General features: G+C 54.9%; 51 protein-coding genes, 2 tRNA genes, 2 other RNA genes and 1 pseudogene (2 of these 56 cut by a window edge). 22 read left to right on the forward strand and 34 right to left on the reverse strand.

Annotated features, from left to right (window positions below):
• Positions 1-170 carry the 5' end (the start) of an outer membrane protein OmpW gene (ompW, locus tag KW829_RS01765; RefSeq protein ID WP_010433029.1) on the reverse strand. Its footprint begins 463 nt before the window's first position, so 170 of the gene's 633 nt are visible here — the first part of the coding sequence; the start codon lies at positions 168-170; the stop codon falls past the left edge of the window.
• Between the two features lie 183 nt (positions 171-353).
• Between ompW and KW829_RS01770 the strand changes: the two are divergent.
• The 4 genes and pseudogenes from KW829_RS01770 to yciA all read left to right on the forward strand — a co-directional run.
• Positions 354-443: pseudogene (locus KW829_RS01770) on the forward strand (YkgJ family cysteine cluster protein); the annotation flags it as partial.
• A 25-nt stretch (positions 444-468) separates the two neighbouring features.
• The gene (locus KW829_RS01775) at positions 469-1,212 is read left to right on the forward strand and encodes a YciC family protein (RefSeq protein WP_042719117.1); all 744 of its coding nucleotides are present in this window, start codon (positions 469-471) and stop codon (positions 1,210-1,212) included.
• 13 nt (positions 1,213-1,225) lie between these two features.
• On the forward strand, positions 1,226-1,765 hold the full coding sequence (locus KW829_RS01780) for a septation protein A (protein ID WP_010433024.1): 540 nt from the start codon (positions 1,226-1,228) through the stop codon (positions 1,763-1,765).
• Between the two features lie 96 nt (positions 1,766-1,861).
• On the forward strand, positions 1,862-2,257 hold the full coding sequence (gene yciA / locus KW829_RS01785) for an acyl-CoA thioester hydrolase YciA (RefSeq protein WP_089600589.1): 396 nt from the start codon (positions 1,862-1,864) through the stop codon (positions 2,255-2,257).
• A 36-nt stretch (positions 2,258-2,293) separates the two neighbouring features.
• Here the strand turns inward: yciA and tonB are convergent, their stop codons facing one another.
• Positions 2,294-3,022, reverse strand: coding sequence for a TonB system transport protein TonB (tonB, locus tag KW829_RS01790; protein WP_218307799.1), 729 nt, complete (start codon positions 3,020-3,022; stop codon positions 2,294-2,296).
• Between the two features lie 221 nt (positions 3,023-3,243).
• On the opposite strand from tonB, the gene KW829_RS01795 reads away from it, so the two are divergent.
• Positions 3,244-3,540, forward strand: coding sequence for a YciI family protein (locus KW829_RS01795; RefSeq protein WP_089600585.1), 297 nt, complete (start codon positions 3,244-3,246; stop codon positions 3,538-3,540).
• Between the two features lie 39 nt (positions 3,541-3,579).
• Here the strand turns inward: KW829_RS01795 and KW829_RS01800 are convergent, their stop codons facing one another.
• From KW829_RS01800 to KW829_RS01815, 4 genes are all read right to left on the reverse strand, one after another.
• On the reverse strand, positions 3,580-4,533 hold the full coding sequence (locus KW829_RS01800; protein ID WP_218307481.1) for a helix-turn-helix domain-containing GNAT family N-acetyltransferase: 954 nt from the start codon (positions 4,531-4,533) through the stop codon (positions 3,580-3,582).
• Between the two features lie 91 nt (positions 4,534-4,624).
• Positions 4,625-5,260, reverse strand: coding sequence for a leucine efflux protein LeuE (gene leuE / locus KW829_RS01805; protein WP_089599054.1), 636 nt, complete (start codon positions 5,258-5,260; stop codon positions 4,625-4,627).
• Positions 5,261-5,329: 69 nt separating this feature from the next.
• A complete protein-coding gene (locus KW829_RS01810; protein ID WP_218307482.1) occupies positions 5,330-5,740 on the reverse strand; it encodes an Exc2 family lipoprotein in 411 nt (136 codons plus the stop codon).
• A 127-nt stretch (positions 5,741-5,867) separates the two neighbouring features.
• The gene (locus tag KW829_RS01815; protein WP_017384232.1) at positions 5,868-6,041 is read right to left on the reverse strand and encodes a YciY family protein; all 174 of its coding nucleotides are present in this window, start codon (positions 6,039-6,041) and stop codon (positions 5,868-5,870) included.
• A gap of 143 nt (positions 6,042-6,184) precedes the next feature.
• On the opposite strand from KW829_RS01815, the gene cls reads away from it, so the two are divergent.
• Both cls and KW829_RS01825 read left to right on the forward strand, forming a co-directional pair.
• The gene (gene cls, locus KW829_RS01820; protein ID WP_089599052.1) at positions 6,185-7,645 is read left to right on the forward strand and encodes a cardiolipin synthase; all 1,461 of its coding nucleotides are present in this window, start codon (positions 6,185-6,187) and stop codon (positions 7,643-7,645) included.
• Positions 7,646-7,678: 33 nt separating this feature from the next.
• Positions 7,679-8,008, forward strand: a complete 330-nt coding sequence (locus KW829_RS01825; protein WP_006810881.1) for an HI1450 family dsDNA-mimic protein — start codon at positions 7,679-7,681, stop codon at positions 8,006-8,008.
• A gap of 31 nt (positions 8,009-8,039) precedes the next feature.
• On the opposite strand, the gene KW829_RS01830 is transcribed toward KW829_RS01825, so the two are convergent.
• The 7 genes from KW829_RS01830 to KW829_RS01860 form a co-directional block, all read right to left on the reverse strand.
• Entirely contained in the window at positions 8,040-8,909 is an 870-nt protein-coding gene (locus KW829_RS01830; protein WP_041951420.1) for an ion transporter, read from the reverse strand.
• Positions 8,910-8,923: 14 nt separating this feature from the next.
• Positions 8,924-9,928, reverse strand: a complete 1,005-nt coding sequence (gene oppF / locus KW829_RS01835) for a murein tripeptide/oligopeptide ABC transporter ATP-binding protein OppF (protein WP_010433006.1) — start codon at positions 9,926-9,928, stop codon at positions 8,924-8,926.
• Positions 9,925-10,938 (reverse strand): ABC transporter ATP-binding protein, encoded by a 1,014-nt coding sequence (locus KW829_RS01840; RefSeq protein ID WP_214605235.1) that lies wholly within the window; start codon positions 10,936-10,938, stop codon positions 9,925-9,927. The genes oppF and KW829_RS01840 overlap by 4 nt, the downstream gene beginning before the upstream one ends.
• Positions 10,939-10,949: 11 nt before the next feature.
• Positions 10,950-11,858 carry an oligopeptide ABC transporter permease OppC gene (gene oppC, locus KW829_RS01845; RefSeq protein ID WP_014884161.1) on the reverse strand — a complete coding sequence of 303 codons (909 nt, stop codon included), beginning with the start codon at positions 11,856-11,858 and terminating at the stop codon, positions 10,950-10,952.
• 12 nt (positions 11,859-11,870) lie between these two features.
• Positions 11,871-12,791, reverse strand: coding sequence for an oligopeptide ABC transporter permease OppB (gene oppB / locus KW829_RS01850; protein ID WP_089599049.1), 921 nt, complete (start codon positions 12,789-12,791; stop codon positions 11,871-11,873).
• A gap of 84 nt (positions 12,792-12,875) precedes the next feature.
• Positions 12,876-14,504 carry an oligopeptide ABC transporter substrate-binding protein OppA gene (gene oppA / locus KW829_RS01855; RefSeq protein WP_010433002.1) on the reverse strand — a complete coding sequence of 543 codons (1,629 nt, stop codon included), beginning with the start codon at positions 14,502-14,504 and terminating at the stop codon, positions 12,876-12,878.
• Between the two features lie 771 nt (positions 14,505-15,275).
• Complete coding sequence (locus KW829_RS01860) at positions 15,276-15,923, reverse strand: YchE family NAAT transporter (RefSeq protein WP_214605237.1); 648 nt, start codon at positions 15,921-15,923, stop codon at positions 15,276-15,278.
• A gap of 478 nt (positions 15,924-16,401) precedes the next feature.
• On the opposite strand from KW829_RS01860, the gene adhE reads away from it, so the two are divergent.
• Complete coding sequence (gene adhE / locus KW829_RS01865) at positions 16,402-19,080, forward strand: bifunctional acetaldehyde-CoA/alcohol dehydrogenase (protein ID WP_010432997.1); 2,679 nt, start codon at positions 16,402-16,404, stop codon at positions 19,078-19,080.
• Between the two features lie 75 nt (positions 19,081-19,155).
• Here the strand turns inward: adhE and tdk are convergent, their stop codons facing one another.
• Positions 19,156-19,770: a thymidine kinase gene (gene tdk, locus KW829_RS01870; protein ID WP_010432994.1), complete on the reverse strand. Its 615-nt coding sequence runs from the start codon at positions 19,768-19,770 to the stop codon at positions 19,156-19,158.
• A 550-nt stretch (positions 19,771-20,320) separates the two neighbouring features.
• Between tdk and hns the strand changes: the two genes are divergently transcribed.
• Positions 20,321-20,734: a histone-like nucleoid-structuring protein H-NS gene (hns, locus tag KW829_RS01875; RefSeq protein WP_003856724.1), complete on the forward strand. Its 414-nt coding sequence runs from the start codon at positions 20,321-20,323 to the stop codon at positions 20,732-20,734.
• A gap of 205 nt (positions 20,735-20,939) precedes the next feature.
• Here the strand turns inward: hns and galU are convergent, their stop codons facing one another.
• The 3 genes from galU to rssA form a co-directional block, all read right to left on the reverse strand.
• Positions 20,940-21,848 (reverse strand): UTP--glucose-1-phosphate uridylyltransferase GalU, encoded by a 909-nt coding sequence (galU, locus tag KW829_RS01880; RefSeq protein ID WP_010432990.1) that lies wholly within the window; start codon positions 21,846-21,848, stop codon positions 20,940-20,942.
• Positions 21,849-22,047: 199 nt separating this feature from the next.
• Positions 22,048-23,061 carry a two-component system response regulator RssB gene (gene rssB / locus KW829_RS01885; RefSeq protein WP_042716774.1) on the reverse strand — a complete coding sequence of 338 codons (1,014 nt, stop codon included), beginning with the start codon at positions 23,059-23,061 and terminating at the stop codon, positions 22,048-22,050.
• Between the two features lie 92 nt (positions 23,062-23,153).
• The gene (rssA, locus tag KW829_RS01890) at positions 23,154-24,056 is read right to left on the reverse strand and encodes a patatin-like phospholipase RssA (protein WP_120158322.1); all 903 of its coding nucleotides are present in this window, start codon (positions 24,054-24,056) and stop codon (positions 23,154-23,156) included.
• Between the two features lie 114 nt (positions 24,057-24,170).
• Between rssA and KW829_RS01895 the strand changes: the two genes are divergently transcribed.
• From KW829_RS01895 to KW829_RS01920, 6 genes are all read left to right on the forward strand, one after another.
• On the forward strand, positions 24,171-24,629 hold the full coding sequence (locus KW829_RS01895; protein WP_071985429.1) for a YchJ family protein: 459 nt from the start codon (positions 24,171-24,173) through the stop codon (positions 24,627-24,629).
• Positions 24,630-24,677: 48 nt separating this feature from the next.
• On the forward strand, positions 24,678-25,520 hold the full coding sequence (gene purU / locus KW829_RS01900) for a formyltetrahydrofolate deformylase (RefSeq protein ID WP_023312104.1): 843 nt from the start codon (positions 24,678-24,680) through the stop codon (positions 25,518-25,520).
• Between the two features lie 157 nt (positions 25,521-25,677).
• Positions 25,678-25,762: transfer RNA gene (locus KW829_RS01905), tRNA-Tyr, on the forward strand.
• A gap of 35 nt (positions 25,763-25,797) precedes the next feature.
• Positions 25,798-25,882: transfer RNA gene (locus KW829_RS01910), tRNA-Tyr, on the forward strand.
• Between the two features lie 45 nt (positions 25,883-25,927).
• Positions 25,928-26,058, forward strand: a non-coding RNA gene (locus tag KW829_RS01915) — RtT sRNA.
• A 45-nt stretch (positions 26,059-26,103) separates the two neighbouring features.
• A non-coding RNA gene (locus KW829_RS01920) (RtT sRNA) lies at positions 26,104-26,234 on the forward strand.
• A gap of 96 nt (positions 26,235-26,330) precedes the next feature.
• On the opposite strand, the gene KW829_RS01925 is transcribed toward KW829_RS01920, so the two are convergent.
• A complete protein-coding gene (locus tag KW829_RS01925; RefSeq protein ID WP_218307483.1) occupies positions 26,331-26,774 on the reverse strand; it encodes an Lrp/AsnC family transcriptional regulator in 444 nt (147 codons plus the stop codon).
• Positions 26,775-26,881: 107 nt separating this feature from the next.
• Between KW829_RS01925 and KW829_RS01930 the strand changes: the two genes are divergently transcribed.
• A complete protein-coding gene (locus KW829_RS01930; RefSeq protein ID WP_010432977.1) occupies positions 26,882-27,778 on the forward strand; it encodes a DMT family transporter in 897 nt (298 codons plus the stop codon).
• Here KW829_RS01930 and narI read toward each other — a convergent pair.
• From narI to KW829_RS01955, 5 genes are all read right to left on the reverse strand, one after another.
• On the reverse strand, positions 27,775-28,452 hold the full coding sequence (narI, locus tag KW829_RS01935) for a respiratory nitrate reductase subunit gamma (RefSeq protein WP_010432973.1): 678 nt from the start codon (positions 28,450-28,452) through the stop codon (positions 27,775-27,777). The genes KW829_RS01930 and narI overlap by 4 nt on opposite strands.
• A complete protein-coding gene (narJ, locus tag KW829_RS01940; protein WP_100166107.1) occupies positions 28,452-29,162 on the reverse strand; it encodes a nitrate reductase molybdenum cofactor assembly chaperone in 711 nt (236 codons plus the stop codon). The genes narI and narJ overlap by 1 nt, the downstream gene beginning before the upstream one ends.
• Positions 29,159-30,694 (reverse strand): nitrate reductase subunit beta, encoded by a 1,536-nt coding sequence (gene narH / locus KW829_RS01945; RefSeq protein WP_218307484.1) that lies wholly within the window; start codon positions 30,692-30,694, stop codon positions 29,159-29,161. The genes narJ and narH overlap by 4 nt, the downstream gene beginning before the upstream one ends.
• Positions 30,691-34,434 (reverse strand): nitrate reductase subunit alpha, encoded by a 3,744-nt coding sequence (locus KW829_RS01950; RefSeq protein WP_218307485.1) that lies wholly within the window; start codon positions 34,432-34,434, stop codon positions 30,691-30,693. The genes narH and KW829_RS01950 overlap by 4 nt, the downstream gene beginning before the upstream one ends.
• A gap of 380 nt (positions 34,435-34,814) precedes the next feature.
• The gene (locus tag KW829_RS01955; protein ID WP_218307486.1) at positions 34,815-36,212 is read right to left on the reverse strand and encodes a NarK family nitrate/nitrite MFS transporter; all 1,398 of its coding nucleotides are present in this window, start codon (positions 36,210-36,212) and stop codon (positions 34,815-34,817) included.
• Positions 36,213-36,521: 309 nt separating this feature from the next.
• Between KW829_RS01955 and narX the strand changes: the two genes are divergently transcribed.
• Positions 36,522-38,318, forward strand: a complete 1,797-nt coding sequence (gene narX / locus KW829_RS01960) for a nitrate/nitrite two-component system sensor histidine kinase NarX (protein WP_218307487.1) — start codon at positions 36,522-36,524, stop codon at positions 38,316-38,318.
• Positions 38,311-38,961 carry a two-component system response regulator NarL gene (gene narL / locus KW829_RS01965; RefSeq protein WP_028018756.1) on the forward strand — a complete coding sequence of 217 codons (651 nt, stop codon included), beginning with the start codon at positions 38,311-38,313 and terminating at the stop codon, positions 38,959-38,961. Before narX ends, narL begins: the two co-directional genes overlap by 8 nt.
• A gap of 1 nt (position 38,962) precedes the next feature.
• Here narL and KW829_RS01970 read toward each other — a convergent pair whose 3' ends face one another.
• The 7 genes from KW829_RS01970 to nasR all read right to left on the reverse strand — a co-directional run bounded on the left by KW829_RS01970 (position 38,963) and on the right by nasR (position 51,307).
• The gene (locus KW829_RS01970) at positions 38,963-40,369 is read right to left on the reverse strand and encodes a YchO/YchP family invasin (protein WP_218307488.1); all 1,407 of its coding nucleotides are present in this window, start codon (positions 40,367-40,369) and stop codon (positions 38,963-38,965) included.
• Between the two features lie 125 nt (positions 40,370-40,494).
• A complete protein-coding gene (locus KW829_RS01975) occupies positions 40,495-42,972 on the reverse strand; it encodes a nitrate reductase (RefSeq protein WP_218307489.1) in 2,478 nt (825 codons plus the stop codon).
• A complete protein-coding gene (gene nirB / locus KW829_RS01980; protein ID WP_218307490.1) occupies positions 42,969-46,955 on the reverse strand; it encodes a nitrite reductase large subunit NirB in 3,987 nt (1,328 codons plus the stop codon). The genes KW829_RS01975 and nirB overlap by 4 nt, the downstream gene beginning before the upstream one ends.
• Before the next feature lie 13 nt (positions 46,956-46,968).
• Positions 46,969-47,757 carry an ABC transporter ATP-binding protein gene (locus KW829_RS01985; RefSeq protein WP_042715167.1) on the reverse strand — a complete coding sequence of 263 codons (789 nt, stop codon included), beginning with the start codon at positions 47,755-47,757 and terminating at the stop codon, positions 46,969-46,971.
• Between the two features lie 9 nt (positions 47,758-47,766).
• Positions 47,767-48,645 (reverse strand): nitrate ABC transporter permease, encoded by an 879-nt coding sequence (ntrB, locus tag KW829_RS01990; RefSeq protein ID WP_218307491.1) that lies wholly within the window; start codon positions 48,643-48,645, stop codon positions 47,767-47,769.
• Positions 48,646-48,647: 2 nt separating this feature from the next.
• Complete coding sequence (locus tag KW829_RS01995) at positions 48,648-49,895, reverse strand: CmpA/NrtA family ABC transporter substrate-binding protein (RefSeq protein ID WP_218307492.1); 1,248 nt, start codon at positions 49,893-49,895, stop codon at positions 48,648-48,650.
• A 227-nt stretch (positions 49,896-50,122) separates the two neighbouring features.
• Positions 50,123-51,307, reverse strand: a complete 1,185-nt coding sequence (gene nasR / locus KW829_RS02000; RefSeq protein WP_218307493.1) for a nitrate regulatory protein NasR — start codon at positions 51,305-51,307, stop codon at positions 50,123-50,125.
• 73 nt (positions 51,308-51,380) lie between these two features.
• Here nasR and KW829_RS02005 point away from each other — a divergent pair, with 73 nt between their 5' ends.
• From KW829_RS02005 to KW829_RS02015, 3 genes are all read left to right on the forward strand, one after another.
• A complete protein-coding gene (locus tag KW829_RS02005; RefSeq protein WP_120158334.1) occupies positions 51,381-51,734 on the forward strand; it encodes a DsrE/DsrF/TusD sulfur relay family protein in 354 nt (117 codons plus the stop codon).
• Positions 51,735-51,840: 106 nt separating this feature from the next.
• A complete protein-coding gene (locus tag KW829_RS02010; protein WP_108417818.1) occupies positions 51,841-53,625 on the forward strand; it encodes a methyl-accepting chemotaxis protein in 1,785 nt (594 codons plus the stop codon).
• 194 nt (positions 53,626-53,819) lie between these two features.
• Entirely contained in the window at positions 53,820-54,059 is a 240-nt protein-coding gene (locus tag KW829_RS02015; protein ID WP_010432930.1) for a DUF1883 domain-containing protein, read from the forward strand.
• A 30-nt stretch (positions 54,060-54,089) separates the two neighbouring features.
• Here the strand turns inward: KW829_RS02015 and KW829_RS02020 are convergent, their stop codons facing one another.
• Both KW829_RS02020 and chaB read right to left on the reverse strand, forming a co-directional pair.
• Positions 54,090-54,785: a gamma-glutamylcyclotransferase gene (locus KW829_RS02020; protein ID WP_089601438.1), complete on the reverse strand. Its 696-nt coding sequence runs from the start codon at positions 54,783-54,785 to the stop codon at positions 54,090-54,092.
• A gap of 177 nt (positions 54,786-54,962) precedes the next feature.
• On the reverse strand, positions 54,963-55,193 hold the full coding sequence (gene chaB / locus KW829_RS02025) for a putative cation transport regulator ChaB (RefSeq protein WP_042715159.1): 231 nt from the start codon (positions 55,191-55,193) through the stop codon (positions 54,963-54,965).
• Positions 55,194-55,463: 270 nt separating this feature from the next.
• Here chaB and chaA point away from each other — a divergent pair, with 270 nt between their 5' ends.
• The gene (chaA, locus tag KW829_RS02030) at positions 55,464-56,564 is read left to right on the forward strand and encodes a sodium-potassium/proton antiporter ChaA (RefSeq protein WP_010432924.1); all 1,101 of its coding nucleotides are present in this window, start codon (positions 55,464-55,466) and stop codon (positions 56,562-56,564) included.
• 94 nt (positions 56,565-56,658) lie between these two features.
• On the opposite strand, the gene kdsA is transcribed toward chaA, so the two are convergent.
• Together kdsA and sirB1 are read right to left on the reverse strand one after the other, a co-directional pair.
• Positions 56,659-57,513, reverse strand: coding sequence for a 3-deoxy-8-phosphooctulonate synthase (kdsA, locus tag KW829_RS02035; RefSeq protein ID WP_029741601.1), 855 nt, complete (start codon positions 57,511-57,513; stop codon positions 56,659-56,661).
• A gap of 36 nt (positions 57,514-57,549) precedes the next feature.
• Positions 57,550-57,671, reverse strand: the 3' end of a protein-coding gene (sirB1, locus tag KW829_RS02040) for an invasion regulator SirB1 (protein WP_089599489.1). 688 nt of this gene lie beyond the right edge of the window; 122 of the gene's 810 nt are visible here — the last part of the coding sequence; its start codon lies beyond the right edge, outside the window — the gene reads right to left on this strand; its stop codon occupies positions 57,550-57,552.

Consider the following 57,671-nt stretch of genomic DNA (forward strand, 5'->3'; position numbering starts at 1 on the left):
TGGGTGTTATTGCTGACGTTAAAGCCGCCCATTCCCAGTACGCTATCGGAACCTTCAGTTGGGCGAACCGTTGCCGAACCGGCTCGAATAAAAAATTCGCCTGCTTCATGCGCATACGCGCCACCAGAGAGACTGCTTAAGATAAGGGCTGCCACCGCTAATTTTTTCATATCCGCTCCATCGTTGTGGTTTTAAGTGCGGATGAGAATATACTCACAAAAGAGTATTAAGTGATCTATCACAGATCACATTAAAACCAGTAAGTTAACATTCATTGATCTGGGTTAATTTTTGATAATCAAACTTAACCCGTCAGTTGGGTTCTACATCAATTTTGAGTGATGAGCGAAAAATTACTGCCGCTTTACAAAGATATGCTTTTCCATACAAGCCTTGATGCTGCCACGGCACTCTTATCCGGTGTACAATTGCCGGCTAATTAACACCTGCAATACTCAAGGAGAGTGCATGTCTATCACGGCGAAGTCCGTCTACCGTGACACGGGAAATTTTTTCCGCAATCAGTTCATTACCTTTTTACTGATCGCGTTGCTATGCGCCTTTATCACGGTGGTGCTTGGTCATGCGTTCTCACCGAGTGAAGAACAGATTGCCAGCCTGAGCCAGGGCGACCATCTTGCCGGTAGCGTGGGGTTATTTGAACTGGTGCAAAACATGACGCCGGAGCAACAGCAAATCCTGCTGCGGGCGTCCGCGGCATCGACATTTTCAGGTTTGATCGGTAATGCTGTTCTGGCGGGCGGCGTGCTGCTGATGATTCAGCTCGTTTCTGCGGGTCATCGCGTCAGTGCCCTACGCGCCATTGGCGCCAGCGCGCCTGTGCTCCCTAAGCTGTTCATCGTCATCTTTTTAACCACGCTGCTGGTACAAATGGGGATTATGCTGGTCGTGGTGCCGGGTGTGTTACTGGCTATCGTGCTCTCTTTCGCGCCGGTAATGATTGTGCAGGATAAGATGGGTATCTTTACTGCGATGCGCAGCAGCATCAGACTGGCGTGGGCGAACATGCGTCTGGTGGCACCGGCTGTGATCGGCTGGCTCCTTGCCAAAACGCTACTGTTATTATTTGCACCGAATTTTGCCGTGTTAACGCCGAACGTTGGTGCGGTCGTTGCTAATACGCTGAGCAACCTGATATCAGCAGTTCTGCTGGTCTACTTGTTCCGCCTGTATATGTTAATTCGTCAGTAATTGGGATCGTAGAATGAAGCAGTTTCTTGATTTTTTACCGCTGGTCGTCTTTTTTGCGTTTTACAAGCTGTACGACATTTATGCCGGAACGACAGCGCTGATTATTGCTACCGCTATCGTGCTGATATACAGCTGGGTGCGTTACCGCAAAGTTGAAAAAATGGCGCTGATCACCTTCATTATGGTGGCTGTATTTGGTGGCCTGACGTTGTTCTTCCACAATGATGAATTCATCAAATGGAAGGTCACGGTGATTTACGCGCTGTTTGCAGGTGCGTTGCTGATCAGCCAGTGGGTAATGAAAAAGCCGTTGATCCAGCGCATGCTGGGCAAAGAGCTTACGCTGCCGCAAGAGGTGTGGTCCCGTCTGAATGTCGCCTGGGCGGTGTTCTTTATTCTCTGTGGCCTCGCCAATATCTACATTGCTTTCTGGCTACCGCAGAACATCTGGGTCAACTTTAAGGTCTTCGGGCTGACCGCGTTGACGCTTATCTTCACGCTGTTGAGCGGTGTTTATATCTATCGACACATGCCTCAGGACGACAAGCACTGATCCTCACGCCCGGAACATGCGCGTTCCGGGCTATTTTCTCCCGTTAAAAATCATAGTAGCATCCCGCCTGAAGTCTTCAGTTACGAGTTTAAAACAATGACAACAAATGACGCCCCTCAGGGCGAACTGGTTTTACGCACACTGGCAATGCCCGCGGACACGAATGCCAATGGCGATATTTTCGGCGGCTGGCTAATGTCGCAGATGGATATGGGTGGGGCAATTTTAGCAAAAGAGATTGCGCACGGGCGGGTGGTGACTGTCCGGGTGGACGGCATGACCTTCCTGCGCCCGGTCGCGGTGGGGGATGTGGTGTGCTGTTACGCGCGCTGCGTGAAACGCGGCAACACGTCAATTTCCATCAACATTGAAGTATGGGTGAAAAAGGTCTCGTCCGAACCGATTGGACAGCGTTACAAAGCCACGGAAGCGCTGTTTATTTATGTGGCGGTCGATAACGCGGGTAAACCGCGTCAGCTCCCTCAAACCTGATTGTCAGACAAAAAAGCCTCCTTGCGGAGGCTTTTTTCATTCCATCTGCGCCCCGCCGTTCAGGCGGAAAACAATATTCACTATCAATCCACTGCCCGGCTTACCAGCTTCATAGCGCCATTTACGCATCGCTGCCTTTACATCACGCTCAAACATATTTGAGGGCTGCGCAGAGAGGATTTGCACATTATCAACGCGGCCATCTGAGGTCACGTCAAACTTCACCCGTACACGCCCTTCAATACGGAGCGCCTGAGCACGCGCCGGATAGGTAGGCTGGTTGCGGCTGAGCGCCCTTGGCCCCGCAGGCGCTGTAACGGTCGGCTTCGTGGTCGTTGCAGTGTTGTTCATCACCGGACGCGAAGGCGCAGTATTCTCTACCGGCGGCGCTGGACGCGTCTCGACCGGGCGTACTTCGCGTTTCGGACGCTCTTCGACTTTCTTCACCGGTTTTGGCTTCGGCTTAGGTTTCGGCTTAGGCTCCGGTTTGTGGATCACCACCGGCGCTTCCTTCGGAGGTTCCGGGACAGGCTCGGGTTCAGGTTCAGGTTCAGGTTCCACAACCGGCTGTGGCGGCGGAGGCGCAACCTGCGGCGGCTCAAGATCCGCTGGCGAAACCATGGTCACGGAAATTGGCTGCGCGGGCGCTGGCATTTCAATAACCTGATGAACCGAGGTATAGAGTAAACCCGCCACAACGGCACCGTGAATCACGACAGAAAGCAGCGTCGGCCAGGGAAAGCGGCGAGGTAAATCAAGGGTCATCGAAGTCATAATCATCAACGTTAAAAAACCGAACCCTGATTTTAAATGCAAATAGCAATCATATTCAATAAGACACTTTGTCTAAGCGCAATTAAAGCGCCAGAGCGGCGAAAAAAGGGGCATTTAGATCAGGGTTTTAACATTGTTTTTATCTTTACATTGCAGTCATTTGCCCTTTCACATAACGTAACTGGCACTTTTAATGGTTAAGGAGCTTCGCCGTGCTTTATGTGATTTACTCTGAAGATGTCGCTGAATCCCTGGAAAAACGCCAGTCTGTTCGTCCTGCCCACCTGGCACGCCTGCAGCTGCTGCAGGATGAAGGCCGCTTATTGACCGCGGGGCCTATGCCTGCGGTAGACAGCAACGATCCTGGCGCCGCGGGTTTTTCTGGCTCGACGGTCATTGCCGAGTTTGAATCTCTGGAAGCGGCAACCGCCTGGGCTGACGCCGATCCGTATGTGGCTGCCGGTGTGTACGAAAAAGTCACGGTGCGCCCGTACAAAAAAGTCTTTTGATGCCTCAAGGCTCCGCAAGGAGCCTTTTTTATCGCACCGCTAAACCTGTTTGAACCGGGTGAACTGCTGCTCAATGATACGACTGCCCCACTGATCGCCCTCCCACTCTTTCGCTAGCGTAAAGCCAAAGGATTCGTACAGGCGTCGGGCAGCGGTCAATTTATTGAACGTCCAGAGATGCACGGCAGAAAAGCCTTCGCTGTCGCAAAACGTCATGGCCTCGCTCAACAGTTTTTTGCCAACCCCATGACCCCGGCAGCCATCGTCCAGAATAAACCAGCGCAGATGCGCCTCACCCGGCTCTAAATCCTCGCCATCGATGGCGACAGATCCTACAATTCTGCCGTTCATCACAGCCAGCCAAACCTGGTTGCACGGCTTCTCGAGGCGTCCGCTAAATTCAGCAAGCCCCGCAGCAACTTTGGCTTCGAAGAAGCTGCCAAAGTTATGCTCGCGTGCATAATAACTGCCGTGCATTTCCGCGATGCGGCCAATCATGCCGGGACGGTAGCCTGCGACAATCACAGGTGCCGTAGGCTGGTGCTCAGCGCCGCTCTCCCGGCAGGCCAGCAGCGCGTTGGCGTAGAGCGACAGTCCCTGAGAGATGGTTTCCTGCTGTATGGGATCCAGTGATTGTATCGCTGAAATGACCCGTTCACTCCCGTAGGCATTAATCTGCTCAACGGTCTTGCGCCCCTTTGCAGTCAGCCGGAGACTTTTGGCCCTGGCATCTTGCGCAGAAACACCCTCCTCCAGTTCGCCTGCAGAAATAAGGCGCGACAGCATCCGGCTGACGCTGGATTTTTCCAGACCCAACAGTTGCACCAGCTGACCTGCGGTCATCTCCTTATGCAGCTCAATTTCCACGAGGGTGTGTACGGCCGAGGGCGAGTAATGCGTAGAGGCCAGCGTGGAGGCCATAAAGCCCAGCTCTCTGACCATCAGACGTGACGCAACGCGAATGTCGCTAACTACAGGGGGTTCAGTATGCATTATTTTCTCCGTCATTTAGTTGTACTATACAACTAAATGACGGGGCCGTGTCAATGATATTAAAAAGGCTCCCTCAGGAGCCTTTCTTCTGTCAATGTAGCGACGCTAATCTCGCCGCAAAACCGACAAATAAAAGTCCTATCAGCCCATTCCCCAGCTTCGCCAGTTTCTTTTTGGTTTTCAGGTAGCGGGTGACAAACGCGCCAGAGAAGATCAGGAAGCTCATGTACATAAAGCTAATCAACTCAAGCGTGGTGGCAAGGATCAGGAAAGAGGTTCCTGTGTTTTGCGCATTCACGTCAATAAACTGTACGAAGAATGACACGTAAAACAGAATCGCTTTCGGGTTCGTCAGGCTCAATACCAGGGAGCGTTTCATAATGGCGCTGGCAGGCTCGGTTCCACTTTCGTGCCCATTAGTCTGTCGGGTAATGACCGACCACAGCATTTTGCCGCCGAGCCACAGCAGATAAAACGCCCCCAGATAGCGAACAATATTGAACAGCACCGGCGTGGTCTGGATTAAGGCCGCGACGCCTGCCCATGCCAGAAACATCAAAACCGCATCGCCGATAAATACACCGGTCGCGGCGAGATAGCCTTTTTTGACGCCGTGACCAATACCCGTTTTCAATACAAACAGCGTATTCGGACCGGGTACCAGCACAATGAAAAATGCACCGACCACGTACGTCCAGAAATTCAGTACACCAAACTCCGCAAACACCTCTCCCTCCTTTTGCTGAAAAACAACGGGAATATCGCTGCAAAAACGATATTCCCGAAAACTGTCGCGTTATTGTACGCCGTTATAGCCGTCAAGATAAGTCGTGGCCAGTTCGTTGCCGTATAAAATGGCATCCTTCGGCTCCATTTCCGAGGTCCATTTGCTATCACTATTCCCCGTGAAGGCGTGCTCCGTTTTGGCCTCTCCCTTCAACCGATCGCGAATAGTCTGTGCATACTGCTGAGCGTAAGACGGCGGTTGCCCCGCGGCGCGGTCAGCTTTCCCCTGCTTATACAGCTCACGAAACTGCGGCACATTGAGACGGTAATTTTGCGAAATACTGGAGGTATAATTCCCGCCCGTAAAATTGGATTGATGCGAGACGAAATAATAGGCATGTCTTTCAGGTGAGGGTTTATTGCTGTTGCAACCGCTGAGTACAGCGATCCCCATAAGTACCGCGACCACTTTTCCATTCATCCTTTGTTCCTTTTAAATTCATGAGGTTAGGCAAGAGGAGTATATCGCGGAATGAGGTCGGAAAGAGACTGCGAAAAATGATAGTCTTATAAAATCAGCGGGCACCTTGACGGTGCCCTCATGGTTCTCAGATATCCTGGACGGCGAACAGCAACGCGTTGCGGTGTCTGTTTAGTCCACATTTTCTGATAGCGTGGATACGCATATTGCGGCGGGATTGTGCTTCCAGCCAACGAGCCTTCCGACGACTCACCTGTCGCAACATACGCCAGCGCCCTACTTCTGTTCTACTGCGCTTCATATCGACAACTCTTTCACTCACAGAGTCGTCATTATAAGCTCAACCCCGTCGCAAACCAGCGCTTTTATCTGCCGTTTTTATTTGCCAGATGAATCCTGATGCGTACACTCATAACAATACGCTTTCAAAAGGATTTTTTACTTATGACAACCTTCTACACCGTGGTGAGTTGGCTGGTCATTCTGGGATACTGGCTGTTAATCGCGGGGGTGACGTTACGCATCCTGATGAAGCGCAGAGCCGTACCTTCTGCCATGGCCTGGCTTCTGATTATTTACATTCTGCCGCTGGTGGGCATTATCGCGTATCTCTCTTTCGGTGAGCTCCATCTGGGTAAACGCCGCGCCGAGCGCGCCCGCGCGATGTGGCCGTCGACGGCGAAATGGCTCAGCGATCTTAAAGCCTGCAAACATATCTTTGCCGAAGAGAACAGCAGCGTCGCCTCTTCATTATTCAAGCTGTGCGAACGCCGCCAGGGCATCGCGGGCGTTAAGGGTAATCAGCTGCAATTAATGACTTCGTCCGACGATGTGATGCAGGCACTGATCCGCGATATTCAGCTGGCGCGTCATAACATCGAGATGGTTTTTTATATCTGGCAACCGGGGGGCATGGCGGATCAGGTTGCTGAATCACTGATGGCCGCCGCTCGTCGCGGTATTCACTGCCGCCTGATGCTGGATTCCGCTGGCAGCGTCGCGTTTTTCCGCAGCCCGTGGGCGGGAATGATGCGCAATGCCGGTATAGAAGTGGTTGAGGCGCTGAAGGTTAATCTGCTGCGTGTTTTCCTGCGGCGCATGGATCTTCGCCAGCACCGCAAAATGATTCTGATTGATAACTATATTGCCTACACCGGCAGTATGAACCTGGTCGACCCGCGCTTCTTCAAGCAGGATTCCGGTGTCGGTCAATGGATCGATCTGATGGCGCGAATGGAAGGCCCGGTCGCCACCTCGATGGGGATCGTCTACTCGTGCGACTGGGAAATAGAAACCGGTAAGCGTATTTTACCGCCGCCCCCGGACGGCAATATTATGCCGTTTGAAGAGGCCAGCGGACATACCATTCATACCATTGCCTCCGGGCCTGGTTTCCCGGAAGACCTCATCCACCAGGCATTACTCACGGCGACCTATTCTGCGCGTGAGTATCTGATTATGACGACGCCTTACTTCGTCCCCAGCGACGATCTGCTGCACGCTATTTGTACTGCTGCGCAGCGTGGTGTAGACGTCAGTATTATTATGCCGCGCAAAAACGATTCTCTGCTGGTCGGTTGGGCAAGCCGCGCATTCTTTAGCGAACTCCTTGCCGCAGGGGTGAAAATTTATCAGTTTGAAGGCGGACTGTTGCATACCAAGAGCGTGCTGGTAGACGGTGAGCTGAGCCTCGTGGGCACAGTTAACCTTGATATGCGCAGCCTGTGGCTTAACTTTGAAATCACTCTCGTGATTGACGATGCAGGATTTGGTGGCGATCTGGCGGCGGTCCAGGATGATTATATCTCCCGCTCGCGCCTGCTGGATGCCAGACTGTGGGTGAAACGCCCGCTCTGGCAGAGAATTGCTGAACGACTGTTTTACTTCTTTAGTCCGTTGCTGTAAAACGTGCCCAACGATGTTTAACAGGTAGTCATCATGGAAATGGATCTGAACAATCGCCTGACCGAAGACGAAACGCTCGAGCAGGCCTATGACATTTTTCTCGAACTGGCGGTTGATAACCTCGATCCCGCAGATGTGATCCTCTTTAATCTGCAGTTTGAAGAACGCGGCGGTGCCGAGCTGTTCGACCCTTCAGAAGACTGGGCTGAGCATGTTGATTTTGATCTCAATCCGGACTTCTTTGCTGAAGTGGTGATTGGGCTGGCCGATGAAGATGGCGGTGAAATTAACGACATTTTCGCCCGCGTTCTGCTGTGTCGCGAGAAAGACCACAAGCTGTGCCATATTCTCTGGCGCGAATAATAAAAAAGGCTGCGATGGCAGCCTTTTTTATTTAATCCGGTAATTCACTACCACAGCGGTTACAGAAACGCGCGCTGTGTTCATGCTCACCCTGATGGCAGTTCGAACATTTACGCTGCTGCTTGCGGTTCTGAAATGCACTGCTCATGTGGGTGGTAATCAGTCCCGTCGGGATCGCGATCACCGAATAGCCAATCAAAATCAGGACCGATGCCACAATACGCCCAAGCGGCGTATGCGGTGTGATATCGCCGTAGCCAACGGTTGTAACGGTCACAATGGCCCAGTAGACGGACGCGTTGAGCGTCGTAAAGCCGTATTTGGGCCCTTCTATTAAATACATCAGCGCGCCAAAAACAATCATGACGATGGCAATAAACGAGTAGAACAAAATAAGCTGATGCCGCGCACTGACGATCGCACTCCAGAACACACGTAATGACGGCATAAAACGCAGTAATTTCAGAATACGTAATACCCGAATCACGCGCATCGCTCGCCAGGCGAAGACATAGCTCAGGCTGATCTCCGGCCAAAGCCACATAACATAGAGCGGCAGGATGGTGGCTAAATCGATAAATCCCCAGAAGCTGAAAACATATCTGGCCGGGTTGGGCCAGGCTATTACTCTGAGGAGATATTCGACGGTAAAGACCAGGGTAATCACCAGCTCAAGCCAGACAAAGATATGCCATTCGTCAAATGTCAGGTGGTATTGCGTCCCGGCACCCGATTCAATAAAGATGACAACCACGCTGAGCAGCGCAAATAAACCGCAGAGACCTTCGAAGCGTCGCCCGGATACCGTTTCAGGATCGAATAAAAAATGATAAAGCCGCCGACGGGCTGACGTGAATAAACGCGACACAGTAACCTCGCAAAAAATAAGGGCTGACGTCATGTCAGCCCTTGCGATTATAACGGGTCTACTTTAAGGCAGGAAACCGCGTGTCGGAAACTGCCCTCCAGCACCGGTCGTGTTTTTGCACATTCCGGCCCGGCCATTGGACAGCGCGTGCGGAATACGCAGCCGGACGGCGGATTAATCGGCGAAGGCAGTTCCCCTTCCAGCAGCTGAATCGTTTTATTTTTTTCCAGATCCGGGTCGGGGATCGGCACTGCCGACATCAGCGCTTTGGTATAAGGATGGAGCGGGTTGTGGTACACCTCGTCATAGGTGCCCAGTTCCACCGCGTGCCCCAGATACATCACCAGTACACGGTCTGAAATGTGCTTCACCACGGCCAGATCGTGAGCGATGAAGATCAGCGAGAGCCCCATCTCACGCTGCAGCTTCTGCAGCAGGTTAACCACCTGTGCCTGAATGGACACGTCCAGCGCGGAGACCGGCTCATCACAGATGATCAGCTTCGGTTCCAGAATGAGTGCACGCGCAATGCCAATACGCTGACACTGGCCACCGGAGAATTCGTGCGGATAGCGGTTGATGAGGTTTGGCAGCAGGCCCACTTTCATCATCATCGCTTTCACACGATCGCGCACTTCCTGACGCGACATCTTCGGATGATAGGTGCGCAGCGGCTCGGCAATGATTTCGCCGATGGTCATACGCGGGTTCAGTGACGCCAGCGGATCCTGGAAAATCATCTGGATATCGCTGCGCACGTCGCGCCACTCGTCCGGTTTCATCCCCAGCAGGTCTTTGCCCAGCCAGGCCACTTTGCCGTCGGTGGCTTTCACCAGACCGATAATGGCACGGGCAAAAGTGGACTTCCCGCAGCCAGACTCACCCACCACGCCCAGCGTTTCGCCCTCGTACAGGCGAAGCGTTACGCCATCAACGGCTTTGAGGGTTTTAGGCGGCTGCCAGAACCACTGTTTGCCGTCTTTGATATCGAAATGGACTTTAAGATCGGCAATTTCGAGCAGCACATTTCTTTTTTCATCTAATGCGTTCATACCAGCTCCTCATGCGACTTAAAGCAGGCGCGCAGGCGGCCTGGTGCAAACTCTTCCAGCGGCGGAGCGCTATTACAAATCTCCATCGCATGCGGACAACGTGGCTGGAATGGACAACCTTTTGGCAAACGCAGCAGGTTTGGCGGGTTACCCGGGATCGTCAGCAGGGATTCACCTTCCGCATCCAGACGCGGTACCGCATTCAGCAGGCCGATAGAATACGGATGTGCAGGCTGATAGAAGACATCACGCGCCTGACCGTACTCCATTGTACGACCGGCATACATCACCAGCACTTTGTCGCAGATACCTGCAACCACGCCCAGGTCATGGGTGATCATGATAATTGCCGTGTTGAATTCCCGCTTAAGCTCGTTCAACAGGGTCATGATCTGTGCCTGAACGGTCACATCCAGCGCAGTGGTCGGCTCATCAGCAATCAGCAGTTTTGGCCGGCAAAGCAGCGCCATCGCAATCATCACGCGCTGACGCATACCGCCAGAGAATTCGTGCGGGAACATGCGCATGCGCTTGCGCGCTTCCGGCATTTTTACCGCATCCAGCATTTTTACCGACTCTTCAAAGGCTTCCGCTTTACCCATACCTTTGTGCAGCATCAGCACTTCCATCAGCTGTTCGCCGACGCGCATATACGGGTTTAAAGAGGTCATTGGGTCCTGGAAAATCATCGAAATCTGCTCAGCGCGAAGCTTATTCAGCTCGTGTTCCGGCAGGTTGAGGATTTCACGACCGTTGAATTTCGCAGAACCACCTATCACGCCGTTAGACGCCAGCAGCCCCATCAGCGCAAATGCGGTTTGAGATTTACCGGAGCCAGACTCCCCCACGATCCCCAGCGTTTCACCGGCGCGCAGGTTAAAATTAAGGTCGTTTACGGCGGTTACATCACCATCCGGCGTTTTAAAGGTGACACGGAGATCGTTTACATCCAGCAGCAAATTGCTCTGCTGTTGCGCCATTGGCGCAGTGGCCGTTTCAATAATCGTCATGACGGCGCTCCTTAACGGTCTTTCGGGTCGAGGGCATCACGCAGGCCATCGCCGATAAAGTTGAAACAAAACAGGGTGACAACCAGGAAGCCCGCCGGATACAGCAGCAACCACGGTGAAACTTCCATCGAGTTTGCACCGTCACTCAGCAACGCGCCCCAACTGCTTAGCGGCTCTTGCGTGCCCAGCCCCAGGAAGCTCAGGAAGGATTCAAAGAGGATCATGCTCGGCACCAGCAGTGAGGCATATACCACCACCACGCCAAGAACGTTCGGCACAATGTGGCGGACCACGATATTTCTGGTCGATACCCCACCCACCTGTGCCGCTTCGATAAACTCTTTGCGTTTAAGGCTCAGTGTTTGGCCACGCACGATACGCGCCATATCGAGCCAGGACACCATCCCGATGGCCACGAAAATCAACAGGATGTTCTGACCAAAGAAAGTCACCAGCAGGATCACGAAGAACATGAACGGGAAGGAGTTGAGGATTTCCAGCAGACGCATCATAACGGAGTCCACTTTCCCGCCGAGATAACCGGAAAGCGATCCGTAGAGCGTGCCGAGGATCACCGCCACCAGCGCGGCAGCAATACCGACCATCAACGAAATGCGGCCACCGATGGCCACGCGCACCAGCAGGTCACGACCGGATGAATCGGTACCGAAATAGTGCCCGGACTCCATATCTGGCGCGCTGGACATCATGCCCCAGTCCGTATCGAAATAGGTGAATTGCGACAGCATCGGTGCCAGCGTCACAAACAGAGCAATGATCACCAGGACGACCAGGCTCGCGACGGCAGCACGGTTGTGCATAAAGCGGCGACGCGCATCCTGCCAGAGGCTACGACCTTCGACTTCCAGTTTTTCACTGAAGTTTTCCAGCGCCTCGCTGTTTTTCTTACTCAACATCATGGCGTGCTCCAGTTAGTAACGGATTTTAGGGTCGATAACGGCATACAGCACATCGACAATGGCGTTAAACAGAATGGTCAGCGCACCAACCAAAATCGTCAGGCTCAGCACCAGCGAGTAGTCACGGTTAAGGGCACCGTTAACAAACAGCTGACCAATGCCTGGCAGGCCGTAGATGGTTTCGATAACCATTGACCCCGTAATGATGCCGACAAAAGCTGGCCCCAGGTAAGACAGGACGGGTAACAGCGCAGGCTTCAGCGCATGCCGTAAGATAATCCGGCGCATCGGTAAGCCTTTCGCGCGCGCGGTACGGATAAAGTTGGAGTGCAGAACCTCAATCATCGACCCGCGCGTGATACGCGCGATACTGGCGATGTATGCCAACGATAATGCCACCATGGGCAGTATCATGAACTGCAGCGCCCCACCGTTCCACCCGCCGCCCGGCAGCCATTTCAGCGTGATGGCAAATATCATGACCAGCAACGGTGCGACAACGAAGCTTGGGATAACCACCCCGGTCATTGCGACCCCCATGACGGCATAATCCCATTTGGTATTTTGTTTTAAGGCGGCGATAACGCCCGCAGCAACCCCGAGAACGACGGCGAGCAGGAATGCTGCAGCACCCAATTTAGCCGATACCGGGAAGCTTGACGCCACCAGGTCGTTAACGGAGTAGTCTTTATATTTGAATGACGGCCCAAAATCCCCGTGTGCCAGCTGCTTCAGATAGTTGAAGTATTGGGTAGAGATAGGATCGTTCAGATGGTATTTCGCTTCAATGTTGGCCATGACTTCTGGCGGCAGCGTACGTTCACCGGTAAAAGGACTTCCCGGTGCAAGACGCATCATGAAGAAGGAAATCGTGATAAGAATAAATAGCGTTGGAATCGCTTCAAGACAGCGACGTAGGATAAATTTCAACATTGCCCGTACCTTCTGGCGTGTGCCTATATTATGTGACGTTGGTTAGACACCGTGGGGCGAGTACCCTCGCCCCACTCATTGCCATTAATGCTTGATAATATAAAGATTCTTAACGGAGATATTATCCAACGGGTCTTTACCGGTATAACCCCCTACCCACGGTTTCACCAGACGGGCGTTCACGTAGTAGTAAACCGGTACAATTGCAGAGTCTTTATCGAGTTGTTCTTCTGATTTCGCGTACAGCTCTGCGCGTTGCGCATCGTCAGTCACTTTCAGCGTATCACCGATAATCTTATCGAAAGCCGGGCTCTTATAGTGTGCAGTGTTATTCGAACTGTCACTGAGCATCGTGTTCAGGAAGGATGTCGGTTCGTTGTAGTCCGCACACCAGCCAGCACGTGCCACGTCGAACGTTCCCTGATGACGGGTATCGAGGAAGGTTTTCCACTCCTGGTTTTCCAGTTTGACGTTCGCACCCAGGTTTTTCTTCCAGATAGACGCGACGGCAATAGCCAGTTTTTTATGCAGATCTGACGTGTTGTACAGCAGGTTAAACGTCAGAGGCTTATCAGCGGTATACCCTGCTTCAGCCAACAGTTTTTTGGCTTCTTCGTTACGTTTTTCCTGAGACCATTTGAACCACTCAGGTTCAACCAGTTTCATACCGTCGGTGTAAGGCGGGGTGTAGCTGTAAGCGGGCAGATCGCCCTGGTTTTTCACCTTGTTAACAATGATATCGCGATCCAGCGCCAGCTTCAGCGCGGTACGAACGCGCACGTCGGTGAACGGTGCTTTCTGGTTGTTAATTTCGTAGTAGTACGTGCACAGGTACGGATCGACGTGAACTTCTTTCGGGATCTCTTTTTTCAGTTTCTGGAACAGTTCAATCGGCATGTTGTTATAGGTCATGTCGATCTCGCCGCTGCGGTAGCGGTTAACGTCTGTCACTTCAGAAGAAATTGGCAGGTAAGTCACCTGATTGATCACGGTTTTCGCGTTGTCCCAATACTGTGGGTTACGCTCCAGAACCATACGTTCGTTGACCACCCAGTCTTTCAGCTTATAAGCACCGTTGGTCACGATATTGGCTGGCTGCGTCCATTTTTCACCAAATTTCTCCACGGCGGATTTTGGTACCGGGGAGACGGACGGGTGAACAAGCAGCTTATAGAAGTACGGAACAGGTTCGCTCAACGTCACTTCAAAGGTATTCGCATCAATGGCTTTTACGCCCAGATCGGTAACAGGTTTTTTGCCTGCGATAATGTCATCAATATTGGCGATGTGACCATACTGCAGATAGCTCGCATACGGAGAGGCGGTATTTGGATTCGCCAGGCGCTGCCAGCTATACACGAAATCTTCAGCGGTGACCGGAGTGCCGTCGGACCATTTAGCATCTTTACGCAGATGGAAGGTCCAGACTTTGAAATCTTTGTTTTCCCATTTCTCAGCCACACCCGGAGCCGGGTGGCCGTCTACGTCAGTGACCAGCAGACCTTCGAACAGATCGCGGTTAACGTTCGACTCAGGAACCCCTTCAATTTTGTGCGGGTCCAGAGACTGAACTTCCGCACCGTTGTTACGCACCAGCGTCTGTTTTTCCGCCAGTTGTACCCCTGCAGGCACATCCGCAGCCATTGCGTTGCCCGCGATTAGCGCAGTTAAAATCCCCGCCGCTACCAGATTTTTTTTTGTGATGATGGTCATTGTGTTGGTACTCCACTCATTATAATTACTGGCCTTCGCCAGCTGTGTAATCCCCTGTTGGGGCCTGTACAGCGCAGGAGTTTTTTTATGCTGCTGCCAGGTTCTTTTTTCTACTTCTGCTATCACCGACTTTTTTATTACTGACCGCTCGTATGGCCGTCTTGCGTCGATTCTCAACACGCCGCCCCGTCTGCGACGTGTTATGGATTTCTGGGACGAAAACTATATGAAAATAATTCTCATCTACTTGTTTAATTCTGCAAAATATAAGGCCGGAAAGTATCAAATGGCGCAAACACCCGCCAATACATTTTGCAAATTTGTTAAGCAATTCTCTTTTACGAAGGATGCCGTTTCTCTGACAATCGTCTCACCGGACAGCATTTATCAAAAAATTGGTGGATATTCAATAAGATGTAAAAAACCTTTTCTGCGCGCACTTCAATGCGTCGCCCCAGGCAGATTTTGCACAAAAATTTAACAACTGGTTATTATTTAGCACATTCCTCTAGGGGAACATTGAAATTACTAATATCATTTCGGATATCACTCAGCAAGCCCCAGACTATCATGTGAGTAAAATAACAGAGCATTCGAAGGATTTATGTGCAGGCGGGTGGGCAGGAAAGAATTAACTCGTTGAAATACAAGAAAAGAGGATTATTAGTAGAATTTATTATGTCATGTTCACATTTCAACTTTATTTATATGATTTGCTGATAATGACGTAAAAAAAACGGAGCCCCTGGCTCCGTCCTTTCATATGAAGTTTTAATGCAATAACCCAGGGAAAATGCTTTTAATGCCGGTAACGATAAACTCAATACCCAACGCCATCAGTAGCAGACCCATGATACGGGTAATAACGTTGATGCCTGTTTGCCCTAACAGCCGCACCAGCCAGGGGGCCATGCGGAATACGCCCCAACAGCAGAGCGCGAAAAGCGCAATCGCCACGGAAAAACCAATCAGGTGCATCAGACTGTGATAGCGCGTCCCCCACACTATCGTCGAGCTAATGGCCCCCGGACCCGCCATCAGCGGCAAGGCCAACGGAACGACACCGATACTTTCACGGACCGCTGTTTCTGATTTCTCCTGTTTGTTCTGTTTATCCTCACCCAGCTTACCGCTGATCATCGACATGGCGATGGTGACAACCAGAATCCCGCCCGCAATACGGAAGGAATCAATAGAGATCCCGAACAACTGCAAAATGGCGTCGCCCAGGTAAAGCGACGTCAGCAGAATAATCGCTACCGATAGGTTTGCCGTCAGGTTGGTTTTGTTTCTGGCAACGGCTGTCTGGTAGCTGGTCATACTGATGAAGACAGGGATAATCCCCACTGGGTTCACCAGTGCAAACAGACCAACAAAAAACTTAAAATATGTAGGGAAATCAAAGAGCGTTTGAATCACATTTAGCTCCGCTAATGAGCATGTTCAGGGACAAAAAATATGTCATGATAAAACCGCGCTGAAGATACGCTTTTTTGCAGCATTCTTCACCAGAAATCTGTGCCAAAACGTTATCATTTCATGATGTTAAACATTTGTAGAATCAATGATAGTGTCACTTCTAATAGTTACGTAATTATTTAACAGTGGAAAATTCTTGCCGAAATAGGCTGCTGAAAGGTATCAGCTTAGGGAAAAATTGATGCAGATCATGATTTCCGTACTCAGAAGTGAGTAATCTGATTACGCCGCCAGGGAGATCACCTATCAAAAAGGTATGATGCTAAGGTAAGGCTCTTTTAGTAAATTAGTGAGCTGGAACGAGAAGTAAGCCCTTGTTTTACTGTGTGTTACGCAAGTGGTATCGGCTCTGTCTATACTGTGTGACGTATCGAGCGCTGGTTTACTAAAAGAGTTTAAACATTATCAGGAGAGCATTATGGCTGTTACTAATATCGCTGAACTGAACGCACTCGTCGAGCGCGTTAAAAAAGCCCAGCGTGAATATGCCAATTTCACCCAAGAACAGGTTGATAAAATCTTCCGCGCGGCCGCACTGGCTGCTGCAGATGCTCGAATCCCTCTCGCTAAAATGGCCGTTGCCGAATCCGGTATGGGTATCGTTGAAGATAAAGTGATCAAAAACCACTTTGCTTCAGAGTATATCTACAACGCCTATAAAGATGAGAAAACCTGTGGCGTGCTGTCTGAAGACGACACCTTCGGTACCATCACTATTGCAGAACCTATCGGCATCATTTGCGGTATCGTTCCAACCACTAACCCAACGTCTACTGCTATCTTCAAATCACTGATCAGCCTGAAGACCCGTAACGCAATCATCTTCTCCCCGCACCCACGTGCAAAAGACGCGACCAACAAAGCAGCAGATATCGTTCTGCAGGCTGCAATTGCCGCTGGCGCACCAAAAGATTTGATCGGCTGGATTGATCAGCCGTCTGTTGAACTGTCCAATGCGCTGATGCATCACCCGGACATTAACCTGATTCTGGCGACCGGTGGTCCTGGTATGGTTAAAGCTGCATACAGCTCCGGTAAACCAGCCATCGGCGTAGGCGCAGGTAACACCCCTGTTGTTATCGACGAAACGGCGGATATCAAACGTGCCGTTGCGTCTGTACTGATGTCAAAAACCTTCGACAACGGCGTCATTTGTGCGTCCGAACAGTCTGTTGTGGTTGTTGATTCCGTGTACGATGCCGTTCGTGAACGTTTCGCAAGCCACGGCGGCTACCTGCTGCAGGGTAAAGAGCTGAAAGCCGTTCAGGACATCATCCTGAAAAATGGCGCACTGAATGCTGCTATCGTAGGTCAACCAGCATATAAAATTGCTGAGCTGGCAGGCTTCACTGTTCCGGCAACAACCAAGATCCTGATTGGTGAAGTGAAAGTTGTCGATGAAAGCGAACCGTTCGCTCATGAAAAACTGTCCCCTACTCTGGCAATGTACCGTGCGAAAGATTTCGATGACGCGGTAGAGAAAGCAGAGAAACTGGTTGCCATGGGCGGTATCGGTCACACCTCTTGCCTGTACACCGACCAGGATAACCAGCCAGAACGTGTTGCTCACTTCGGTCAGAAGATGAAAACTGCACGTATCCTGATCAACACCCCTGCTTCTCAGGGTGGTATCGGTGACCTGTATAACTTTAAACTCGCACCTTCCCTGACTCTGGGTTGTGGTTCCTGGGGTGGTAACTCCATCTCTGAAAACGTTGGTCCAAAACACCTGATCAACAAGAAAACCGTTGCTAAGCGAGCTGAAAACATGTTGTGGCACAAACTTCCGAAATCTATCTACTTCCGCCGTGGCTCTCTGCCAATCGCGCTGGATGAAGTGATTACTGATGGCCACAAACGTGCGCTCATCGTGACTGACCGTTTCCTGTTCAACAACGGCTACGCAGATCAGATCACCTCAGTACTGAAAGCGTCTGGCGTTGAAACTGAAGTCTTCTTTGAAGTTGAAGCTGACCCAACCCTGAGCGTTGTTCGTAAAGGTGCTGAACTGGCAAACTCCTTCAAACCAGATGTGATTATCGCACTGGGTGGCGGTTCCCCAATGGACGCCGCGAAAATCATGTGGGTCATGTACGAGCATCCGGAAACCCACTTCGAAGAGCTGGCGCTGCGCTTTATGGATATCCGTAAACGTATCTACAAGTTCCCGAAAATGGGTGTGAAAGCGAAAATGATCGCTGTCACCACCACTTCCGGTACCGGTTCAGAAGTGACGCCGTTTGCGGTTGTAACTGATGATGCAACAGGTCAGAAATACCCACTGGCGGACTACGCGCTGACCCCAGATATGGCTATCGTTGATGCCAACCTGGTGATGGATATGCCGAAATCACTGTGTGCCTTCGGTGGTCTGGATGCCGTGACTCACGCCCTGGAAGCCTATGTGTCTGTACTGGCGTCCGAATTCTCTGACGGTCAAGCTCTGCAAGCGCTGAAACTGCTGAAAGAGAACCTGCCAGCGTCTTACAACGAAGGGTCTAAAAACCCGGTAGCGCGTGAGCGTGTACACAGTGCTGCAACCATCGCTGGTATCGCGTTTGCGAACGCCTTCCTGGGTGTTTGTCACTCAATGGCACACAAACTGGGTTCTCAGTTCCACATTCCTCACGGTCTGGCGAACGCTCTGTTGATCAGCAACGTTATCCGTTATAACGCGAACGACAACCCAACCAAGCAGACTGCATTCAGCCAGTACGACCGTCCACAAGCACGTCGTCGTTACGCTGAAATCGCTGACCACCTGGGTCTGAGCGCACCGGGCGACCGCACTGCTGCTAAGATTGAGAAACTGCTGGCATGGCTGGACAGCATCAAAGCTGAGCTGGGTATTCCTAAATCTATCCGTGAAGCAGGCGTTCAGGAAGCTGACTTCCTCGCTCACGTAGATAAACTGTCTGAAGACGCATTTGATGACCAGTGTACTGGTGCTAACCCGCGCTACCCACTGATCTCCGAGCTGAAACAGATTCTGCTTGATACCTACTACGGTCGCGAGTTCAAAGAAAATGACACTGTCGCGGTGAAAGTTGAAGCGCCTGTTGTTAAAGCTGACAAAAAAGCGAAGAAAAGCGCTTAATTGACAGCCTAATAAAAAACCCGCCAATGGCGGGTTTTTTTATGCCTGCTGATCGGCAAAGAAATCTGCACTGCCCTATTTCCGGTTATCGCTCTGGATAGCCGTCAGTGAACCTACAACAAGTGCTTCTTTATAGTGCTTGCGACAGACCGATACATAGCGCTCGTTGCCTCCTATAACGACCTGCTCGCCATCCGCGTAGGGTTTACCCGATTGATCGAGACGAAGCACCATACTGGCTTTACGGCCGCAGAAACAGATAGTCTTCAGCTCAACGAGCTTATCCGACCATGCGAGCAAATACTGGCTGCCAGCAAATAACTCGCCGCGAAAATCGGTGCGTAGACCATAACAGAGTACGGGAATATCCAGTTCGTCAACGACTTCAGAAAGCGCATGAACCTGTTCACGCGTCAGGAACTGGCTTTCATCTACCAGAACACAATGGATGGGCTTAGCGGCGTGTTCAGTGCGGATATCATCCAGTAAATCCGTTTGCGGGTTATAGAGCCTTGCTGGCGACGAAAGTCCTATTCTTGAACTTACCTTCCCTGCACCAAAGCGATCGTCGATTTCAGCGGTGTATACAACGGTGCGCATCCCCCGCTCCTGATAATTGTATGAGGATTGCAGTAACGCCGTCGATTTCCCTGCATTCATTGCCGAATAGTAGAAATAAAGTTGTGCCATTGGCCGAAGAACCCTAATCAATGTGTAATATTCCCGATGAATCATTGTACCATATTTTGTCCCGTCATCAGCGATACACCGCACAGACTATGCCGCTGAACCCGTGATTAACCCTCGGTTCTTTTAGAAAATAATGCGTTAAAACATACATTAAACGCTTATCGGGCTGCCAATAAGCAACTTATGCAGCCAAACATAACACTTCTTTTTATACTGGAATTTACGTTCATTAAAATTCACTATTTATTAACTATTTTTGTCTTACCCGCGCGTCCCTGAAGTAATACAAAAGGCTGATATTTATCCGCCGCAACTATAATTCCTGAGGGAAATGTCACAAAACCAAACATGCATACCGCTGGTTTTTGCCGTTTGACGTGAAATCATCAGACCAGACACACGGTGAAATTTAAGTTAGCGTAATTAATAATAGCGCCGACGATTTCGTATTTTTTGAATTCCTTACATTCCCACCTATTGCACAACTCAATTTATCGCTCTATTATTAGGACAACAAACCACCCCCCATTATAAGTTTGAGATTACTACAATGAGCGAAGCACTTAAAATTCTGAACAACATCCGTACTCTTCGTGCGCAGGCAAGAGAATGTACCCTTGAAACGCTTGAAGAAATGCTGGAAAAATTAGAAGTTGTAGTTAATGAGCGTCGTGAAGAAGAAAGCGCAGCTGCTGCTGAAATCGAAGAACGCACTCGTAAACTGCAGCAATATCGCGAAATGCTGATTGCAGATGGTATCGATCCAAACGAATTGCTGAACAGCATGGCTGCGGCGAAAACCGGTACCAAAGCAAAACGCGCTGCTCGTCCGGCTAAATATAGCTACATTGATGAGAACGGCGAAGAGAAAACCTGGACCGGCCAGGGTCGTACTCCAGCTGTTATCAAGAAAGCAATGGATGAGCAGGGTAAACAACTGGATGACTTCCTGATCAAGGATTAATCCTAATCTAATTACAAAAATCCCGCTTAATGCGGGATTTTTTTTACGCGAAATTCCGCTGAGCAACCCTTTACACTCTGTCATATGTCGCCACAGACTATTTAATGTCTTTTACAATCCCTCTCCAGCAGCCACTGAGCCTCGTTATGGGCATAAAAAAACCGGTGGGCATCGCCACACCGGTCTTGTTCAACTGAGTATCAGACTATTTCTTAATACCCACGTTTTCTTTGAGCCAGGCTTTAAATTCTTCGCCCAGGGTATTGTGGCGAATACCATATTCAACGAATGCCTGCATATAACCGAGTTTATTACCGCAGTCATGGCTCTTACCTTTCATATGGTAAGCTTCTACGGTTTCTTTTTCGATCAGCATATCGATGCCATCGGTCAGCTGGATTTCATCACCCGCTCCCGGAGGCGTTTTCGCCAGCAGTGGCCAAATCTCAGCACTCAGCACGTAACGACCCACAACCGCCAGATTAGATGGCGCGACGTCCGCTTTCGGTTTCTCAACGACACCTACCATAGGAACGCTTTCGCCTGGCTCCAGATTAACGCCCTTGCAGTCCACAACACCATAGGCGGTAACGTCTTCTACAGGCTCAACCATGATCTGGCTGCTGCCTGTTTCGTCGAAGCGCTTGATCATCTCAGCCAGGTTATCCTGAGACAGATCTGATTCAAATTCGTCCAGAATAACGTCCGGCAGAATAACAGCAACCGGCTCATCACCCACAACCGGGTGTGCACACAGCACAGCATGGCCCAGACCTTTCGCCAGCCCCTGACGAACCTGCATAATGGTGACGTGTGGAGGACAAATAGACTGAACTTCCGCTAACAGCTGGCGCTTAACGCGTTTTTCCAGCATCGCTTCAAGTTCAAAACTTGTATCAAAATGGTTTTCGATAGAGTTTTTAGATGAATGCGTAACCAGCACAATCTCAGTAATCCCTGCCGCGATACATTCATTTACGACGTACTGGATTAATGGCTTATCAACTAAAGGCAGCATCTCTTTAGGGATTGCCTTCGTTGCTGGTAACATCCTGGTCCCCAATCCCGCTACCGGGATGACGGCCTTTCTGACTTTCGAATTTAGGGCAGCCATTCAAATTCTCCTGAGCTGTTCAAGTTTTGAACTTTTATGCATTAAATAACGCGTTGAGTATATCAGCCTCAGCCTTTAGTACGGGTCTGAAAAGAACGCGTTGCCGATCAATTAGGATAAATACGCATGAATCTGGCAGCGATAGTAGCACCGCCAACTAAACACTGGAAAAGCAATCTCAAGAATAAAACTCAACTGCTTATTCCGTGGACAACATTAAGCGTAACCGCCCGCCAGCGCCCCAAATTTGGCACTGCCAGGAGGAACAGCGGTGGCTAATTTGATTGAGGTAAGCCGTCCCCAGTGTTCCCAGCGGTACGCCGTTACTCACCTGAATATGATGCTCCCCCGTATTCAGAGAAGCGTTTAAACCCGCAGAAACAAGAATCAGATTTTTCAGTCCGCTGTGATAATAACCGACGAGTAGCGGAAACTGCCCAGGCAAATTAGCCTGGCGGAAAAGCTGATTTACTTGTTTAAGCAAACTGCCTAATTCAGGAAGCCGCTGCCCCTGATGGGATAACTGCTCCTGCAATAATCCATTAAATAGCGCACGAAGTAACAATGCGGCTAAAACACCATTGTCTCCTGCCCGGGTCACGTCCAGACAATAAAAAGCGAGATCGGAATCGGATAACGGCGCAATATCGAGCACCAGACCATGCTGGTCTGCCGCCACGAGTTGTCGATAATTTATACGGCAATGGGAAAGCGTTTGTTGTACCGGCGGCTGAAGCTCTTGTAACAATTTGGCAGCGGCAAGCGGATTACTGACCAACGCATCCCAGTCCTGAAACAGACGTTCTTCTTCTTCAACGCGGGAATTGAACATGTTGGGATAAAGGCAAGCGAGCACCGTCTCACGCAGACGGTTCAAATCCTTGACGGGCTTGAGCAGAATATCCTGTACCCCCAGACGTAGCGCTTTCGCGATATCCGCCATATTCTCCGTCGCAGAGATCACCAGCACAGGCATTTGGTTTCCTTCGTTGCGAAGATGCTCAACCAGTTTCAGGCCATTCATTCGCGGCATCGCGATGTCGCAGATCATCAAGTCCGGGGCAATAGACGTCATTTTCTCCAGCGCGTCGATGCCGTCCTCGGCAAGAGAAGTATCCGCACCCAGTGAGGATAACCACGAATCCAGCAAAGAGCGGAAAACGGGCTCGTCTTCAACGATTAAAATGTGTTTTCCGACCAATGGCTGCGTCATGGTTCCTCCCCTGGCTGACAGTTACTCAATAGTGGCATGCTATTGGTACTATCGCCTGTCAGATTTTGCTGAAGTAATCAAATAAAGGATGCTTAAAGTGCTGTTCGCACAAATGGCAACAATTCATCTATTTTCTTTTCGACGGCTAAGGAACCCGCTGAAATCGCGGCCTCAGCTCTATGGAAATCAAGGGTAGAGATTTGAGGACAATAAGGTTGAATCAGAATATCGGGAGGATCGCCAGCCATACGGTTTCGCTTCAGACGATTCTCAAGTACCTGAATTGACGTGGTCATGATTTCCAGGGCGGTGGGTGCCGTTACTGCTCGGCGAGTTGCCAGGCGTCCAATTCTTCCGCGCAAACGCGCATGCCAGGCGAGCTTCTCACCTTCGGCATCATCACTTTGCAGATTAACGGGCATGAGGTCTTGCTGCATCAGGTGGGCATCATGCTGCAGGTCCACGGCAATCACAATATCCGCGCCCATGGCACGCGTCAGGGAAACAGGGACCGGGTTTACTACCCCGCCATCGACCAGCCAGTAGCCGTTATGTGGCACAGGGGCCATTAATCCTGGCATGCTACAGGACGCACGGACAGCAAGATGAAGATCGCCTTCGGTGAGCCACAGCTCACGTCCTGTACTGAGGTTCGTGGCCACCGCGCCAAACGGCAACTGACAGTGGGTAAAGTCATCAAGGGGCATAATCTGACGGAACTGATTAAACACGCGCTCGCCTCGCAGCAGGCCGCCACGCTGCCAGGAGAGATCCATCAGGCGCAGCACATCCCAGTAGCTGAAGGAACGTACCCATCTCTCAAGCTCCGGTAGCTTACCGCAGGCATATGCTGACCCGACCAGCGAACCAATCGAACAGCCTGCAACGATATCAACGTCAATACCCATCTGTTTCAAGGCGTTGATAACGCCAATATGCGACCAGCCTCTGGCTGCACCTGAGCCTAACGCCAGTCCAATTTTTACTTTTCTCATTAGCCCTGTTTTACTTCCCCTGGATCCCCAACATAGCGTCAACGCAACAGCTCAGTTAACATAGTGCTACCCTAAGCGTTAAACGCCCTTATTTTTTGTTCCAGGAAGAGAATCGTGTCTCAACTCTGCCCCTGTGGTAGCGCTCTGGAGTATAGCCTATGTTGCCAGCGATATCTTACTGGCGAGCAGGTTGCTCCAGACCCGTCACACCTGATGCGTTCGCGGTATACTGCTTTTGTGATCAAAGACGCAGATTATTTAGTCAAGACCTGGCACCCCACTTGCCATGCAGCTGATTTTCAGCAAGACATTGAAGCGGGCTTCGCCAATACCCACTGGCTCGGTCTCACGGTCTTTGATTCAGCCCCCGGTCGTGATGAAAACGAGGGTTACGTAAGTTTTGTTGCCCGTTTTACCGAACAGCACAAACCCGGCGCCATTATTGAACGTTCCCGTTTCTTAAAGGAAAGCGGGCAATGGTATTATATTGACGGAACGCGTCCTCAATTCGGTCGTAACGATCCCTGCCCTTGCGGTTCAGGTAAAAAATTTAAAAAGTGTTGCGGGCAGTAATGCCTGACAACCCAGACTTCGCAAATACACAAACAGGATTTCCCGGCGATGCAATCACTACAACGTAAAGTTCTGCGCACCATCTGTCCCGATCAAAAAGGACTGATCGCACGAATTACCAACATTTGTTACAAACATGAACTGAATATCGTGCAGAACAACGAGTTCGTTGACCACCGTACCGGTCGCTTCTTTATGCGCACCGAGCTCGAAGGTATTTTCAACGACACCACCCTGCTTGCCGATCTGGATAGTGCCCTGCCGGAAGGTTCCGTGCGTGAACTGACGCCCGCTGGCCGTCGTCGCATTGTGATCCTGGTGACCAAAGAGGCACACTGCCTGGGCGACCTGCTGATGAAAGCCAACTACGGCGGTCTTGATGTCGAAATTGCCGCTGTTATCGGCAACCACGAGACGCTGCGTACGCTGGTCGAGCGTTTTGATATTCCATTCGAACTGGTCAGCCACGAAGGACATACCCGTGAAGAGCACGACGACCTGATGGCGCAGGCGATTGAAGCGCATAATCCAGATTATGTGGTGCTGGCGAAATATATGCGCGTATTAACGCCTTCCTTCGTGGCGCGTTTCCCGAACAAGATTATCAACATCCACCACTCGTTCCTTCCCGCCTTTATCGGCGCGCGCCCGTACCACCAGGCCTACGAGCGCGGCGTGAAGATCATCGGTGCGACGGCCCACTATGTGAATGACAACCTGGATGAAGGTCCCATCATCATGCAGGACGTGATTCATGTGGATCACACCTATACCGCAGAAGACATGATGCGCGCTGGGCGCGACGTTGAGAAAAACGTCTTAAGCCGTGCGTTGTATCAGGTGCTTGCCCAACGCGTCTTCGTTTACGGCAACAGAACCATCATTCTTTAATCTTTCGGAAAATGAATTGATTAGCTTTGCACCTTTGCGGATAAAAAGCAGGCAAACAACTTCATTTCCCTAAAGGAATGCTTTACAGGGGCGTCTCATTTGATATGATGCGCCCCGCTTCCAACAGGAAGCAGGCCTGTAAAAAGCATTACCCCGTGGTGGGGTTCCCGAGCGGCCAAAGGGAGCAGACTGTAAATCTGCCGTCATCGACTTCGAAGGTTCGAATCCTTCCCCCACCACCATCTCTCAGCATTACCTCAAAATTTGAATTACCCCTGGTGGGGTTCCCGAGCGGCCAAAGGGAGCAGACTGTAAATCTGCCGTCATCGACTTCGAAGGTTCGAATCCTTCCCCCACCACCATCACTTTCAAATGACTCCAAATCTTCTGTTCGCACCAGGCATCATGCATTTCCGTGACGGGGAAGGATGAGAAGCTTCGATTAAGGTTCGATTCGAGCGTAGCGAGAAAGCGTTGCCGCAGGCAACGACCCGAAGGGCGAGGCGCAACGCGCCGAGTAATCCTTCCCCCACCACCATCACTTTCAAATGACTCCAAATCTTCTGTTCGCACCAGGCATCATGCATTTCCGTGACGGGGAAGGATGAGAAGCTTCGATTAAGGTTCGATTCGAGCGTAGCGAGAAAGCGTTGCCGCAGGCAACGACCCGAAGGGCGAGGCGCAACGCGCCGAGTAATCCTTCCCCCACCACCATCATTTCCCGAATAATCCAAAAAAATCATTATAAAACTTAACCGCGTCCGCCTTCGTAGGCCGGGTAAGGCGCAGCCGCCACCCGGCGACAGAAACCTACATCGGCGGCAACCGTCGCTTCACCGGCGAGCTCTTCACAATCGACGTATTACACTGGGCATGCTCTGCCAGGCCGTCCAGCAATACATCCAGCTGTTCTATCGACCGTACCACCAGCCTGATCACAAAACAGTCCTCACCCGTGACTTTGTCACTCTCAATGCACTCCGGCATGGCCTGAATGTATTTATCCACCTTATGCAATAACCCCGGCAATGGGCGCACGCGCACCAGCGCCTGCAAGGTGTATCCCAGCGCCGCCAGGTTCACCCGCGCACCATAACCCTGAATCACACCGCGCTCTTCCAGCCTCTTCAAACGTTCTGCCGTGCTGGGTGACGTCAATCCCACACGACCACTCAGCACCTTCAGCGACGCACGTGCGTCCTCTACCAGACAAGCCAATATTTGCCGATCGATATCATCAAGCAGGCATTCCATCGCTTTCACCTAATTTTAAAAAGTCATTAACCTGTTTCACCTTATATCAGCCCTGTAAAACCCGACAGTGATTTTCGACAATAGGGTCATTAATCAGGAGGTGGATGATGCGTGATTTACAAAAAGGCGTCGGGCAGATGAGCCTGGCGATGTTAATTTCCGGCTCTATCGGCGCGTTTGTTTTACTCTCCGGTCTGCCGGTAACAGAAGTGGTGTTCTGGCGCTGCGTCATCGGCGCGGTTACGCTTTATGTATTCGTCCGGTTAAGTCGAAAGCCCTTCAGTCCCCTCACCCGCACCACGCTGCTGCTGGCCATTTTTGGCGGCGTAGCGCTCGTGGTGAACTGGCTGCTGCTGTTTGCAGCCTATGAGCGGATCTCGATTGGCCTGTCAACCGTGGTCTATAACACCCAGCCGTTTATGCTGGTGATGATGGGGATGCTCTTAGGTGAACGCGTCAGTCTGGTGAAGTGGGGCTGGTTGATCCTCGCCTTCGGCGGCGTGGTGATATTGCTTTCCAGCGAGCTCAGCGGCACGCATGGCAGTGAATGGCTCGCAGGTATCGGGCTGGCGCTGGGTGCAGCATTCTTTTACGCGCTGACTGCCATTATCGCCCGCAAACTGAAATCCATCGCACCGCAGCATATCGCCTTTATTCAGGTCCTGACTGGGGTGGTGATGCTTCTTCCGCTGGCGCATATGCCTTCCCTTTCGGGCGATTTCCCCTGGACGATACTGCTGACGCTGGGCATTGTCCACACCGGCATCATGTACCAGTTGCTGTATAGCGCCATTCAGAAACTCCCCACTCCAGTGACCGGCTCGCTGTCGTTTATCTATCCGGTGGTCGCCATTGTTGTTGATAACCTGGTGTTCGGACACTCGCTGAACCTCACGCAGCTTGCGGGCGGCGCGCTGATTTTGTTTGCCGCTGCGGGCAACAACCTGGGCTGGGGCGAAAAAAAACCCCGCGAGTGCGGGGTGGGTATCAAAACGGCAAATTAGCGACGGGCGCGCACAATCTGGTATTTGCGCGTCAGGTACTCAACCGGCGCGCTCCAGATGTGCACCAGGCGGGAGAACGGGAACAGCACAAACAGCGTCATCCCCAGCACCAGGTGCACGCGGAAGATAAAGGCCACGCCGTCAAGATGCTCAGATGCGCCGCCATGGAAGGTCACCACGGACTGCGCCCAGCCGACCAGCTTCATCATTTCGCTACCGTCCATATGCTGCGCTGAGAACGGAATCGTCAGCAGACCCAGCGCACACTGCACCATCAACAGGGAGAGGATCAGGATGTCCGCAGCGGTCGTGGTGGCACGTACGCGCGGGCTGAACAGACGACGTTTCAGCAGCAGCAGACCGCCGACCAGACACATCACGCCGCTGGCACCGCCCGCAAACATCGCCATTTTCTGCTTCACTTCAATCGGCAGCCAGGCTTCGTACATCCAGTGCGGTGTCAGCATGCCCAGGAAGTGCCCGGCAAAAATCCCCAGGATCCCGATATGGAACAGGTTAGAGGCGAGGTTCATCCCCTTGCGGTCCAGCATCTGGCTGGAGGCCGCCCGCCAGGTATACTGGCCATAGTCATAACGCAGCCAGCTTCCCACCAGGAATACGGTGCCCGCAATGTACGGGTAAATGTCAAAGAAGAACATATTCAGGAAGTGCATTATTGCCGTCCTCCGTTAGAGATATTCAAATATTGCGGAGCAACAGCCCCGGCAAAACGACGCTGGTGAGCGGAGATTTCAGACTCGCCGCAGTTCTGGTCAGCAAAGAACTTCACCTGCTCTTCTTCCCAGACCGCATCAAGCGCCTGCGGAGTGTCGTCGCGCGCTTCGTCCGCGATTTTTTCCGCTACTTTTTCGCTATCAACGGCGGCATTTGCCAGCTTCACCAGCAGGTCAAAGAGCACCGCATAAGCACTTTCGCGCTGCTGAAGACGCGCGCCAAGCAGCGCCAGGATCGGTGCGATGTCCTGTAAACCGCCCAGCGCCTCTTCTTTTGGCAGCTGCGCCAGATATTCCAGGTACAGCGGCAGGTGGTCTGGCAGTTCGCGGCTGTCGAGTTGCAGGCCGTGCTGCTCGTACTGGGACATCAGGTCGACCATCGCCTGACCACGATCGCGGGATTCACCGTGGACGTGTTCAAACAGCAGCAGAGACGTCGCGCGCCCGCGGTCAAACAGCTGGCTGTAGTCCGCCTGCGCGTCCAGGAGATCGCGCGCTAACAGATCGCGGAGGAAAACGCCCAGCTTCTGGGCATCCGCTTTATCCAGGTTTTCAGATGACGCGAGTGCATCAAAGAGTTCCTGCTGATGCTGCGCAAGCGCAGCATCCGGGTACTCGAGCAGACGCGAAACAATGACGAGTTCAATCATTGGTGCGGCTCCGTTTTGCTGGTCACATCCATGGCGTCGATGCGGCGGCTGTTGAACAGGTTGAATTTGGTGTCTGAGCCGTGGCAACCGTCACCGAAGCTAAAGCCACATCCGTTTTTCTCCGGGAAGGCGTCGCGCGCCTGCTCGCGGTGGCTGCTCGGTACGACGAAACGGTCTTCGTAGTTCGCAATCGCCAGATAGCGGTACATCTCCTGAGCCTGTGCTTCGGTCAGACCAACCTCTTCCAGCGCACGGGTATCGGTAACGCCGTCAACGGTCTCAGCACGCTTGAAGTGACGCATCGCCAGCATACGCTTCAGCGCCAGCAGGACCGGCTGGGTATCGCCTGCGGTCAGCAGGTTCGCCAGGTACTGAACCGGAATACGCAGGCTTTCCACGTCTGGCAGAATGCCGTTGCCGCCCAGCTCGCCCGCGTCGGCAGCAGACTGAATCGGTGACAGCGGCGGCACGTACCAGACCATCGGCAGCGTGCGGTATTCCGGATGCAGCGGCAGCGCCAGCTTCCAGTCCATCGCCATTTTGTACACCGGGGACTGCTGCGCCGCGTCGATCACGCTCTGCGGCACGCCGTCCTTCAGCGCCTGCTCGATCACCTTCGGATCGTTCGGATCGAGGAACACGTCCAGCTGACGCTGGTACAGATCTTTCTCGTTCTCGGTGCTTGCTGCCGTTTCAATCGCGTCCGCGTCATACAGCAGCACGCCGAGGTAGCGAATACGGCCTACGCAGCTTTCTGAACAGACGGTCGGCATACCGGCTTCAATGCGCGGATAGCAGAAGATGCACTTCTCGGACTTGCCGCTCTTCCAGTTGAAGTAGATTTTTTTATACGGACAGCCGGTGATGCACATGCGCCAGCCGCGGCACTTGTCCTGGTCGATGAGCACGATGCCGTCTTCTTCACGCTTGTAGATGGCGCCGCTCGGGCAGGTCGCCACGCACGCCGGGTTAAGGCAGTGCTCGCACAGACGCGGCAGGTACATCATGAAGGTATTTTCGAACTGGCCGTACATCGCCTTCTGCATGTTCTCGAAGTTTTTGTCTTTCGACAGCTTCTCGAACTCACCACCCAGATCGTCTTCCCAGTTCGGGCCTTTCTCGATCTTGTTCATACGCTGACCGGTGATCAGCGAGCGAGGACGAGCAATCGGCTGATGTTTACCTTCCGCTGCGTTATGCAGGTTCTGGTAGTCGAAATCGAACGGCTCGTAGTAATCGTCGATGCCCGGCAGATGCGGGTTAGCGAAGATTTTTCCCAGAAGCCAAGCGCGGTTTCCCATGCGCGGCTGGATTTTGCCGTTGATTTTGCGGATCCAGCCGCCCTTGTATTTTTCCTGATCTTCCCAGTTGGTCGGGAAGCCAGTGCCCGGCTTGGTTTCCACGTTGTTGAACCAGGCGTATTCGGTGCCTTCGCGGCTGGTCCAGACGTTTTTACAGGTGACTGAGCAGGTATGACAGCCGATGCATTTATCCAGATTCAGCACCATGCCGACTTGTGAACGAATTTTCATTTTACGCTCTCCTGTACCTGGTCATTACCTTCGCCGTCTAACCAGTTAATATTCTTCATCTTACGTACCACCACGAACTCATCGCGGTTAGATCCTACGGTGCCGTAGTAGTTAAAGCCGTAGGCCAGCTGCGCATAGCCACCAATCATATGGGTCGGCTTCGGCGTAATACGGGTGACCGAGTTATGAATACCGCCGCGCTGCTCGGTGATTTCTGAGCCAGGAATGTTCACGATACGTTCCTGCGCGTGGTACATCATGGTCATCCCTGCTGGAACACGCTGGCTAACCACTGCACGAGCGGTCAATGAACCGTTGCTGTTGAAGACTTCGATCCAGTCGTTATCCACAATCCCCAGATCTTTGGCATCCGCTTCGCTCATCCAGACAATCGGACCGCCGCGTCCCAGCGTCAGCATCAGCAGGTTGTCGCTGTAGGTGGAGTGGATCCCCCACTTCTGGTGCGGCGTCAGGAAGTTCAGCGCTTTCTCCGGATTACCGTTGGACTTCTCGCCCATTACCGCTTTCACCGAACGGGTGTCGATTGGCGGACGGTAAACCAGCAGGCTTTCGCCGAAGTCACGCATCCACTGGTGATCCTGATACAGAGACTGACGACCGGTCAGGGTACGCCATGGGATCAGCTCGTGAACGTTGGTGTAACCCGCGTTATAAGAAACGTGCTCATCTTCCAGACCAGACCAGGTCGGGCTGGAGATAATTTTGCGCGGCTGGGCCTGAATATCGCGGAAGCGGATTTTCTCGTCTTCTTTGTTCAGGGCCAGATGCTTATGGTCGCGACCGGTGATTTTACTCAGTGCTTCCCAGGCTTTTACTGCGACCTGGCCGTTGGTTTCCGGTGCCAGGGTGAGGATCATCTCTGCGGCATCAATCGCCGTGTTAAGCCAAGGCTGGCCTTTGGCCGGACCGTCTGATTTGGTGTAATTGAGCTTACGCAGCAGGTCCATTTCGCTCTGTGTGTTCCAGGCGATCCCTTTCCCGCCGTTGCCGATTTTCTCCATCAGCGGGCCGATAGAGGTAAAGCGTTCGTAGGTCGCCGGGTAGTCGCGTTCTACCGGAATGATGTGCGGCGCCGTCACGCCTGGGATCAGATCGCACTCGCCTTTTTTCCAGTCCTTCACGTCCAGCGGCTGCGCCAGTTCGGCAGCGGAGTCGTGCTGAATGGGCAGCGTCACCACGTCGGTTTCTTTGCCCAGGTGCCCTACGCAGACCTCGGAGAATTTCTCGGCAATGCCTTTGTAGATTTCCCAGTCGCTTTTGGATTCCCACGCCGGGTCAACGGCAGCAGACAGCGGATGAATAAACGGATGCATATCCGAGGTATTCATGTCGTCTTTTTCATACCAGGTTGCCGTCGGCAGAACGATATCGGAGTACAGACAAGTGCTCGAAAGACGGAAATCCAGCGTCACCACCAGATCCAGCTTGCCGTCCAGGCCGTTGTCTTTCCATTCCACTTCTTCAGGCTTCACGCCGCCCTGCTTGCCGAGATCTTTGCCCTGAATACCGTGTTCCGTACCAAGCAGATACTTCAGCATGAACTCGTGACCTTTACCGGAAGAACCCAGCAGGTTTGAGCGCCAGATGAACAGGTTGCGCGGATGGTTTTTACCGTTTTCCGGCTGTTCCGCCGCAAAGCGAATCGAACCTTCCTTCAGCGACTTAACGGTGTAGTCCACCGGTGTCATGCCCGCTTTCTTCGCCGCTTCCGCGATGCGCAGCGGGTTGGTGCCAAGCTGAGGAGCCGACGGCAGCCAGCCCATACGTTCCGCACGCACGTTGAAGTCAATCAGGTGGCCGCTGTAGCGGGATTTATCCGCCATTGGCGACAGCAGTTCCTCTGCGGTAACCGTCTCGTAGCGCCACTGGCTGGAGTGGTTATAGAAGTAGGAAGTGCTGTTCATGTGGCGCGCCGGACGCTGCCAGTCGAGGGCAAACGCCAGCGGCTGCCAGCCGGTCTGCGGACGCAGTTTTTCCTGGCCGACGTAGTGCGCCCAGCCGCCGCCGCTCTGACCGACGCAGCCGCAGAAGATCAGCATGTTAATCAGGCCGCGATAGTTCATATCGAGGTGATACCAGTGGTTCAGACCGGCACCAACGATGATCATGGAGCGACCGTGGGTCTTGTCGGCGTTTTCCGCGAACTCACGCGCGATACGGGTGATCTGCGCGCGCGGCACGCCGGTGATCTGCTCCGCCCATGCCGGGGTGTACGCTTTCACGTCATCGTAGCTGCTTGCACAGTTTTCGTCGTTCAGACCGCGCTCAAGGCCGTAGTTCGCCATGGTGAGATCGTAAACGGTGGTGACCAGCGCCGTTGAACCATCGGCGAGCTGAAGACGCTTCACCGGCAGTTTGTGCATCAGAACATTATTCAGTTCAACCTTGTTGAAATGCTCGGTGCCTTCGCCACCGAAGTACGGGAAGCCGACGTCAGCGATCTCATCCTGGCTGCCCAGCATGCTCAGGCGCAGTTCGGTCTCTTCGCCTGTGGTGCCGTTACGCTGCTCCAGGTTCCATTTGCCCTTTTCGCCCCAGCGGAAACCGATAGAGCCGTTAGGCGCAATCAGTTCGCCATTGCTGTTACAGGCAACGGTTTTCCACTGCGGGTTATTTTCCTGACCAAGTGAATCCACCAGGTCAGCGGCGCGCAGCATACGACCGGCAGCGTAGTAGCCGTCGCGCTCTTCCAGCATCACCAGCATCGGCATGTCGGTGTAGCGACGCACGTAGTCGGTGAAGTACTGGCTAGGCTTGTCCAGGTGGAACTCGCGCAGCATGACGTGGCCCATCGCCAGCGCCATCGCCGCATCGGTGCCCTGCTTAGGTGCCAGCCACAGGTCGCACAGCTTGGCGATTTCCGCATAGTCAGGGGTAATCGCAACGGTTTTGGTGCCTTTGTAACGCACTTCGGTAAAGAAGTGGGCATCCGGGGTACGGGTCTGAGGAACGTTAGAGCCCCAGGCCAGAATGTAGCTGGAGTTATACCAGTCGGCAGATTCCGGCACGTCGGTCTGCTCGCCCCAGGTCTGTGGGGACGCAGGCGGCAGGTCGCAGTACCAGTCATAGAAGCTCAGGCAGGTCCCGCCAATCAGGGAGAGATAGCGCGCGCCAGACGCGTAAGAGACCATCGACATCGCCGGGATTGGCGAGAAGCCCGCCACGCGGTCCGGGCCGTAGGTTTTGACGGTGTAGACGTTAGACGCCGCAATCAGTTCGTTCACTTCTTTCCAGGAGGAACGGACAAAGCCACCGCGACCGCGAGCCTGCTTGAAGCTCTTCGCTTTGTCGGAGTCTTCAATGATGGATGCCCATGCATCAACCGGATCGCTGTGCTGGACTTTCGCTTCACGCCACATTTTCATCAGGCGCTTACGCATCAGAGGGTATTTCAGGCGGTTAGCGCTGTAGAGATACCAGGAGTAGCTTGCGCCACGCGGACAGCCGCGCGGTTCATGATTCGGCAGATCGGGACGGGTACGCGGGTAGTCGGTTTGCTGGACTTCCCAGGTCACCAGACCATTCTTGACGAAAATCTTCCAACTGCACGAACCCGTGCAGTTGACGCCGTGGGTTGAACGGACCACTTTGTCATGCTGCCAGCGCTGGCGATAGCCGTCTTCCCAGTCGCGGTTGGTCTCCAGAAGCTGACCGTGCCCATCGGCAAACGTCTCGCCCTTCTGCTTGAAGTAGCGAAACCGGTCTAAAAATTTGCTCATCGGGTATCTCCTGTGTGGAGCCTGTGGCTCTCTAAATCGACATTGCTGATTTGCTGCGAAGGTAACGCTCTGAAAGCGGGGGAGAATTGATAACGATCAAGGCGGGCGGGGTCTCTGAAGGTGGGTATTACATCAAATACCACCAAAGCGGTATAAATATAAATCTCGCATCACCATGATTAATATAGATATTTTATATTTATCGTACAAAAAGCAGGGCTAAATTTAACATCTCAGGTATTAAGGAGTAGACCCCACTGGAAAGCGATGGCTATCACAGTGTTACCCGCAGGCTGCCGGTCTAAAGGCCATCAGTATGTTGTAACTATTTTCAACACAAAAAAACGCGGCCCGAAGGCCGCGCAAACGGATAATCACACTTACTTATTTTTCTTGGTATTACGGCCATATACCAGCCACGTAATCACAACGCAGGCGATATAGAAGACGAGGAATACTTTCATGGCCCCTGCCGGAGAGCCGGTCAGGTCCAGTGAGATACCGAACGCTTTCGGGATGAAGAAGCCACCGATTGCGCCAATCGCAGAGATAAAGCCCAGCGCCGCAGCGGTGTCGGTCGCCGCTTCACGCATGGCCTGCTCTTCGGTGCCGCCCTGCGCTTTAACGCGATCCATGGTCAGCTTACGGAAGATGACGGAGATCATCTGGAACGTGGATGCACTTCCCAGGCCGGCCGTCAGGAACAGCACCATAAATACGCCGAAGAAGGCAATAAAGTTGCCGCCCTGCCCGCTGGCTGGCAGCGTCAGGAACAGCAGCGCGCAGAAAATTGCCATCACCATGAAGTTCACCAGCGTCACCCGCGTCCCGCCCAGACGGTCGGAGATCATCCCGCCAAGAGAACGTGCCAGCGCGCCGACAAATGGACCAAAGAAGGCAAATTGCAGGATCTGCACGTCCGGGAACTGGGTTTTCGACAGCATGGCGAAGCCCGCAGAGAACCCGATAAACGAGCCGAATGTTGCCAGATACAACAGCGCCATGACCCAAAGGTGACCGCGTTTCAGGACCGGTAACTGTTCGCTCAGGGACGCCTTCGACGCGGACAAATCGTTCATAAAGAACCAGGCCGCCAGCGTGAAGACCACCAGGAACGGTACCCAAATCCAGGCCGCGTTCTGCAGGAACAGAGAAGAACCATCCGGCTGGGTCACACCGCCGCCGCCAAAGGCCGCAAAAATGGAAACCGAAATCGCCAGCGGGGCAATCAGCTGCATCACGCTCACGCCCATGTTCCCCAGACCGCCGTTAATGCCCAGCGCACCACCCTGCTTCGCTTTCGGGAAGAAGAAGCTGATGTTCGCCATGCTGGAGGCAAAGTTCGCGCCCGCAAAACCGCACAGCAGAGAGATTATCACAAACACGCTAAACGGCGTGGAGGTATCCTGCACCGCAAAACCGAGCCACACGCACGGCACGATCATGATGCCGGTACTGAAAGCCGTCCAGCGGCGGCCGCCAAACACCGGTACCATAAACGCGTAAGGCACACGCAGCAAGGCACCGGACAGGGACGGCAGCGCGGTCAACATAAACAGCTGATCGGTCGTGAACGTAAAGCCGACTTTTGGCAGGTTTACCGCCACCGCACTAAACAACATCCATACGCAAAACGCTAACAGCAGGCACGGAACGGAAATCCACAGATTACGACTTGCTACACGATGGCCGCGCTGTTGCCAGAACGCCGGATCCTCTGGTCGCCATTCTGTAATAACGGCACCATTTTCCCTGTCGGGAGCGGATGAGTGACTCATAGACACCTCTGATTCTCGAATGATGCTGCAAACATTAGGGTTTTAGAGCGGCGGTAAGTTGATATAAATCAAAGGAAAAGTGCGGGGTTTTGTGGCGAAAAAAAAGGCATTACTCCAAGTGAGTAGGAGTAAGTGGTAAAAAAGATGTGGTTTTTCACGGTGCTGAGCCATCCCGGCTACTCCCTCCCCCTAACCGTTACTCCTCTGGCAATTTAGAGGTAATCCTTTATTGGTATGGGTATACTCCAGGGTATGCACCAGAATAGCGCCATTCCTGCAGTCAGGTCACGTCAGGAGCCCGGCAACACCATGTTAAAAAGATGTCTATCCCCGCTGACGCTGGTTAACCAACTGGCGCTTATTGTCTTGCTGTCCACCGCGATCGGTGTAACCGGCATGGCGATTTCCGGCTGGCTGGTCCAGGGCGTACAGGGTAATGCGCATGCCATTAACGAGGCAGGCTCGCTACGCATGCAGAGTTATCGTCTGCTGGCCTCGGTGCCCTTAACGCAGGACGACCAGAAGCTGATCGACGATATGGAGCATACGGCTTTCAGCCCCGAGCTGGAAAGTGCCGCCATTCGCGCTGGTCAGAAATCCCAGCTCAAGGCCCTTCAGGGCTACTGGCACACGCAGCTGGAGCCAGGCTTAAAGCAGGCGAACAGCCCCGACGCCGTCGCGCGCGACGTTGCCGGTTTCGTCTCACGCATTGATACGCTGGTCTCTTCTTTCGATCAAACCACCGAATTACGCATTGACCGGGTGGTTATGATCCACCGGGTGATGGCGCTGTTTATGGGCCTGCTGCTGATTTTCACCATCGTCTGGCTGCGCGCAAGGCTGCTGAATCCCTGGAAACAGCTGCTGGCAATGGCTCGCGCCGTAACGAACAGAGATTTTACCCAGCGCACGCATATTAGCGGACGTAACGAGATGGCGATGCTCGGCCAGGCGCTCAACACCATGTCGGAAGAGCTGTCTGAAAGCTACGCGGTACTTGAACAGCGGGTTCAGGAAAAAACCGCCGGACTCGAACAGAAAAACGAAATTCTCTCTTTCCTGTGGCAGGCCAACCGCCGTTTGCACATGCAGGTACCGCTGTGCGAGCGCCTCTCGCCGGTGCTGAACGGCCTGCAAAACCTGACGCTGCTGCACGATCTGGAGCTGCGGGTCTACGACGTTGAAGACGAAGAAAATCATCAGGAATTTACCTGTCAGTCTGACATGTCCTGCGATGATAAAGGTTGTCACCTTTGCCCGCGGGGTGTACCACCGCTAACGACGACGGGCACCACGCTGAAGTGGCGTCTGACGGACAGCCACACCCAGTACGGCATTCTGCTGGCTACCATGCCCGCCGGAAGGCATTTGAGCCACGACCAGCAGCAGCTGGTGGATACCCTGGTGGAACAGCTCACAGCCACGCTGGCGCTGGACAGGCATCAGGAAAAACAGCAGCAGCTGATTGTCATGGAAGAGCGCGCCACCATCGCGCGGGAGCTGCATGACTCCATCGCCCAATCGCTCTCCTGCATGAAGATGCAGGTCAGTTGCCTGCAGATGCAGGACGCGGAGATGCCGGAAAGCAATAAACAGCTCCTGAGCCAGATCCGCAACGAGCTGAACACTTCGTGGGTTCAGCTTCGTGAACTGTTAACCACTTTCCGACTGCAGTTGACCGAGCCGGGCCTTCGCCCCGCGCTGGAGTCCAGCTGTCACGAATTTAGCGCCCGGCTGGGGTTCCCGGTGAAGCTCGACTACCAGCTTCCGCCGCGTTTTGTCCCCTCCCATCAGGCGATTCATTTACTGCAGATCGCCCGCGAAGCCCTGAGCAACGTGCTCAAACACGCCAGCGCGACGGCGGTAACGGTAACCGTCAGCCAGCACAATAATCAGGTGAAGCTGACGATTCAGGACGACGGCTGCGGCGTGCCGGAAAATGCCGAGAGAACCAACCACTATGGTTTAATTATCATGCGAGACCGCGCGCAAAGCCTGCGCGGTGATTGCCAGGTTCGCCGGAGAGACACGGGTGGCACGGAAGTGGTCGTCACCTTTATTCCCGAAAAACCGCTTACAACTGTCCAAGGAGAACACCATGACTAATCAGGAACCGGCATCCATCCTGTTGATCGACGACCATCCCATGCTGCGCACCGGGGTGAAACAGCTGGTCAGCATGGCGCCCGATATTACCGTCGTTGGCGAAGCCAGCAACGGCGAACAGGGTATTGAGCTTGCCGAAGCGCTCGATCCTGATTTGATCCTGCTCGATCTCAACATGCCGGGCATGAACGGTCTGGAGACGCTGGACAAACTGCGCGAAAAATCCCTGTCTGGCCGCGTGGTGGTGTTTAGCGTGTCAAATCATGAAGAAGACGTGGTGACGGCGCTGAAGCGCGGCGCGGACGGCTACCTGCTGAAAGATATGGAGCCGGAAGATCTGCTCAAGGCGCTGCAGCAGGCCGCTGCCGGAGAGATGGTGCTGAGCGAAGCCTTAACACCAGTACTGGCCGCCAGCCTGCGGGCCAACCGCGCAACCTCGGACCGTGACGTGAGCCAGCTTACCCCGCGCGAACGCGATATTCTGAAGCTGATTGCCCAGGGCCTGCCGAACAAAATGATCGCCCGCCGTCTGGACATCACCGAAAGCACGGTAAAAGTGCACGTGAAGCACATGCTGAAGAAGATGAAGTTAAAGTCCCGCGTCGAAGCCGCCGTGTGGGTCCATCAGGAACGGATTTTTTAACTTACTCATCCGGCAGCAGCTTCCACCGTGGATCGTCGTTGGGCAATGCGACCAGCGGTTGAACCACCGTTAGCGCGATCTCATTGGAAGAGACGCGCTGCCCGTCTTTATCTTCCGCGATCACCGACAACCGCCACTGGTTAGTTGCACCCTCAGCGTTATCCCATGCGGGCATAATGACGCTCCAGCCGTCGCTGCTGGTACTGTCAGCCGGTGCGGTCAGGCTCAGCGCCTGCGTATCCCCCTGCCAGTGCAGCTGGCGAATACCATGCTTGCTGCGTATTTGCAGCTTCAGCATGACGGTTTCGCCCCCTTTCAGATCCCACGGCGGCGTTGCCAGATAGACCGACAGCGTTTTGCGCTGGCGGAACTCCATGACCGGCAGGTTCTCCCGCTCTGGCGAATCGTAGCGACTGCCGCGCAGCGAACGCGTCACAGCCACTTCGCTGGCGGACAGCTGTTTGACCAGGGGCACGCCAAACCGATAGTTGAGCTTAAGCCCGAGGTTATTCTGGCTGACGCCGCTCTCTCCCTGCTTATGGGCAGCCGTCAGGGTCACCAGCGGAACGGGGGTATAGTTGAGTCCCAGATTGACCGCCATCGGGTTGTGGTAGCCGGTTCCACTGCTAAACAGATCGACGTTATCGCCAAAATACTGTTCAAAACTGACGCTGGTATTCAGATGATGGAACCACGGCAGCCAGGCTTTAGCAGTGATGTCATACCCGCGCGCCATACGCTGTTCCTGCAGATCCGCGCTGTCGCGCCAGCTGGCGAACGGCTGATAGTAGTTCGCCGACAGGCGTAGATTTCGCCCCCACACTTCTGCCCCCAGCCCGGCGCGCTGCAGGTTTTCCTCAAGCAGGTTATCGTAAAAGGTGTTATAGCCCAGCAGCCAGTCTCCGGCGACCCATCGCTGGCCAATCCCGGCATTGCTCACCAGACCGTCCGTCTGTTGCGTCAGGCCCAGCTGGCTCCAGCTCAGGTAACGATTGTTATCGTTCCAGGGAATAAACCAGCTTCCGCTGCTACCATTGAAATTGCCCTCATCATCCACCAGCAGATTTACGCTGGCGTTACCCCAGGGGGAAAGCCAGGATTCAATCTGCTCGTTCACTTCCCCGCTCACCACATCCCGTACCTGACCCAGAGCAAACTGCTTCGCCTGCTCGCCTGTCGTCAGACCATTGTCGGTCATACTGGCTTCGCCAAAGGCCTTGGCCATTTCGGCCAGGTGCTTCTCCCCCTCACCCGTTGGCGCCGCCATGCCGAGGTCGGGCAAACTATCCCCGTTATTATCAAAGGGGTTCTGTGCCTGATGCATAAAGGAATTCGGCGCACCGTGAACGGCTCCGGCCGTAAGAAGGGAGAGTAAAAACAGCAAATGAATGCGGGACGATACAGCCATCAACGTCGTAAATAAGGACCTGTGTTCATAAGGCAATTCTTTCTATGTTAACGCGATAAGCAGTGAAATGCAGGCTTAACGGAAATTCCAGGATTATCCTGAACATTATTGTCGCCCTTACACCGCTATCCAAACAGCGCTTTCAGCTCGGGCACGCACGAACCGCAGTTCGTTCCGCAGCGTAAACGTGCTCCCAGCAGCGAAACGGAATCGCACCCTCCGGTAATCGCCTCGCGTATCGCGTTTTCCCCGACGCTGAAACAACTACAGATAATGCGCCCCGGATCCACCACCTCCCCCACGCCCTGCCCGTTGAGGAGCGCATGACGTGCAGCAGGCGTTAAGGGGGGCGACTGAAAAGCCGCTTCAATCACCGGGTGCGCCAGCTCCGGTCGCGCGGTTCCTTCCCAGAAGGCGAGCATCAGCTCGCCATTATGCCAGGCCAGCACGCTGCTACGCTCGCCGGTCTGCGCAACCTGCAGCTGCCAGCCCCTGCCGCTGGCGTAATCCAAGACCCATGGCAGGAACGGTTTATTACCCGCCAGCGTCAGACGAGTCGCTTTGCGCCACCAGTACACGAAGGACGGCAGTTCCGGTAAGTCACGCGCGTAAAGTTCCCCCTGCCAGCCCGGCTGCCAGGGTAGGATCCTGACCGCGGTTTGTTTACTCTCTGGCTGGCCTGAAACCAGGTCAACGCGGCCTTCCACCAGGGCATTGACCTTCCCCTGACGGGAAAATTGCGCATTCCAGTGCATCGGGATAAACAGCTCTCCCGCCTTCTGAGCGTCGTTAATATGGATCCGGGCAACCATCACCCCGCAGGGGGAAGCGATTCGCGCCAGCTGCCCCTCGCACACGCCATATCGCGCGGCGTCTGAACGGCAGATGTCAACCAGCGGCTCGGCGATATGCTGCATTAATCGTGCGACGTATCCCGTGCGGGTCATGGTATGCCACTGGTCGCGAATACGGCCAGTGTTGAGCATCAGGGGGTACAGGGTATTGATCCCCGCGGCGGGCAACGATGGGATAACCGGGACAATCCGTCTGTAGGGAAAATGACCGGCGCACCATTGATAAGGCTCCAGCGCATCCCATTCCTCGCGGCTTAACGTCGCCAGTTCACCCAGATTGAGCGCGCGCTCGCCGTTATTTTCAAACGCCGTTAGCGCCGCATGTTCACAAAAAATATCCCGCGGATGTTCCCAGGCAAAGTCTTCGCCATAGCCCAGGCTTTTAGCGACCTGGGCAATAATCCACCAGTCCGGCTTTGCCTCGCCCGGCGCGGGCAAAAACGCGCGCTGGCGCGAAATGCGCCGCTCTGAGTTGGTTACCGTACCGTTTTTCTCGCCCCAGCCCTGCGCCGGAAGACGAATATGGGCAAACCGGCTGGTATCCGTCTCCTGCATCACTTCAGAAACGATAACCAGCGGACAGGCCGCCAGCGCCTGACACACCGCGTGGCTGTCCGGCAGCGATACGGCGGGGTTGGTCCCCATAATCCACACCGCCTTCACCTCGCCGCGGGCGATGGCGTCAAACAGCTCCACCGCCATCAGGCCTGGCGTCTGCGCCAGCCGCTCGGTTCCCCAGAAACGCGCCACCCGCGAGAGATCGTCCGGCTCAAAGCTCATATGCGCCGCCAGCTGATTTGCCAGCCCGCCCACTTCCCGCCCGCCCATTGCGTTAGGCTGTCCGGTCAGCGAAAACGGGCCGCAGCCCTGACGATTGAATTTGCCGCTGGCAAGATGGACGTTGATGATAGCGTTGCAATTGTCGCTGCCGCGGGTGGACTGGTTGATCCCCATGGTGTAGAGCGTGATAGCGCGAGGTGCCGTCATAAACCAGTCGTAGAAGGTGCCAATATCCTGCGGCGAAAGACCGCAAAATGCCGCCACGCGCTCAACGGGCCACTCATCCGCGCCCTGAATCAGATTCAGCAGGCCGACAAATAATCCGGCATCGCTCCCCGGCGCAAGCGCCAGATGCAGATCGGCGATATCGCAGGTGGCGGTGCTGCGCGGGTCAATCACCACCACCTTCATCTGCGGATTGCTGTGCTTTGCCTGCACCAGCCGCTGATACAGCACCGGATGGGTCCATGCAGCGTTGGATCCCACCAGCACGACCAGATCGCTGTTTTCCACGTCCTCATAGCTGCACGGTACCACGTCTTCGCCGAAGGCGCGCTTGTAGCCGACCACCGCCGAAGACATGCAGAGCCGGGAGTTGGTATCAATGTTTGCCGCGCCGATAAATCCTTTCATCAGCTTGTTGGCAACATAATAGTCCTCGGTTAATAGCTGGCCGGAGGCGTAAAACGCCACGGCCTGCGGCCCCCATTTGTCGATGATCTCCTGGAGTCGCTCGCCTGCCGCCCCCAGCGCCTGCGACCAGCCCACCTCAACACCGTCAACAACGGGGCGCAGCAATCGCCCCTGTAACCCCGTGGTCTCCCCCAAGGCCGATCCCTTCACGCACAGGCGGCCAAAGTTCGCAGGATGGGTTTCGTCCCCCCGAACGCTTACCGCTCCGCCTTCCACGCTGGCGACCACGCCGCAGCCCACCCCGCAGTAGGGGCACGTTGTCCGGGTTTCCGTCATGAGGCCTCCGCACGCATCACTATCGCGTTGTTCCCGACCCACACCTTGCCGTTTTCAATCTTCACCGGCCAGGCGCGTACCGCAGGTTCACCGTTATCCACCTGGCAGCCATCGCGCAGGCGAATACGCTGCTTGTAGAGCGGTGAAATCACCACCGGCTCGCCCGCCGCATCGCCGAGAATGCCGCGTGAAAGCACGTTCGCGCTGCTGCCCGGCTCCATATCGTCGAGGGCGTAGACTCGCTGTCCGAAACGGAACAGCGCGATCGGTTTGCGGCCAAGACGCGCGCCAATGCCCGCCTGCTCGGGAATATCGTCGATGCCGCAGATTTCCTGCCAGCGCTTGCTTTCATCCGACGGCGCGGCGTTCACCGCGGTGCGGAACAGCGCCAGACGATTGGGATCGCTGAGCGTGGTTTGCCATTCGCACTGATACGTCTCTACCACCCGCGCCATCTCCTGCTCCAGCTCGTGGGCGATACCCAGGCTGTCGTTGACGATCACCTCGCGCAGATAGTCGAGGCCGCCTTCCAGGTTTTCGATCCAGGTACTGGTGCGCTGCAGGCGATCCGCCGTGCGGATGTAGAACATCAGGAAACGGTCAACGGTGCGGATCAGTGTTTCATCGTCCAGATCGCTGGCAAAAAGGTCCGCATGGCGCGGCTTCATCCCGCCGTTGCCGCACAGATAGAGGTTCCAGCCCTTGTCAGTGGCAATCACCCCCACGTCTTTGCTCTGCGCCTCCGCGCATTCGCGGGTACAGCCGGAGACCGCCATTTTGATCTTGTGCGGGGCGCGCAGCCCCTTGTACCGGTGTTCCAGTCTGACCGCGAGACGGGTGGAGTCCTGCACGCCGTAGCGGCACCAGGTCGAGCCGACGCAGGATTTCACCGTGCGCAGGGATTTCCCGTAGGCGTGTCCGGTTTCAAACCCGGCTTCCACCAGCGCCTGCCAGATCTCCGGCAGCTGTTCCAGGGTGGCGCCAAACAGGTCGATACGCTGCCCGCCGGTAATTTTACTGTAAAGGTCATAGCGTTTCGCAATCTGGCCGATGGCGATCAGCCCGTCTGCCGTCACTTCCCCGGCGGGCATGCGCGGCACGATGGAATAAGTCCCGTCCTTCTGGATATTGGCGAAGTAGCGGTCGTTGGTATCCTGCAGCGGCAGATGTGCTGGTTTCAGCAGATACTCGTTCCAGCAGGAGGCAAGCACCGACCCCACCAGCGGCTTGCAGATCTCACATCCGTGCCCCTGCCCGTAGCGACTAATCAGCTGGTCAAAGGTGCGAATATGGTTAACGCGCACCAGGTGGTAAATCTCCTGGCGCGAGTAGGGGAAGTGTTCGCAGATATCCTTTTTCACCTCCACGCCCTGCTCCGCCAACTGGAACTCCATCACCTGCTTCACCAGCGCGCTGCAGCCCCCGCAGCCGGTCGCCGCTTTGGTGCACTGCTTGATGGCGCCGATATCCGTTGCCCCCGCGCTCACCGCCTGGCAGATATCGCCTTTGCTGACGTTATGGCACGAACAGATTTGCGCGCTTTCCGGCAGCGCCGCCACGCCGAGCGCTTTTGGCGTGCTGCCCGTCGACGCGGGTAATATCAGCGTTTCCGGCTCTTTTGGCAGGGCTATCCCGTTGAGCATCATCTGCACCAGCGTGGCGTATTCGCTGGCGTCACCCACCAGCACGCCGCCGAGCAGCGTTTTGCCGTCGTGGCTGACCACGATTTTCTTGTAGATTTGCTGCGGACCGTGCGTCCACTGGTAGCTCAGCGCCCCCGGCGTGCGCCCGTGAGCGTCGCCGAACGAGGCCACGTCCACGCCGAGCAGCTTGAGTTTGGTGCTCATATCCGCCCCGGTGAAGGTTTTATCCTCACCCGCCAGCGCGGCGGCGGCCACCCGCGCCATCTGATAACCGGGCGCGACCAGACCGAAGATTTTCCCCTCCCACAGGGCGCATTCGCCGATGGCCAGCACGTCCGGATCGGAGGTCCGGCAGCCGTCGTCAATGCAGATCCCGCCGCGTTCGCCGATAGCCAGCCCGCTACTGCGCGCCAGCGCGTCCTGCGGACGAATACCGGCAGAAAAGACCACCATGTCCGTTTCCAGCTGTTCACCATCGGCAAAGCGCAGCACCAGTCCGCCGTCCGCGGTGGCAATCTCCGTCGTCGCTCTACTGGTGTGAACGCCAACGCCCAGCGCCTCGATTTTCCTGCGCAGCATCGCCGCGCCGTCGTTGTCGAGCTGCACCGCCATCAGATTGGGTGCAAACTCAACCACGTGAGTTTCCAGCCCGAGTTGCTTCAGGGCGTTCGCCGCCTCCAGCCCCAGCAGGCCGCCGCCAATCACCACGCCGCGACGCGAGCCCTTTGCATGTGCGGCAATATTATCGAGATCGTCGAGGGTGCGGTAGACAAAGCAGCCCGGCAGATCGTTGCCCGGAACCGGTGGGACGAACGGATAAGAGCCTGTCGCCAGCACCAGCTTGTCCCAGTGGGTTTCATGCCCGCTGGCGGTACGCACCACGCGCGCGTCGCGGTCGATGGCGACAATCTGCTGCGACAGGCGCAGCTCAATGCCGCTGTCGGCAAAGAAATCCCCTTCCACCAGCGAGAGCGACTCTGCGCTGCGCCCGCCAAAATATTCCGACAGATGCACGCGGTCATAGGCGGCATAGCGCTCCTCGCCAAAGACAACGATCTGATACTGCTGATGCAAATTGCGGTTAACGCAGTCTTCGAGGAAATGGTGGCCGACCATACCGTGCCCAACCACCACCAGAGTAGGTTTTGTCATAGCGTTCTGTCCTGCAACCTGCGGTTGCGTAGTGAAACGATCGAACAGCCAGTCCGCGTGGGCGGGCGCAGCCGTTGCCAGTAAATCGGTAAATGTTGCCGCACTGCGGCAGTCGCCCATCAGCAGCACGCCTGCCAGCGCCCCCTGATGGATCAGTAAACGTCGATAGTGACGGGTCAGCGGATCCCATGCGCTCCAGATCACATCGCCCTCCTGCTCTGCCGCGCGACCGAGGCTGAACAACTCCACGCCGGTCACCTTGAGGCGCACCCCGCTGTCGGTCTGGGCAAACGGCGCGATGACGTCCCCGGCCAGCCGCGCGGCGAGGATATCCGCCTGCACCATGCAGGGGGCGACCAGGCCAAACGTCTGGCCGTCAATTTCGCAGCACTCGCCAATGGCGTAGACGTTCGGTGCGGAGGTCTGCATCTGGTGATCCACCACGATGCCGCGCGCGCAGCGAATGCCGCTGGCGTGCGCCAGCGCAACGTTCGGCTGCACGCCGGTCGCCAACACCACGCGCGTGGCGGCGATGCTGTGCCCATTAAGCAGCATCACGCTATTGCCGTTAATTGCCGCGATGCCTGAGGAAAGCTCGCAGCACACGCCCCGCGCCGCCAGCGCCTCTTCCAGCAGCATTCCCGCCTGCTGGTCCAGCTGTTGCTCCATTAGCCACGGACCACGATGAACAACAGTGACGTCATCACCTTTGCGTGCCAGCGCTGCTGCTGCCTCAACCCCGAGCACGCCGCCCCCCAGCACCACCGCCGGACCGGCGGTTGCCTGAATGGCCCGGGTATCCTCCAGAGTACGGAACGTGAATACGTGTGGCGCATTGCCGCCGGGGATGGGCGGAATAAAGGGCGTTGACCCGGTGGCGAACACCAGCGCATCCCAGCCCAGCGTGCGGGCGGCGGTTTGCACTTCCCGCGTATCCACTTTCACGGCAATCGCCTTTTCGCCCCGCAGCACCGTCACGCCGCGCGCCTGGTACCACTCATCATCCTGAAGGCAGATGTCCGCCACCGCTTTTTCACCGCCCAGCACCGGCGAAAGCTGGATGCGGTTATAGGCATGCTCAGGTTCGTCACCGATGACGGTGATAGCGAAATGACCGGCAGCACGCCCGGTGAGCGAGGTAATCAGCCGCGTGGCCGCCATGCCATTTCCGATAATGACCAGTCGCATCAAAGCCCCCTCACTACGCCGCTTTCGGCTGCTTTTCATAGAGGAAATGCAGGATCTGCTGGCGCATGTGGTGATAGCGGCTGTCGTCCGCCAGCTGCACCCGGTTGCGCGGGCGCGGCAGGTCAACGCGCAGGATTTCTCCCACGGTGGCCGCCGGGCCGTTAGTCATCATCAGCACGCGATCGGAGAGCAGCACCGCCTCGTCCACGTCGTGGGTAATGAGCACGATGGTGGTGTTGAGCGCCTGCTGGATCTGCATCACCGAGTCCTGCAGATGGGCGCGCGTCAGCGCATCGAGCGCCCCGAAGGGTTCATCCATCAGCAGCACTTTCGGCTTCATCGCCAGCGCGCGGGCAATGCCGACGCGCTGCTTCATGCCGCCGGAGATCTCCCCCGGGCGCTTGTGCAGCGCGTGCCCCATCTGCACGCGGTCGAGGTTGTGCTCAATCCACTCTTTGCGCTCGGCCTTGCTCATGGTGCGACGGAAGACCTGATCCACCGCCAGCGCCACGTTGTCGAAACAGGTCAGCCACGGCAGCAGGGAGTGGTTCTGAAACACCACCGCGCGCTCGGGCCCTGGCCCGGCGATTTCGCGGTTGTCGCAAATCAGCCCCCCTTCCGTCGGCAGCGTGATCCCTGCGATAAGGTTCAGCAGCGTCGATTTGCCGCAGCCGGAGTGACCGATCAGACTGACGGTTTCGCCCTCGTGAATATCAAAAGAGACGTTTTGCAGTGCCAGAAACTCGCCGCTGGCGGTGGAAAAACGCTGGCTCACGGCCTGGACCTGAATTAATGGTTTCATGTTCGCTCCTTATTTTTCCTGCCAGCTAAAGCGACGGGCGATCAGCATCAGCCCCTGCTCCAGCAGCAGCCCGACCACGCCAATGATGACGATGGCGATGAGAATGTTTTCGACGTTGAGGTTGTTCCACTCGTTCCAGATCCAGAAGCCAATGCCCAACCCGCCGGTCAGCATCTCGGCGGCGACGATCACCAGCCAGGCGATGCCGATGGAGAGACGCACCCCGGTCAGTACCGCAGGCAGCACGGCCGGGAAGAGGATGCGGCGCATGATCGTCCACTCGGAGAGCTGCAGCACGCGGGCCACGTTGAGGTAATCCTGCGGAATGCGGCGCACGCCCTCGGCGGTGTTGATCACCATCGGCCAGATGGAGCAGATAAAAATGGTCCAGCTCGACGCGGGCTCTGCTTTCTGGAACAGCAATAAACCAATAGGCAACCAGGCCAGCGGGCTAACCGGACGCAGAAGCGCAATCAGCGGGTTGAACATGCGCGAGAAAAAGGTGAAACGGCCAATGAGAAAGCCGAGCGGAATACCGGCTAACGCCGCGAGACCAAACCCCACCGCCACGCGCTGTAAAGAGGCCAGCACGTTCCAGCCGATGCCCATATCGTTTGGCCCGTCGCGGTAGAACGGGTCGGCAAACAGGGTGATGGCCGAATCCAGGGTGCTCAGCGGCGTCGGGAAGCCTTTGCTGTTGATGGCCGCCAGCTGCCACAGCAGCACCAGCAATCCCAGGCCCAGCATTGCCGGAATGATGCGCTGGAGAAGGTCGTTAATCCGACGCGCAAATGCCGGGGTGCGACGGCGAACCTGCACGGGTGGCAGGGGGATGACTTCCCCACTCACGGGTGTCTCTTGTGATGTCGTCTTTTGCAGATGCAGCATAATCAGGCCCCTTTACGATGAATGGCGAAGCGGTTGGCGTATCCTTCCGGGTCGGTACCGTTCCAGACGGTGCCGTCCATCAATGTGCTGTTGCGTAGTGGTGATGCCGGTGCGGTAATGCCCCCCACCGCGGTGGCAGCATCCTGCCAGGTTGCGGTCTGGTTAATCCGTCGCGCGATGCCCGCGTAGTCAGGTGCAGATTTAAGCAAACCCCAGCGGCGGAACTGGGTCAGGAACCACATGCCGTCAGAGAGATACGGGTAGCTGACGGCTCCCTCGTTGAAGAAGCGGATCGGGTGCGCGTCCTGCCAGCGCTGGCCCAGGCCGTTGTCGTATTCGCCCAGCATCCGTCCGGTGAGGTACTGCTCTTTGCAGTTGAGCCAGGCGCGGCGGGAGAGGATCCGCGCGGTCTCGCGTTTGTTTTCCGGGGAGGCGTCGATCCAGCGTGCGGCTTCCATCACGGCGCTCACCAGCGCCCGGGCAGTATGCGGGTTCCTCTCCACCCAGTCGCGGCGAGTGCCGAGGATTTTTTCAGGATGGTCGGCCCAGATGGACTGCGACGTGGCGGCGGTGAAGCCGATGCGGTCGTTAATCGCCCGCGCGTTCCACGGCTCGCCGACGCAAAAGCCCACCATGTTGCCAATGCGCATGTTCATCACCATCTGCGGCGGCGGCACCACCACGGTCCGGATATCGTCGAAGGGGTTAATGCCCGCACTGGCTAGCCAGTAGTAGAGCCACATGGCGTGCGTCCCGGTCGGGAAGGTGTGCGCGAAGGTGTAGGTACCAGGCGCCTGCTGCCCAATCAGCTTTTTCAGCCCGTCGAGATCGTGAACGCCCTTCTCCGCCAGATCGCTGGAGAGCGTGATGGCCTGACCGTTCTGGTTAAGGGTCATCAGGTTCGCCATCTGCTGTGGCTTGCCGGCGATGCCCAGTTCCAGCCCATACAGCAGGCCGTAGAGAATGTGCGCGGCATCCAGCTCGCCCGCCACCAGCTTGTCGCGCACCGCCGCCCAGCTCGCCTCTTTGGTGGGCACGATGGTAATGCCGTATTTTTTATCAAACCCTTTCAGCGCCGCGATAACCACCGGGGCACAGTCGGTCAGCGGGATAAACCCGATGCGCACCGTTTCCTGCTCCGGTTTATCCGAGCCTGCCGCCCACGCGGCCTGCATGACACCCGGTAACAGCATTGCGCCACTCGCCAGCATGCTGGCCTGCAAAAACCGCCGTCTCGACAAATCCGCCATGACCACTCCTGAAAAAAAGCCAAAAAAAAGCGCCCGCCGTGCCGGAGCACCGCTGGACGCCTTTATCCCGAAGACGCATGCACCGCCGTTGGCGCATCGTCGAAAATGGTTAAACAGATAATGCAAAGGGAATGCCAGGTTTTAAGGCCCTGCTTTCGGGGCGTTAACCTGATAGCTGTCGCGTTAGCGCACCTCAATCAGGCATTAAATGCCCACTGATTGTGCAACTACTCCTTTGGTGTTAGCTGCCACAGATTCTTCACGGTGAGCAGTGCGCGCGCGATATCGACCATGCGCTGGTTCTTGTCCATCGCCATTTTACGCAGTGCCGTCCACGCCTGTTCTTCACTCATGCTTTGATGCGTCATCAGCACGCTTTTGGCTTTATCAATGGTCTTACGCTCCTCCAGCGTATCGCGGAGTGATGCCAGTTGGCGGGAGAGCTGGTCTATCTCTCGCGCCTGCTGGCGAACCAGCAGCAGCAAGGGTTTATCCGGGTAAAGCGCAAGAGGATCGTCATGCTCTTCGCCACTCATCGTGGCTTCACCGGACGCATGAATCGCGTCATCCACCGCCACCATCAGATCGGCAATCACCATTTCTTCAAGCGTGCGCAGATGTTCAAGACGCGAGGTTTGCAGGGCAAACCAGTTCAGCGCGGTATTGCCATTGTCAGCGGCGGGCTGACGGGTGCAGGCGACGCGCCGGAGTTGCTCTGTTTCTCGATCGGGCTGGCAGTTGTGGGCAAAGGTGTTTTGCACCTCAGCGTGGCTGTGGGATAAAAAGATCTCAAAACAGGCCTGCTGCCCGTCAATCCTGTCTACCAGTCGCTGGCGGGTTTCATCAGTGAAAAAGCCCTGCGTGAAGCCTATCGCCCCGAGTGCCCGCTCTTGCCCCACCAGCTCTTTGCCCTGCATCAGGCTATAAAGGGCGACAAAACGGCCCGCGATTTGCGGATCGTCAATGCTGTCATTGAGTTGCGGTACGATACTGAGCAGATGGCGAAGCATCCGGCAGTAATGATCCATTGCCTGAGGTGCCGTTATGCTTTGGCTGTCTATCCCGTCACGCAGCAAAGGCAGTGTTTCCAGGCTGAGTAACGCACAGGCGATGCGCTCACAAACGCCGCTCCCCGTGACCGGGAATTGTGCTTTCAGCATGGCCTGCAGCGCAGTGAGGTTTTCATCCACCAGCCCGCGACTGGCTTTGCATTCGGGGGCATACAGCTTACCCTGAGAGCAGAGCCAGACGTTGGATGCCCCGCGCTCGCACTGGAGCATATGCACAAGGCGGCTGATGCCGTTAACCAGCACGCCCAACGCAGCCAGCCTGCCGAGCTGCTCCCGGCGAAGTAATGTCGCGCGCTGGAACCACTCGGTTGCCGCGGGTGAACTGCCCGCCATTAATGTCATGCTTACTCTCCCGGGTAGCGAATCTCCCGGAGAGTTAAGCAATATTCGTGCCTTTCAAACAACAGGAGTCAACATGCAGAAGATTGTGATCGTCGCCAACGGTGCGGCCTACGGTAGCGAATCCCTTTTCAACAGCCTGCGACTGGCGATAGCGCTGCGCGAGAAAGAGAGCGCACTTGAGCTGCGCCTTTTTTTGATGTCGGACGCCGTCACCGCAGGACTCAAGGGACAAAAACCCGCCGAGGGCTACAACATCCAGCAGATGCTGGAGATCCTGACCGCGCAAAATGTGCCGGTCAAACTCTGTAAGACCTGCACCGACGGGCGCGGTATCACCGGGCTACCGCTGATTGATGGCGTCGAGATTGGGACGCTGGTTGAGCTGGCCGACTGGACCCTGACCGCCGATAAAGTATTAACTTTTTAATAATAAACCCGTAAAAATATTATTTTCTTATGGACGCGGTTTCAGCATCAAGTTTACCTGCGCGGCTGCCGATAGGCATGGAAACAACACAGCAGGTATTTCACTTATGTTCAGATCCATTCGTGCCCGTATTATTGCCGCGACGACAGGTTGCCTGATCGTCGCCCTTCTTCTCAATACCGTCATTAATTTCCAGGTTACGCGCCAGGATAACCAGCAGTCGCAGCGCGATATTCTGACCAGCACCAGCGCCAGCCATAACATGGCGATTGCAGACTGGGTTAAAAGCAAAATGACGGTGATAGCCTCCGCGCAGACCGTTGCGCTGAATGACGATCCGGTTCCGGTATTCAAACAGCTTGCGCAGGCGGGTGGCTTCACCAACGTCTATGTCGGCTACGCCAGCAAAACGGCGAAGTTCTCCGACCCGGCGGGCGTCCCGGCAGATTATGACCCCACGATCCGTCCCTGGTATCAGCAGGTGGTGAGTACTGACGGCCCGGTCGTGACCGCCCCGTACGTGGACGCGGGCACCGGGAAACTGGTGGTGACCTTTGCGGTACCGGTGAAGGAGAACGGTGCGCTGAAAGCGGTTGTGGCGGGCGACGTGGCGATGGACAGCGTGGTGGCTAACGTACGTGGTATTCACCCGACGCCTGCCAGCAGCGGGTTACTCCTTGATAGCGATGGCACGGTGATTGCCGCCAGCGATCCGGCGCTCACGCTCAAGCCATTCGCTGAAACCATCAAAGGGACCGATTTTGCGGCACTGAAAAGCGGTAGCCTGGTTGAGGGGACGTTCAACGGCAGCGAAAAAACCTTCGTGGCAACCGCCGTGCCGGGCACGCACTGGATGCTGGCCGTGGCGCTCGATAACAACGATGCTACCTCCGGCATGCGCTCGCTGCTGAAAGCCTCTGCGCTGTCGCTGGTGATCCTCGCCTTGCTGAGCGGCGCGATTGTTCATTTCCTGATAGCCCGCCTGTTGAAGCGTTTGTCCGATATTCGCGACGCCATGCATAACATCGCTAACGGCACCAATGACCTGTCGCAGCGCCTGCCGGACAGCGGTGATGACGAAGTGGCGCAAATTGCCCAGGCGTTCAACGCGTTTAGCGATAAGCTCTCGGTCGTGATGGTCCAGTTGCGCGACGCCAGCGCCTCGGTGAAAAATGCGGCGCAGGAAATCGCAGCCGGTAACCAGGATCTCTCCGGGCGCACTGAGCAAGCGGCATCAAGCCTTCGCGAAACCGCCAGCGCCGTCGAAGAGATCACCGCCTCCGTCACCCAGTCAAATGAATCTGCGGCAGAAGCGAACGAGCAGGCAAGCAAAGCCTCTGCTGCAGCGTCGCGCGGGGGGGAAGTGGTTTCTCAGGCTATCACTACCATGCAGTCGATTGAGGTGGCCTCGGCGAAGATTGGCGATATCACCAGCGTCATCGACGGCATTGCCTTCCAGACCAACATTCTGGCGCTGAACGCCTCGGTCGAAGCGGCGCGCGCGGGCGAACAAGGCCGCGGCTTCGCGGTGGTGGCTGGAGAAGTGCGAAACCTCGCCAGCCGCAGCGCTCAGGCGGCGAAAGAGATCAAATCCCTTATCGATTCTACGACCGACAGCGTGGCAACGGGTTCGCGCTACGTGCATCTGGCCGGAGAAAGTATGGATGAGATCCGCTCCAGCATCGGTAGCGTCTCGGGGATTATGCGTGAAATCTCAATTGCCACCAGCGAGCAGATGAAAGGCATTCACGAGATCAACCACGCGGTAACGCATCTGGACAGAATGGTGCAGCAGAACGCCGAACTGGTGGTGCAGTCTGCCGCAGCGGCCAGCGCGCTGCAGAGTCAGGCGGGCGACCTTGCTGAAACCGCCGGCCATTTCCGCATTTAATTTTCTTCTGGCGCGGGTTAACCGGGTAAAACACGCGCCAGCTGAATGCTTTCAGGCACTTTGTCATTTTTGTTTAAACGTTATGCCATTTTTTGATCAAAATCATCATCCTTCCCCCTCCCCTTTGGTGTTATGCAATGAGTAAATTGTGAACAATATCACGCTCGGGATGGGCAAAATCGACGGGGTAAAAAATGGCACTGGTGAAGACAAGTTTGAAACTGTTTGGCGGGGATACGGTCGTGGTACGTTGCTCAGAACGCTGCCGCATTCATCTCATGAGTTCAAAAGCGCAGAAGCAATCGCAGGCGGATATTCTGACGGTGCAGGATGACAAGGCGTGGCTGACCGTGCCTTATACCGGCACCTGGGATGTCCTGATTGACAGCCACAGTCAGTCACTGGAGCATTCGGTCAGCTACGTTGCCGCATAAAACGAACGCCCGGTTTAGCCGGGCGTTTTTTCAGGCAAAACCCGGACGTAGCGGGTTATTAAGCAGGTTCCCTTCCAGCAGCGCTTTCACCTTCATGACCAGCTCATTCAAACATTCGTCCTGCATGCCCAGACGCGTCAGTTCCTGATCGAGTGAAAACAGATATTGCGCGTTGGTCCCCAGCGGCCCGCTGGCCGCGGCAATCAAGGGCGCGATCACCTGCGTACGGGTATCCGCTTCATATAGCGGGTGGCGCGGATCCATAATAAATACCAGCGCATTGACGGTGCGTCCGTCATCCAGTTCCAGCTTGCACCAGCTCGGCATATAGCAGCCGGTGATCATCTCGCGCTTCCAGAGCAGCGTCAGCTCCTCCTCCAGCGTGGCATCCGGCAGGCGGTAAGCGACACCCGTGGTGCGCCCGCCCTCTTTCAGTGCAAGCATGCGCCCCGGTTGGCACGCGCTGCCGCGTCCGGCCGTCAGGCGCAGACAAAACGCGCGGTGCCAGCCAGGCAAGGTTCCCGTTGCCGATTCGACAAATTCGAGAGCTGGGTTCCACATCAGGGAACCGTAGCCAAAAATCCATACCGGGCCATCATCCGGGCGGCAGGCAAGCGTGGCAGCAAGTGACGCCGCCCGTTGTTCAGCTGACCAGAGAAGCGATTCCTCAATAGCACCAAATGCCGTCTTACAATCTGCCTTCATTAAGAAATCACGCGTTAACACATTACACCTCCGCCACTGCATGCTTCCTTGCGACATCTGTAATTCGCCTTCCCGGCATTCTATGCTGGTCATTTTGCCAGCAGTTAAATAACGATAAGCAATTAGCGGACCAGTTGCAATACAACGGAAGTTGAACCGCCTGAAAAGTCAAAATGCAGGCAGCTTATTATTTTGCGGCTATTTCTTTTTGTGCCATTTATCATCGTCGCCTTTCTCGTATTCATGTTTTACGGCGGCCCAGGCGACCTTGTGCGCCGTCTCTTCACGGCTGGCATCATCCCGGCGATCGTCCTTATCTTTGTATTGATCCCAGGCGCTGTTAAAGGCTTCTTTGTAGATATCCTGCGCGTGGGCAGGGAGGACGTGCTGCACGCTATCGGGTAACTCGCGTTTCGTTTTATATGGCATCGAAAACCTCTCTTTTTGCTAAAGAGATAAGTGTGGTTGAGGATGCCCGCGCCTGCCAGGTTGATTTAATTTATGCTTAATTAATTAATCTAATTTACTGTAATACAGTACTATTTTATTGATAACTGCGCTTTATGGCAGTAATAATAAATATTAACCTCAAACCGTAAAATTAAGTAAAACTTCAACGGTATTTATCAGATATCTGTTAGTTTAATGCCCTCAAAAATCTATCTATAATTACAAGCACCTGCATTGATGGAGAAGCACATGACAACAACACACGAGGCGGTTAAGACCCGCCACAAGGAGACGTCGCTCATTTTCCCGGTTCTGGCACTGGCTGTGCTGCTCTTCTGGGGAAGCAGTCAGTCACTGCCAGTGGTGGTTGGTATCAATATTCTTGCGCTGGTCGGCATCTTAACCAGCGCCTTTAGCGTAGTTCGTCACGCGGACGTATTAGCCCACCGTCTGGGTGAGCCGTACGGCTCGTTAATTCTCAGCCTTTCCGTTGTTATTCTCGAAGTCAGCCTGATTTCCGCGCTCATGGCCACAGGCGATGCCGCGCCGACGCTGATGCGCGACACGCTCTACTCGATCATTATGATTGTGACGGGCGGCCTGGTGGGCTTCTCTCTGCTGCTGGGCGGCCGCAAGTTCGCGACCCAGTATATGAACCTCTTCGGCATTAAACAGTATCTGATTGCCCTCTTCCCGCTGGCTATTATCGTGCTGGTGTTCCCGATGGCGCTGCCGGGTGCAAATTTCTCTACCGGTCAGGCGCTGCTGGTCGCACTCATTTCCGCCGCCATGTACGGCGTGTTCCTGTTGATTCAGACGAAAACGCACCAGAGCCTGTTTGTGTATGAGCATGAAGACGACGGCGACGACGATGACCCGCACCACGGCAAGCCGTCGGCCCACAGCAGCGCGTGGCATACGGTTTGGCTGATCGTGCATCTGATTGCGGTGATTGCCGTCACCAAGATGAACGCCAACCCGCTGGAAACGCTGTTAACCGAGCTGAACGCGCCGGTGGCGTTTACTGGCTTCCTGGTGGCGCTGCTGATTTTGTCCCCTGAAGGGCTGGGCGCGCTGAAAGCGGTGTTGAATAATCAGGTGCAGCGCGCGATGAACCTGTTCTTCGGGTCCGTACTGGCGACGATTTCACTTACCGTTCCGGTGGTGACGCTGATTGCCTTTATGACGGGCAACGAGCTGCAGTTTGCGCTGGGTGCGCCGGAGATGATTGTGATGGTGGCCTCGTTGCTGCTGTGCCAGATTTCATTCTCTACCGGACGAACCAACGTGTTGAACGGCGCGGCGCATATGGCGTTGTTTATTGCGTATTTGATGACGATTTTTGCGTGAGATTGATCCGGTGCGGCCTGATGCCCTCACCCCAACCCTCTCCCACAGGGAGAGGGAGTAAACATAAAAAAACCCGCCGAAGCGGGTTTTTTTATTAGTTGCTGGTATCCAGCTCGTCGAAGCTCTTCACCAGATCGTCAATCGCTTTAATCTGTTTCAGGAACGGCTCCAGCTTATCCAGCGGCAGTGCGGAAGGACCATCGCATTTCGCGTTAGCCGGATCCGGGTGCGCTTCAATGAACAGGCCTGCCAGTCCGGTCGCCATACCGGCACGCGCCAGCTCGGTAACCTGGGCACGACGACCACCAGAGGCTGCGCCAAACGGGTCGCGGCACTGCAGAGCGTGCGTCACGTCGAAAATCACCGGAGACTGGCCGGAGACGTTCTTCATCACGCTAAAGCCCAGCATATCCACTACCAGGTTGTCGTAACCGAAGTTTGCGCCACGGTCACACAGGATCACCTTGTCGTTGCCACCTTCAATGAACTTATCGACGATGTTACCCATCTGTCCAGGGCTCACGAATTGCGGTTTCTTCACGTTGATGACAGCACCGGTTTTCGCCATCGCCGCAACCAGGTCGGTCTGACGCGCCAGAAATGCCGGAAGCTGAATCACGTCTACCACGTCAGCCACAGGCTGCGCTTGAGAGGCTTCATGCACGTCGGTGATCACTTTCACGCCAAAGGTCTGCTTCAGCTCCTGGAAAATCTTCATCCCTTCTTCCAGGCCCGGGCCACGGTAAGAGTTGATGGAGGAGCGGTTGGCTTTATCAAAAGAGGCCTTAAACACATACGGGATGCCCAGCTTCTGGGTCACGGTCACGTAGTGCTCGCAGATACGCATGGCGAGATCGCGGGATTCCAGCACGTTCATGCCGCCAAACAGCACGAACGGCAGGTCGTTTGCTACCTTGATATCACCAATACTAACTACTTTTTGTTTCATAAGATCGCCTTGTTCAGGTGTGAGTCGGAATTAAGATTAATGCAGTGTAATTTGTTTGTGCGAGATCGCGTTGATCTGCGCACGAATCATTTCGCTAATCGGGTCTTCCGGACATTGCTCGACGAAATAATTCAAATCACTTAGCGCCACATGCTCGC

It is taken from the genome of Enterobacter sp. ENT02 (assembly GCF_019219165.1).
GTDB classification, from domain to species: domain Bacteria; phylum Pseudomonadota; class Gammaproteobacteria; order Enterobacterales; family Enterobacteriaceae; genus Enterobacter; species Enterobacter mori.

What these genes read in the sequence shown, in the direction of transcription:
- KW829_RS01925 (WP_218307483.1), bottom strand. Translation starts at nt 26,774, where the DNA reads ATGGAATGCCTGCTTGATGATATCGATCGGCAAATATTGGCTTGTCTG.
- narJ (WP_100166107.1), bottom strand. Translation starts at nt 29,162, where the DNA reads ATGATTGAACTCGTCATTGTTTCGCGTCTGCTCGAGTACCCGGATGCT.
- KW829_RS01830 (WP_041951420.1), bottom strand. Translation starts at nt 8,909, where the DNA reads ATGACGTCAGCCCTTATTTTTTGCGAGGTTACTGTGTCGCGTTTATTC.
- KW829_RS01775 (WP_042719117.1), top strand. Translation starts at nt 469, where the DNA reads ATGTCTATCACGGCGAAGTCCGTCTACCGTGACACGGGAAATTTTTTC.
- chaB (WP_042715159.1), bottom strand. Translation starts at nt 55,193, where the DNA reads ATGCCATATAAAACGAAACGCGAGTTACCCGATAGCGTGCAGCACGTC.
- KW829_RS01985 (WP_042715167.1), bottom strand. Translation starts at nt 47,757, where the DNA reads ATGAAACCATTAATTCAGGTCCAGGCCGTGAGCCAGCGTTTTTCCACC.
- oppB (WP_089599049.1), bottom strand. Translation starts at nt 12,791, where the DNA reads ATGTTGAAATTTATCCTACGTCGCTGTCTTGAAGCGATTCCAACGCTA.
- nirB (WP_218307490.1), bottom strand. Translation starts at nt 46,955, where the DNA reads ATGCGACTGGTCATTATCGGAAATGGCATGGCGGCCACGCGGCTGATT.
- KW829_RS01970 (WP_218307488.1), bottom strand. Translation starts at nt 40,369, where the DNA reads ATGGCTGTATCGTCCCGCATTCATTTGCTGTTTTTACTCTCCCTTCTT.
- adhE (WP_010432997.1), top strand. Translation starts at nt 16,402, where the DNA reads ATGGCTGTTACTAATATCGCTGAACTGAACGCACTCGTCGAGCGCGTT.
- narI (WP_010432973.1), bottom strand. Translation starts at nt 28,452, where the DNA reads ATGCACTTCCTGAATATGTTCTTCTTTGACATTTACCCGTACATTGCG.
- KW829_RS01930 (WP_010432977.1), top strand. Translation starts at nt 26,882, where the DNA reads ATGCGTGATTTACAAAAAGGCGTCGGGCAGATGAGCCTGGCGATGTTA.
- KW829_RS01950 (WP_218307485.1), bottom strand. Translation starts at nt 34,434, where the DNA reads ATGAGCAAATTTTTAGACCGGTTTCGCTACTTCAAGCAGAAGGGCGAG.
- KW829_RS01780 (WP_010433024.1), top strand. Translation starts at nt 1,226, where the DNA reads ATGAAGCAGTTTCTTGATTTTTTACCGCTGGTCGTCTTTTTTGCGTTT.
- tonB (WP_218307799.1), bottom strand. Translation starts at nt 3,022, where the DNA reads ATGACCCTTGATTTACCTCGCCGCTTTCCCTGGCCGACGCTGCTTTCT.
- KW829_RS01975 (WP_218307489.1), bottom strand. Translation starts at nt 42,972, where the DNA reads ATGACGGAAACCCGGACAACGTGCCCCTACTGCGGGGTGGGCTGCGGC.
- KW829_RS01995 (WP_218307492.1), bottom strand. Translation starts at nt 49,895, where the DNA reads ATGGCGGATTTGTCGAGACGGCGGTTTTTGCAGGCCAGCATGCTGGCG.
- chaA (WP_010432924.1), top strand. Translation starts at nt 55,464, where the DNA reads ATGACAACAACACACGAGGCGGTTAAGACCCGCCACAAGGAGACGTCG.
- KW829_RS01815 (WP_017384232.1), bottom strand. Translation starts at nt 6,041, where the DNA reads ATGAAGCGCAGTAGAACAGAAGTAGGGCGCTGGCGTATGTTGCGACAG.
- KW829_RS02005 (WP_120158334.1), top strand. Translation starts at nt 51,381, where the DNA reads ATGCAGAAGATTGTGATCGTCGCCAACGGTGCGGCCTACGGTAGCGAA.
- KW829_RS01840 (WP_214605235.1), bottom strand. Translation starts at nt 10,938, where the DNA reads ATGACGATTATTGAAACGGCCACTGCGCCAATGGCGCAACAGCAGAGC.
- KW829_RS01810 (WP_218307482.1), bottom strand. Translation starts at nt 5,740, where the DNA reads ATGAATGGAAAAGTGGTCGCGGTACTTATGGGGATCGCTGTACTCAGC.
- purU (WP_023312104.1), top strand. Translation starts at nt 24,678, where the DNA reads ATGCAATCACTACAACGTAAAGTTCTGCGCACCATCTGTCCCGATCAA.
- oppC (WP_014884161.1), bottom strand. Translation starts at nt 11,858, where the DNA reads ATGATGTTGAGTAAGAAAAACAGCGAGGCGCTGGAAAACTTCAGTGAA.
- kdsA (WP_029741601.1), bottom strand. Translation starts at nt 57,513, where the DNA reads ATGAAACAAAAAGTAGTTAGTATTGGTGATATCAAGGTAGCAAACGAC.
- nasR (WP_218307493.1), bottom strand. Translation starts at nt 51,307, where the DNA reads ATGACATTAATGGCGGGCAGTTCACCCGCGGCAACCGAGTGGTTCCAG.
- narH (WP_218307484.1), bottom strand. Translation starts at nt 30,694, where the DNA reads ATGAAAATTCGTTCACAAGTCGGCATGGTGCTGAATCTGGATAAATGC.
- KW829_RS01825 (WP_006810881.1), top strand. Translation starts at nt 7,679, where the DNA reads ATGGAAATGGATCTGAACAATCGCCTGACCGAAGACGAAACGCTCGAG.
- narL (WP_028018756.1), top strand. Translation starts at nt 38,311, where the DNA reads ATGACTAATCAGGAACCGGCATCCATCCTGTTGATCGACGACCATCCC.
- galU (WP_010432990.1), bottom strand. Translation starts at nt 21,848, where the DNA reads ATGGCTGCCCTAAATTCGAAAGTCAGAAAGGCCGTCATCCCGGTAGCG.
- KW829_RS01955 (WP_218307486.1), bottom strand. Translation starts at nt 36,212, where the DNA reads ATGAGTCACTCATCCGCTCCCGACAGGGAAAATGGTGCCGTTATTACA.
- hns (WP_003856724.1), top strand. Translation starts at nt 20,321, where the DNA reads ATGAGCGAAGCACTTAAAATTCTGAACAACATCCGTACTCTTCGTGCG.
- oppA (WP_010433002.1), bottom strand. Translation starts at nt 14,504, where the DNA reads ATGACCATCATCACAAAAAAAAATCTGGTAGCGGCGGGGATTTTAACT.
- narX (WP_218307487.1), top strand. Translation starts at nt 36,522, where the DNA reads ATGTTAAAAAGATGTCTATCCCCGCTGACGCTGGTTAACCAACTGGCG.
- yciA (WP_089600589.1), top strand. Translation starts at nt 1,862, where the DNA reads ATGACAACAAATGACGCCCCTCAGGGCGAACTGGTTTTACGCACACTG.
- KW829_RS02010 (WP_108417818.1), top strand. Translation starts at nt 51,841, where the DNA reads ATGTTCAGATCCATTCGTGCCCGTATTATTGCCGCGACGACAGGTTGC.
- oppF (WP_010433006.1), bottom strand. Translation starts at nt 9,928, where the DNA reads ATGAACGCATTAGATGAAAAAAGAAATGTGCTGCTCGAAATTGCCGAT.
- rssA (WP_120158322.1), bottom strand. Translation starts at nt 24,056, where the DNA reads ATGAGAAAAGTAAAAATTGGACTGGCGTTAGGCTCAGGTGCAGCCAGA.
- ntrB (WP_218307491.1), bottom strand. Translation starts at nt 48,645, where the DNA reads ATGCTGCATCTGCAAAAGACGACATCACAAGAGACACCCGTGAGTGGG.
- cls (WP_089599052.1), top strand. Translation starts at nt 6,185, where the DNA reads ATGACAACCTTCTACACCGTGGTGAGTTGGCTGGTCATTCTGGGATAC.
- tdk (WP_010432994.1), bottom strand. Translation starts at nt 19,770, where the DNA reads ATGGCACAACTTTATTTCTACTATTCGGCAATGAATGCAGGGAAATCG.
- KW829_RS02015 (WP_010432930.1), top strand. Translation starts at nt 53,820, where the DNA reads ATGGCACTGGTGAAGACAAGTTTGAAACTGTTTGGCGGGGATACGGTC.
- KW829_RS01800 (WP_218307481.1), bottom strand. Translation starts at nt 4,533, where the DNA reads ATGCATACTGAACCCCCTGTAGTTAGCGACATTCGCGTTGCGTCACGT.
- rssB (WP_042716774.1), bottom strand. Translation starts at nt 23,061, where the DNA reads ATGACGCAGCCATTGGTCGGAAAACACATTTTAATCGTTGAAGACGAG.